Genomic DNA, 57,671 nt, shown 5'->3' with positions numbered 1-57,671 from the left:
CCATGCCGAACGCCACGGTAGCGACCATGATCAGGCCTTCCTCATTGAGGAAGCGCTTCTGGTGATGGGCCCGGGTTTCGTTGGGCAAACCCGCGTGATACGGCAGCGCCGGGAAGCCTTGTTCGCTGAGGAACACCGCCACTTCGTCGACTTTCTTGCGCGACAGGCAATAGACGATGCCGGCATCACTGCGACGCTCGGCGAGGAAGGCCAGCAACTGCTTGCGCGGCTGCTCCTTCGGGACGATGCGGTAGAAAATGTTCGGGCGATCAAAGCTCGACAGGAAGCGTTCGGCGTCTTGCAGATGCAGGCGCTCGACGATTTCTTCGCGGGTACGCTTGTCGGCCGTAGCGGTCAGGGCGATGCGCGGCACGTCAGGGAACAACTCTGCCAACTGCCCCAGTTGCAGGTATTCACGACGGAAGTCATGGCCCCATTGCGATACGCAGTGCGCTTCGTCAATGGCGAACAGGGCGATTTCAAGGCTTTGCAGGAAAGCCAGCATGCGCGGCTGGACCAGACGTTCGGGCGCCAGATAGAGCATTTTCACTTCGCCGCGCTTGATGCGGGCCGCGAGGTCGCGCTGTTGTTCGGCGCTCAGCGTGGAGTTCAATGCAGCGGCCGCGACGCCCAGCTCTTCGAGGGTGGCGACCTGGTCGTCCATCAAAGCGATCAGCGGCGACACCACCACCGCCAGACCTTCGCGCAAGAGCGCCGGCACCTGAAAGCACAAGGATTTTCCGCCACCGGTAGGCATCAGCACCAGGGCATCGCCGCCACTGGCCACGCGCTCAATGATTGCACCCTGACGGCCACGAAAACTGTCGTAGCCGAAGATGTCCTTGAGGACGCGCTGAGCCTGTTCGAGCATAAAAACTCCAAAAATCACAAAAACATCCCTGCAAGGCTGGTTCAGAACCACGCACGCTGCACTGACAAATCGTAAGTGCGCATTGCATGAAGCTTCACATTCCAGCCAAGACGCCAGCAGGGCATCACAAAACGCGCGAGTATACCCGAGGCCTGCCCGGCAAAGGGTGCCGCTGAGAAGAGGAACGCAATGCAATACATGTGGGAGCGGGCTTGCCCGCGATGGCGGCGTGTCAGGCGAAAAATGTATTGGAAGTACCGGCCCCATCGCGGGCAAGCCCGCTCGCACAGGGATTGGCCAGACTGGCGGTATCGACAACCAAAGAATCCCCCCGCAAGGCTGCAAATATGCCGCGCGGCTGGCCTGAGCGCTCAAGAAGGCCTAGAATTCCCGCATCTGTTTATTTCCCAAGGTAGCCCTTTAATGTCCTTCGCTGAGCAACTAACCCGTTTGCAAGTCTTCCTCGACGCCGACGAACTGCATGACGAGGCGCTGGACTACGTGGCCGCCCACGGCTATCTCACCGCGTTGTCGATCTGTTCCGAAGAAGTACCGGACCGTGAATGGATCGACGCCCTCTTCGCCGAAGAGCCGCACTACGCCGATGACACCGAGCGTGAAGCCATCGAATCCACCCTGATCGGCCTCAAGGCTCACATCGCCCGCCAACTGGCGTCTGATGAAGAATTCGAGCTGCCGTGCGAGCTGGACCTGGGTGAAGATCCGGATGACTCCGACCTGCGCGGCTGGTGCATTGGTTTCATGGAAGGCGTGTTCCTGCGCGAAGCCGCCTGGTTCGAAACCGCCGAAGACGAAGTCAGCGAAATGCTCCTGCCGATCATGGTCGGTTCGGGCCTGTTCGACGAACAGCCAGAGTTCGAAGACATCGCCAAGGATGCCAACTTGATGGACGACATGATCGTTCAGATCCCGGAAGCCCTGACCGCGCTGTACCTGCTGTGCAACGCGCCAGATGAAAAACCGGCGATCCTCAAGCCACGTCACCACTAAGGTCTTGCCTATGGACAACCCCATAGGCAACCGCTCCCTGATGTTGCGTTACGTGCTGCTGGCCGTCGGCTGGCTGAGCGTAGCGTTGGGGGTGATCGGGATTTTCCTGCCGGTTTTGCCCACCACCCCCTTTCTGCTGCTGGCCGCCGCGTGCTTCGCCCGCAGTTCGCCGCGTTTTTATCAGTGGCTGGTGGGGCATCCACAGCTTGGGCCATGGATTCGTGACTACCTCGATGGCAACGGCATCCCGCTCAAGGGCAAGGTCTACGCCATTGGCCTGATGTGGGTGAGCATCCTCTTCTCCTGCTATCTGGTGCCTCTGCCGTGGGCCCGCGGCTTCATGCTGACCAGCGCCGTGCTTGTCACGTTCTACATCCTCAAGCAAAAAACCCTGCAAAAACCCTGATCACCCCCGCCTCCTGCGTGTCCGGGTACCCACCCGACGATTTGTCCTTCCTCGCTGAAAAACACCGCCTAGACTTCAGTCATCTGCACGCGAGCAGCCAGACATGTCACGTCGTCCGCGTAGTCCAGGATGGTCAACGCTCCGACTTCGGCTCGGCGGTTGGATGCTGCTGGTCAGTTTTCTACTGACAGGGTTGGGCAGTGTCCTCGCCGACTGGGACTTTACGCAAATTCTGCAAACCGCCGAAAAGCGCTACGGACCTCTCGGCCCTGCTCAAGGAAGAATCGAGGCCTGGAGTCAAATGCTCAAAAGCGAACTCAAGCAACCCGAGCGCGAGCAACTGAACGCGGTCAATCAGTTCTTCAACCAGCAACTGAGCTTTCAGGACGACATGCGCATCTGGCATCAGACCGATTACTGGGCCACGCCTGAAGAATCGTTGATCAAGGGCGCCGGTGATTGTGAAGACTACGCACTGGCGAAGTATTTCAGCCTTCGCTACCTCGGGATTCCTAGCGAGAAATTGCGCATCACCTACGTCAAGGCCCTCACTCAAAACCAGGCGCACATGGTGCTGACCTTCTACAGCAGCCCCACGGCCGAACCGCTGGTGCTGGATAACTTGATCGGCGAGATCCGCCCCGCGTCCCAGCGCAAAGACCTGTTGCCGGTCTACGCCTTCAACGCCGAAGGTCTGTACTTGCCCGGCGCCAATGGCGGCAAGCGCAGCGGCGACAGTAAAAAGCTGTCGCGCTGGCAAGACGTGTTGAAAAAGATGCAAGCCGAAGGATTCGCCGTGGGCGAAGGCTAGCCGTTAGAGCAAGGAGCGTTTTATGTCACTGCGCAAACAGTTGTTCCTCGCCATTTGCCTGTTCCTGCTGGTGGCCTTCAGCGGCAGTTTTTTTGTCAGTCTGGAAAGCTCCCGCGAACAGATGCTCGCCCAATTGCGCTCCCATGCCCAGGACGCTGCCACCGCATTGGGTTTATCGCTGACAGCCCAGATCGACGACCCGGCCATGATCGAGTTGATGGTCAGCTCGATTTACGACAGCGGCTATTTCCGCAGCATCCGCGTCGTCAATATTGTCGATGAACAGGTGCTGGTGGAACGCAGCACGCTCGAAAAAATCAATGGCGTTCCGGGTTGGTTCGTACGCCTCGTCAACCTGCGCCCCGAAGGGGGTGACGCGCTGATCATGCGCGGCTGGGAACAGGTGGCACGGGTTGAAGTGTTGAGCAATCCGCAATTCGCCCTGGCCAAACTCTGGGACAGCACCCTCGGCAGTCTGCTCTGGCTGTTGGTCTGTGGATTGCTCAGCGCAATATTCGGCGGTTGGCTGTTGCGTCGGCAATTGCGCCCGCTCGACAAAATGGTCAAGCAGGCCGAAGCCATCAGCAAGCGCGAGTTCCTGAGCCTGCCGAAACTGCCGCGCACCCCGGAATTGCGCCGTGTGGTGCTGGCGATGAACCAGATGGTCGAGAAGCTCAAGGCGCTGTTCGCCGAAGAAGCCATGCGCAGTGAAAAACTGCGGGCCGAGTCCTATCAGGACACCCTCACCGGCCTGGCCAACCGACGCCTGCTGGACGAACAACTGGCCGATCATCTGTTGATCAGTGAACAGAGCAGCACCGGTCATTTGCTGATGCTGCGAGTCAACGACCTGATCGGCCTCAACCAGCGTCTGGGTGGTCAGCGCACCGATGCGTTGATCAGCGCTGTCGGCGAGCTGCTCAAGCGCCTGACGCATTTGCCGGAACGTCGGACCTGGCTGGCGGCACGCAACCGCGGCGGTGAGTTCAGCCTGCTGACGCCGGGACTGGATGGCGCCGACGCCGAACGCCTGGCCTCGGAAATCAGTGCAACGTTGGAGAACCTGCGCCTGACCGGCGCCAGTGATTGCATGCCGGTAGCGCATTTGGGCATCGTCCCCTACCACCCCGGCGAACCGGCCAGCGACGTGCTGCTGCGTCTCGATCAGGCACTGACGCAAGCCCGGCAGCACCCCGAGCGGCCGTGGGCCCATCTGGCCGACACTGCCACCGCGAACAACCACTCCCAACATGACTGGCGCGCCTGGATCGACGACGCCCTGACCCACAGCAAACTGCAGCTATATTTCCAACCCGTCGTGCAATGCGCCGACACCAGCCAGGTGCTGCATCACAAAGTCCTTGCGCGTCTGCTCGACCCCAACGGCGAAGCGATTGCCGCCGGGCATTTCCTGCCATGGATCGAGCGCCTCGGCTGGTCAGCGCGCTTCGACCTGGCGATGCTCGAAGCGACCCTCGACTACCTCATCGTCAACCGCTGGCCGTTGGCGTTGAGCCTGTCCGGCAGCACCCTGCGGGACCCGGCGCAGCTGCGAGACATCATCGACTTGCTCGATTCGCTGCCGGAACTGGCACCGCTGCTGACCCTGGAAATCGACGAACGCCAGTTGCCGCCGCCCGAAGAACTGCAGCGCCTGAGCCATAGCCTGCTCGAAACCGGTTATCGCCTCGGCTTGCAGCACTTTGGCGGCAGCTTCAGCCAGATCGGCAACCTGACGCAGCTCGGGTTGGCGTACCTGAAAATCGATGGTGCGTACATCCGCAGCATTGATGTGCAGCCTGACAAGCGGCTGTTTATCGATGCGATTTTTCGCGCGACCAACAGCATTGATTTGCCGTTGATTGCGGAGATGGTGGAGACGCAGGGGGAGTTGGAGGTGATTCGGGAACTGGGGTTGTTTGGGGTGATGGGACGGTTGATCGGGCCGCCGGAGCCGATGTAGCCGGACGCGATGATTGGGCAGTAAACACTGATGGTTAAAAGACACCTACAGACACTCACTCAGGCTACATGTTCTTGCGCCGTTACCTACGACTGCGCCAGAGTCCGCCGGCTTGTGCGCCTTGTACCGTGCCTCTATCGCTTCCCTGCCACTGCCCATCAGTAGTCGGGTTTCGCAGTCCGGATCAATCAAGGCGCATAGCGCCACCGTTTCCTTTCGGTTGGCGCTTTTTTTCGTCAACTGCATTGCGTTATGGCGGCTGTGCGCGGGAGATCTTCGGGTCTGCCGGGTTCCTTGATTCCCGGTCTGCGAACCTGCGTACAGCTGCCACCTCCCCTCGTTTCGCAGCGAGTCGTGACAGCTCCATTAATCAAGGAGTTTCACCATGTTCAAAATCACACCCAACCCGCCAGAAACCGACACCGACGACGTTTCCCCTTACGAATCCACCGATTCCAAAAAGCTCAACACCGCTGCCGACCGCGCACTCGACGACTCCCTCAAACCGGTCGTTCCCAAAGACACGCCACGCAAACCCGGCACGATCTACTTCGTCGGGCCCGATACCGATAACGAAACGCTGCTGGTGAATGCCTGTGAGACGTTGGCGTCAGCGAGTGTGATGTTGAGTGATTTCGCGGGGCCGTTGAACGGCCCGCAGCGCCACACGCTGCAGGGCATTCAACACTCCGTCATGCTGGGAGAACTGGCGGTGAACCGGATGCTGGATAATGTCGATCCGCACGGCTGACACGCAACGCTGTGGCGAGGGGTTGATCGTAGAAATTTGTGGGGTTTGGTCGGGCCTGTTCGCGATGGCGATCTCTCTGTCGACAAAAAAATCCGCCATTCCTTACTCAGGAATGGCGGGTTTTGTCGTTTCAGCCCTCAGGTCACACGGTGTCCACCTTCAACGAATCGTGACGTGACCGCTCGTCTTAAACAGGGTCTCACCTGTCAGATCTGACAGTAGGCAAACATTTATGCCGACTATCTAATCCATTCAATCGGTGCCGCCCATTCAGACAGCCAGGCGCCTCTATGGAAGGTCCGTACTTATGAATACCCCAGTGACAAACGCTGCCCTCACCTCCAATGGACAAGTCGTTGTATTCCCGCCCGAGCCCGGCATCGGTGTGCTGGCTGTCGCTCCGCCCTTCCCGGTTGGTTTCAAACCGCAAAACGACGGTGCCTTGGGGATCAACATCAACATGGTGCACGGCGACCGAGACGGTTTGCTGGTTTACATCCTGGCCTATCTGAATATGGCCATCGGGGACCACATCAGGGTTTACATCGAAACAACGAACACCCCGGTCGCTGAGTTCTGGGTCACCGAAGCGCATTTCGACGCTGAAGGTCTCGCGAAAAACATTCCCTTCTATATTTCTGCCAAGAACATGGAAGCCAGGTTTCTGCAGTCCGAGAACAAAGCCTTCTGGTTCGATATGCAACGCGTAAGCGGCAACGGCAGTGAACAATCGCCGCCTGTCCCACTGTTTTACAAACACCCGGCACCGGGTGAAGCAGACACCGACGGCGGAAAGCCTTTCAACCAAGGCCTCAATTTACCCGTCGCCTCGGAAAGCGTCGTCGATCAGACAGTGATCAATGACGGCATGTTCGTGACCGTGCCGGAGTATTTCAATCAGTCCATCGGTGATGGGGTGGTGCTGGCCTTCGGGTCTTTGCTCTTGGAGAGCACTGTCACCGAATTAGGCGATGTAGTCTTTGAACTGACACCGGAAATGCTCGCCACTCTGGCGCCCACCAACAGTCTAGTGGTGCGCTGGGAAGTCTTCGACGTGGTGGAGAACGCCAGCGGCTGGTCGGATGCGCTCACCCTCACGTTCAAACCCGGCATGGTGTTGCTGGCCGCACCGATTTTCGAACAGGCGGATCCCGACAATGTGGTGGATCACGATGGGCTCGAAGGCGAAGCCATGGTGATCCTGGTCACCGGTGTCTTTGCGATCAACGACTTGATCAAGCTGACCCTGGAAGGCCTCACCAAAGGTAGCGACCCGGTCACGCACACGTTCAGCGTGACGCTGGCCGCAGCGAGCAGATCAGTGAACTTTCCGGTATCGAACGAGTGGGTGCGCAACCTGATTGGCGGCTCGGCGCGGGCCTCCTATACATTGACCAAAGCAGGCAAGACCCAGCGCTCGAAACCCGCCGATGCCACCTTCTCTGGCACATCCCAGCCATTGGGCCTGCCGGCTGTTGGACCGCTGGTGGACAACAAGCTGCCGGTCGACACCACCACGGCCACGGTGCGGGTCGCCGAATACTGGCCCTTGAAAAATGGCGCGATCGTCAAACTGTACTGGCAAACCACCGATCAGGACGGGATCAAGGCACTGTTCATTTTCCAACAGATCGTCACCGACTCAACACAACCCATCACCTTCGGGGTGCCAGCCAAATACATAGCCCCCTACGCCAGTACCCCTTTGACCGTGCAATGCACAGTGACTAACCCGGGTGAGGTCGAGGTGTCTTCCGCACTGCTGCAATTGATGGTTGGCGACGTGGCGCAAATCGTATTGGAGCCACCGATTCTGGTGAAGTCCGCCACCGATCCGATCGACCCGCTGGGTGATGTTCCGACGGTGCGGGTCGAATTCCTGGCGGCCATTGCGGGAGACCGGGCAAGGTTGGTTGAAAGGCAGGCGCCCGTCGGCTCCGAGCCTTTTCCGCTTATTCCTCTAAACCAGAACAAGCGCGCGAACTTTGTGCTGAGCAGGGGGTTTCTTGTAGCCCGTCAAGGCACGACGCCTCAGGTGTTCTGGAACCTGAATCGTGGCGGGGAAAGAGTCGCGTCATCGGAATCGTTGGCAATGACAATTAAACCGATTACTGCCGAAGACCCACGGCTTCCAACGCCGAAAATTCAGGGAGCCACCACGGTACTGGACGTGACCACGCTGCCCCCTGCTGCGCAACTTGTCGTCGATGAATGGGCGGGCCAAGTCAAAGGGCAACGGGTGTGGTTGCGTTATGAGGGAACCACCCACGACGGATCCGCCACTACCTACAACGACCGCACGGGTGAGCCGCATACCGAGGGCTCCGCTCTGCAGCGCCTGGTACCTCTGGAATGGTTGAAAACACTTGCGCACGATAGCGAGCTTAAAATCAGTTTCTGGGTGAACTTGAAAGGCGAGTCCGATTTTGAGCGTGCGGTGCTCTTTCCCAGAAGCATTTACACGATCAAATCACTGGTGTTGACTGCTCCGACACTCCTCGATGTCCCCGTATCAGGCCCCGATCTGGATTTCGATGACATCCCGGACTCAGGTGCACGCATTCAAGTTTCCGTATACACCGGAATGTCGATCGGGCAGTCGGTGAGGGTCGTATTAACCGGGGCCGGAAAAAATTACGAGAGCCTGCCACAAGAGGTCAGAGCCGCTGCTCCATTGATATTCCTAATCCCCAGACCAGAATTCATTGCCAACTCGGGTCAACCGATTGTCATCACTTATTGGGTTTCAGCTTCGTCCAGCCAACGTGATGGTGTTCAATCGCCGCCGTTGGATTTAACCGTACTTGCCGATACCTGGCGCGACTCGATAACAGGCTTCAACGGCCATACAGGAGGTTGGGCATTTGGATCCGCCTCCTCACAAGCCACTATCCACAACGGCTATTACGAAAATCTGACTTATAACGGCTCAGGCAACGCCGGAGTCTTGCTAAGCCAGACATTTTTGCTCAAAAAGGAGAGGACCTACCGCTTCACTTACTATGTCGTGAACATCAGTCCACAACCTTCAAACGTTGCGCCAGTAACCAGCGTAAGCCTGTCTAATGGAACAACCCTGCTGGGGGCTTTCACTGTTCCTCGAACGAGTCAATGGATTCCCATAACTACCACTTTCAGAGTGCCGGCCAACGCCTACTACACCATCTACTTAAACAACAGTCAGGATCGCGGTGGCGGCTCTAACGCAGATGGAGGAAATGACTTCAGACTCACCAACATTTACGTGCAGCGCGTATGAAAAGCGAACATGGCGGCTGTGCGCGGGAGCCCCCCGGGCCTGCCGGGTCTTATACCTCTCGGTTCGCTAACCTGCGAACAGCCGCCACCCTTACTTGCCTAGCGACAGGTTCTGGTGGCTCCATCAGGTATAGGCGCTTCAGGGTGTTCAAAATCACACCCAACCCACGCCCTCGACTACTAACTCAAACCGGTCATTCCCACAGACACGCCACGCAGACCCAGCACGATCTATTCGCCGGTCCTGACACCGATAACGAAAAACTGCTGGTCAACGAATGTGAGACGTTGGCGTCAGCGAGTGTGATGTTGAGTGATTTCGCGGGGCCGTTGAACGGCCCGCAGCGCCACACGCTGCAGGGCATTCAACACTCCGTCATGCTGGGAGAACTGGCGGTGAACCGGATGCTGGATAATGTCGATCCGCACGGCTGACACGCAACCCTGTGGCGAGGGGTTGATCGTAGAAATTTGTGGGGGTTGGTCGGGCCTGTCCGCGATGGCGATCTCTCTGTCGACAAAAAACCCGCCATTCCTGACTCAGGAATGGCGGGTTTTGTCGTTTCAGCCCTCAGGTCACACGGTGTCCACCTTCAACGAATGGTCATTCAACATGCCATTGATGATGGTCGCCGTATCGTGCCCGCCCGCCACCACACCACCCGCATCCGGCGTAACGCCGTAGTGGCTGGCCAGGTTGACGCCGGCCAGGTCGATGGTCTGGTTCGGCGTGGCGCCGGCCATGGCGCTGACGTCGATGCTGGTGACGAGTGAAGCGCCGCTGCCGGTGACTTTGAAGTGCAGGTAGTCATCCAGCGACGCTGACGTACCGTTTTCACCTTGCAGCAGTTGCGACAAATCGAGTTTGTCGGTGCCGGGGGTGAAGTCGGTGACGACGTCGTGGCCACTGTTGCCTTTGAGCCACTGGAAGGTGTCGGCCCCTGCTCCGCCGGTGAGGGTGTTGTTGCCCAGACCGCCGATCAGAAAGTCGTCACCACCGCCACCGTTGAGGATGTCATTGCCCAGACCGCCGTTGATGACGTTGCTGTTGTTATCGCCCGTGAGGGAGTCGTTGAAGTTGGAGCCGACCAGGTTTTCGATCCCGGTGAGAGTATCGGTGCCGGCGCCGCCGGTGTTTTGTGGCGTGACCAGACTCAGGTCGACGGTAACCCCGGCGGTGGCATGGGCGTAGCTCACGGTGTCGATGCCGGTACCGCCATCGAGCAGATCATTGCCCGTGCCGCTGTACAGCAAGTCATTGCCGGCGCCGCCGTGCAGTTCGTTGTTGCCGGTGCCGGCGGTGAGCACGTCGTTGCCGTCGCCGGCATTGATGACGTTGTTACCAGTGCCTGCCACCAACACGTCGTCGCCCGCTGTGCCGGTGAGGGTGTGACCCTCCTGATAGCTGATGGTCACCGCGGCGGTGTCGCTGCCGCCATGGTTGTCGCTGGCGGTGTAGGTGCCGTGGGCGTCCGGTGCGATGTCGTGGGCGCCGGCGTAGTTGACGGTCATGGTCAACTGGTAGCTCTCGGCGCCTTTGGCGTTGCCTCCACTGGTGTTTTCGATGTTGGTGATGTGGATCTGATAGGTCGCATCCGATGTCGCGGTGATCGTCTGGCCGTCCGCGATGCTGACGAAGGCGCCGCCATTGACGGAGTACTCCAGGGTGATGTGCCCCGCCGCCAGATTGTGATCCAGGTTGAGGGTCTCACCTTCTTTCAGCTTCACGGTGATGAGGTCTTCATCGTTGGCGTTGTTGGCAGCCACTTGGCCCAGATACCCGCTGACGACCAGCAGCGCCGTCATCGCGGCGGTGTTGGCCGCAAAGGAACTGCGCACGTCTGCCAGGGACTGGTTGGCCGCGGTGTCATTGGTGCCTTTGAAATTGATCGCGCCAGTCCCGGTGAAGTCCGCCCCCTTCGCCACCCACCCGGTGGTGAAACTGGTCGGCGATGCGGTCATCGGATCCTTCTCGGCATCGGTGTCATTGGCCAGCAACAGCTCGCCCGGCACCACGATGTTGCCCGACAGCACGTTGGTGATGATGTGGTCATCGACCGCCACCGGTGCGGCGTTCGGAATGACTTTGACCGTCAGCGTGGAGCTGGCCAGGTCGCCGTCGTTGTCGCTGACGGTGAAGCCGATGTTTTCGGTGATGACCACGGCGGTGGTTTTTTGCGAGGTGTAGTTGTACTCGCCGGTGTCGAGGTTCACCACCAGGGTGCCGCCATTGTTGGTGGCGATGCTGATGCTGTTGTTCACCGTGTTGAATGTGCCGTGGTTGGCGCCGCCACTGAAGTTCAGCGAACCCTGGTTGGCGTTGCCTTTCGGGTCGAAGGTGTAGGTGGTGCCGTCGACCGTGAGGGTTTTGATGAAGCCGCCATCGGCGCCGAACGTACCGTTCTCCAGCAACGTACCGGTGACCGGTGCGCCGACCACAGTGCCCGAGAGCACCGAGTTGAGTTGGGTAAGATCGGTCACCACCACCGCATTGGTGTCGGTGTGGGTGCTGCCGTCATAGGCCAACGGATTGAGGTTCGCATTGCTCACGCCACTGCCCAGGCCGATCGCGTAGTTCTTGATACCGTTGGCGTCGAGGAAGGCTTTGAGTGTGGCCTCATCCGACGTACCAATCTCCTGGCCGGTGGTCGGTTTACCGTCAGAGAAGAAGTAACCGACGTTCTGCGCACCGGTCAGTTTTCCGGAGGTATTGAACGCCGTCTGCAGCGCGGCCACCGCCGCATCGTAGTTGGTTCCGCCGCCCGCTGTCAGGCCGGCAAGCAGCGTCTTGGCGGTGGCCACATCGACCCATACCGAGGTCCTGTCGGTGGCCGTGCTGCTGAAGGTGACAAGCTGCACTTTCACATCGCCCAGGTCGTCGTACTTGTCGAGCAAGGCGCTGATGGCCTGTTTGGCCAGGTCCAGCCGCGACAAGCCTGGCACGCCAGAGGGGTCGACCATACTGCCGGAGATGTCGAGCACGATCAGCAAGTTGGAGTCGATTTCCACCGCCGCCACCGAGCGATCCGATGCCACCGCTTTAGGCACGTCATCGACAATGTTGACGACGATGGTGCTGGTGGTGCTGTTGCCCAGGGCATCGGTGGCTTTGTAAGTGAAGCTTTCGCTCAGGGTGTTCGGCCCATCATTGGCGTTCGGCGAGGTTTTCGGCGCCGAGGTCAGGGTGTAGGTATACGTGCCGTTGGGGTTGAGCAGGATTTGCCCGTACGAACCGGTGGCGCTGCCGACCAGGCTGTAGGTGAGCGCGCCGCTGCCGCCGGTGACCGAACCGACCAGCGTCCCGGTGGCGGTTTCCCCGGTGTTGCCCGGATCGCTGCCGATGACGGTGCCCGGTGCCAGGTCCTGACCGTCCTGGTTCAGGTCGAGGGCTTTTTCGTAGACCGTCACGTCCTGATCCACCACGGCTTTGAGGCCGGTGTCCGTGACGTTGATGGTGATCGTGGCGGTGCTTTCGTCGCCATCGGAATCGCGAATGGTGTAGGTGAACGTATCGGTGGCGCCCTCTGGACCGACCGAGTTCGGGTTGCTGTGGTACACCGCATTACCGGCGGCATCCAGGGTCAGGTAGCCGTAGGTGCCATTGATATGGGTGCCCAGTCCGCCGACCGCCGAGGTCGTCGTGTTGCTGCCGGCACGCACACCAATCACCGCGCCAGCGGCAGCCGGACCATCGGCGCCAAACACGTCGTTGCCCAGCACGCTGATGTTGACCGTGGCGCCTTCGGCCGCACTCGCCGTGTTCGGCGCAGCGGTGGGCAGATCATCGACGATGTTGACGTTGATCTGACCCGACGCGGTGCTGCCGTCGGTGTCGGTGGCCACCACGTTGAAGTTTTCGGTGATGCTGTTGGCGCCGTTGGCGGTTGGATGGGTTTCGTTATCCACCAGGGTGTAGCTATAACTCACAACACCTGTGGTGGCGTTGAATCCGGTGACGGTGAACGTGCTGCCGAGCGCCGTGGTGATGGTCTGCGGGAAGCCCGCCGCCACGCCACCGACCACCACGTGAATGCCGCCAACGTCGAGGGTTTGCAGGCCGTCGAGTGCGGTCACGGTGAAGGTGCCGTTCTGGGTCAGTGTCGGGGTGTTCGGGCTGGTGCCTTCGCTGAGGTTTTTCTCGTAGACGGTGAGTTCGCCGCCACTGACGTCGAGGCCGTTGAGCGTCACCGGGTCGTTGGCGTTCTGGATGTTCAGCTCCAGGGTGGCGGTGCTGGTGTCACCGTCGGCATCGGTGAGGGTGTAGGTGAAGGTTTCCGTGCCAGTGCCGCCGCCGTGGAGGTTTTTGAAGTCGACATCGTTGGAGTCAAGCGTGTAGGTGTAGGTGCCATTGGCGTTGAGCACCAACGTGCCGTAAGTGCCATTCAGCGTGGCAGGCGTGATCGGCCCGGCATTCGATCCGGTCGCGACGTGGTCTGCACCTTGAATGTCGTTGGTCAGGACGTTGCCGGTGAGGGTCAGCGCGTTTTCCGTCGCAGTGGCCACATTCGTGTCGTTCACGGCTTTCGGCACGTCATCGACGATGCTTACCACAATGGTGCTGGTGGTGCTGTTGCCCAGCGAATCGGTGGCCTGGTAGGTGAAGCTTTCGGTCAGGGTATTCGCGCCGTCGTTCGCGTGCGGCGTGGTGGTTGCCGGCGATGTCAGGGTGTAAGTGTAGGTGCCGTTGGAGTTGAGCTGAATCTGACCGTAGTTGCCCGTGGCGCTGCTCACCAGGGTGTAGGTGATCGCGCCGACCGCGCCGGTGACCGAACCGACCAGCGTGCCCTTGGCAGTTTCGCCGGTGCTGCTCGGATCGCTGCCGATGACGGTGCCGGCGACCAGGTCCTGCCCGTCTTGGGTCAGGTCCAGGGCTTTTTCGTAGACCGTCACGTCGGTGTCGCGGGCCGCGACGATGCAGCTGTTGGAGACGTCGATGGTGATGGTGGTGGTGCTTTCATCGCCGTCGGCATCGCGCACGGTGTAGGTGAATACGTCGTTCGCCCCCGCTGGGCCGACGGTGTTCGGATTGCTGTGATAAACCGCGTTGCCGTTGGCATCCAGCGTCAGGTAACCGTAGGTGCCATTGATGTTCGAGCCCAAGCCACCGATGGCCGAGGTCGAGGTGTCGCTGCCGGCACGCACACCGATCACCGCGCCACTGGCCGCCGGGCCATCGGCGCCGCCGATGTCGTTATCCAGCACGTTGCCCGAGACGGTTGCGCCTTCCGCCACCGAGGTGTGATCCGGGTTGGCCTTGGGCAGATCATCGACGATGTTGACGTTGAGCTGGTTGCTCGCGGTGCTGCCATCGGTGTCTGTCGCCACCACGTTGAAGTTTTCGGTGATGGAGTTGGCACCGTTGGCGTTTGGATGGGTTTCGTTATCCACCAGCGTGTAGCTGTAGCTGACCACGCCAGTGACCGGGTCGAACCCGGTGATGGTCAGCGTGTTGCCCAATGCCGTGACAATCGACTGCGGGAAGCCCGCCGCCACGCCGCCAGCCACCACATGAATGCCGCCGACATCGAGGGTTTGCAGGCCATCGAGCGCGGTCACGGTGAAGGTGCCGCTTTGGGTCAGTGCCGGGGTGTTCGGGCTGGTGCCGTCGCCGAGGTTTTTCTCGTAGACGGTGAGTTCGCCGCCGTTGACGTTGAGGCCGTCGAGGGTGACCGGATCATCGTTGTTGTGGATTTGCAGCACCAGCGTCGCGGTGCTGGTGTCGCCGTCGGCATCGGTGAGGGTGTAGGTGAAATTTTCGGTGCCGTTGCCGCCGCCGTGCAACGCTTTGAAATCGGCGTCGCTGGTGTTCAGCGTGTAGGTGTAGGTGCCGTTGGCGTTCAGCACCAACGTGCCGTACGTCCCGGCAAACGTGCCCGGGGTGATCGGGCCGGCATTTTCGCCGACGGTCACGCGGTCGGCGCCTTGCACGTCGTTGGTCAGCACGTTGCCGTTGAGGGTCAGCAGGGTTTCCGAGGCGGTGCCGGCGTTGCTGTCGTCGACGCCTTTGGGCAGATCGTCGACGATGTTCACATCCAGCGTGCCGTTGGCGGTGGTGCCATTGTCGTCGACCACGGTGACGGCGAATTGCTCTGGCAATGTGTTGGCGCCGTTGCCGGTCGGGTGGGCTTCGTTGTCGGCCAGGGTGTAGCTGTAACTGACCACGCCGGTGGTGGCGTCGAACCCGGTGATGGTCAGCGTGCTGCCCAATGGGGTGGTGATGGATTGCGGGAAGCCCGAAGACACACCGCCGACCACCACGTTGATGCCGCCGACGCTCAGGGTTTGCACGCCGTCGAGGGCGGTGATGGTGAAGGTGCCGCTTTGGGTCAGTGCTGGTGCATCGGGGCTGGTGCCGTCGCCGAGGTTTTTCTCGTAGACGGTGAGTTCGCCGCCGTTGACGTTGAGGCCGTCGAGGGTGACCGGGTCGTCGTTGTTGTGGATTTGCAGCACCAGGTTGGCAGTGCTGGTGTCGCCATCAGCATCCGTCAGGGTGTAGGTGAAGGTTTCCGTGCCGTTGCCGCCGCCGTGCAGCGCTTTGAAATCGGCGTCGCTGGTGTTCAGCGTGTAGGTGTAGGTGCCGTTGGCGTTCAGCACCAACGTGCCGTACGTCCCGACAAACGTGCCCGGGGTGATCGGGCCGGCATTTTCGCCGACGGTCACGCGGTCGGCGCCTTGCACGTCGTTGGTCAGGACGTTGCCGTTGAGGGTCAGCAGGGTTTCCGAGGCGGTGCCGGCGTTGCTGTCGTCCACGCCTTTGGGCAGATCGTCGACGATGTTCACGTCCAGCGTGCCGTTGGCGGTGGTGCCGTTGTCGTCGACCACGGTGACGGCGAATTGCTCTGGCAATGTGTTGGCGCCGTTGCCGGTCGGGTGGGCTTCGTTGTCGGCCAGGGTGTAGCTGTAACTGACCACCCCGGTGGTGGCGTCGAACCCGGTGATGGTCAGCGTGCTGCCCAGCGGGGTGGTGATGGATTGCGGGAAGCCCGAGGACACGCCGCCGACCACCACGTTGATGCCGCCGACGCTCAGGGTTTGCACGCCGTCGAGGGCGGTGATGGTGAAGGTGCCGCTTTGGGTCAGCGCTGGTGCATCGGGGCTGCTGCCGTCGCCGAGGTTTTTCTCGTAGACGGTGAGTTCGCCGCCGTTGACGTTGAGGCCGTCGAGGGTCACCGGATCATCGTTGTTGTGGATCTGCAGCACCAGCGTCGCGGTGCTGGTGTCGCCGTCGGCATCGGTGAGGGTGTAGGTGAAATTTTCGGTGCCGTTGCCGCCGCCGTGCAACGCTTTGAAATCAGCATCACTGGTGTTCAGGGTGTAGGTGTAGGTGCCGTTGGCGTTCAGCACCAGGGTGCCATAAGTCCCGGCAAACGTGCCCGGGGTGATCGGGCCGGCATTTTCGCCGACGGTCACGCGGTCGGCGCCTTGCACGTCGTTGGTCAGGACGTTGCCGTTGAGGGTCAGCAGGGTTTCCGAGGCGGTGCCGGCGTTGCTGTCGTCCACGCCTTTGGGCAGATCGTCGACGATGTTCACGTCCAGCGTGCCGTTGGCGGTGGTGCCGTTGTCGTCGACCACGGTGACGGCGAATTGCTCTGGCAATGTGTTGGCGCCGTTGCCGGTCGGGTGGGCTTCGTTGTCGGCCAGGGTGTAGCTGTAACTGACCACCCCGGTGGTGGCGTCGAACCCGGTGATGGTCAGCGTGCTGCCCAGCGGGGTGGTGATGGATTGCGGGAAGCCCGAGGCCACGCCGCCGACCACCACGTTGATGCCGCCGACGCTCAGGGTTTGCACGCCGTCGAGGGCGGTGATGGTGAAGGTGCCGCTTTGGGTCAGTGCTGGTGCATCGGGGCTGCTGCCGTCGCCGAGGTTTTTCTCGTAGACGGTGAGTTCGCCGCCGTTGACGTTGAGGCCGTCGAGGGTCACCGGATCATCGTTGTTGTGGATCTGCAGCACCAGCGTCGCGGTGCTGGTGTCGCCGTCGGCATCGGTGAGGGTGTAGGTGAAATTTTCGGTGCCGTTACCGCCGCCGTGCAACGCTTTGAAATCAGCATCGCTGGTGTTCAGGGTGTAGGTGTAGGTGCCGTTGGCGTTCAGCACCAACGTGCCATACGTCCCGGCAAACGTGCCCGGGGTGATCGGGCCGGCATTTTCGCCGACGGTCACGCGGTCGGCGCCTTGCACGTCGTTGGTCAGGACGTTGCCGTTGAGGGTCAGCAGGGTTTCCGAGGCGGTGCCGGCGTTGCTGTCGTCCACGCCTTTTGGCAGGTCGTCGACGATGTTCACGTCCAGCGTGCCGTTGGCGGTGGTGCCGTTGTCGTCGACCACGGTGACGGCGAATTGCTCTGGCAATGTGTTGGCGCCGTTGCCGGTCGGGTGGGCTTCGTTGTCGGCCAGGGTGTAGCTGTAACTGACCACGCCGGTGGTGGCGTCGAACCCGGTGATGGTCAGCGTGCTGCCCAATGGGGTGGTGATGGATTGCGGGAAGCCCGAGGCCACGCCGCCGACCACCACGTTGATGCCGCCGACGCTCAGGGTTTGCACGCCGTCGAGGGCGGTGATGGTGAAGGTGCCGCTTTGGGTCAGTGCAGCAGAATCCGGTGAACTGCCAAGGCTCAGGTTTTTCTCGAAGACGGTCAACTCGCCGCCCTCGCTATTCAGGCCACCAATCGTGACCGGGTCATCGTTGTTATGGATTTGCAGCACCAGGTTGGCAGTGCTGGTGTCGCCATCAGCATCCGTCAGGGTGTAGGTGAACGTTTCCGTGCCGTTGCCGCCGCCGTGCAACGCTTTGAAATCGGCGTCGCTGGTGTTCAGCGTGTAGGTGTAGGTGCCGTTGGGGTTGAGCACCAGGGTGCCGTAGGTGCCGGTGAAAGTGCCGCCAATCACCGGGCCGCTGTTGGGACCCGTTGGAATGCGGTCGGCGCCTTGGGTGTCGTTTGGCAGCACGCTGCCGGTCAGGGTCAGCAGGGTTTCCGAGGCGGTGTTGGCGTTACTGTCATCGACAGCCTTGGGCACATCGTCGGTGATGTTGACGTCCAGCGTGCCGGTGGCGGTGTCGCCGTTGTTGTCGCCAGCGACCACGGTGAACTGCTCGCTGAGGGCGTTGGCGTCGTCGCCGGCCGAATGGGTGTCGTTGCCGTTGAGGGTGTAGCTGTAACTCAACACGCCCGTGGCCGGGTTGTAACCGGTGATGGTCAGGGTGTTGCCCAGTTGTGTGGTGATCGACTGCGGAAAGCCAATCGCCACGCCACCGGTGATCACGTTGATACCGCCGATGCTCAGGCTGTTCAGCCCGTCTGGCGCCGACACACTGAACGTGCCGTTCTGGATCAATGCGCCTGGATTGCTCGCGGAGCCATCGGCCAGGTTGGCTTCGTTGACGGTCAATTCGCCACCCGCCACCGACAGGCCATTGAGCGTGACCGGGTTATTGACCGGCGTTACCGGTGGTGCAATGACGGCCGGAGTACCGTCGGCATTCTGCTGTATATCGGCGTTGCGGCGTTCTTCAGGAAATTCGGGAATGCCGCCAAATCCAGCGGTCGGGAAGCCAATCGTCGGATCGACCCGCCCGCCCACTTCTTCAAGCATGACAAAACTGTGGCCACCGCCCTGCGCACCATTCGAAGCCCCTGTGAAACTCGGCCCGGCCGCGGTGGCTTCACCGGTCTGCGTCGGGTCAGCGCCCGCCGCGATGGCTTTTTGCAGTTGCTCGACATCGGTCAGTTGCGCTTCGCTCGGCGTTACAGTCTCTGAAGTGCCGACGTGTGGCGACTCATTGACGAGCAGACGCGGATTCATTTCCAGGCTGCTGCCACGCCCGAGGGTCAGTTCCTGGCCATTTTGCAGATGGACCGCCACCGCGCCTTCGGCCCCGGTGACCAGTTGATCACCGGCGAACAATCGGTCGCCCTCGATCAACGCGCGCCGGGTACCGTCATTCGCTACCGCGAACACCTGACCAATGACTTTACTGACGATACCGATGAGCGTAGCCATGTGCATTTCCTCCGCTGCCAACCGCTGTCGGCATCCTGTTTTTAGCGAAGAACGTGCTCATGGTTTGATGGCAGGTGGCTGCGCGGATCGCCTGCAGGGCGCGTTTACCTGAGTAAGCCGCTGCCCTGGCGATGTCCTCGCCCAGCGTGTCGCTCACCGGCAATGTCGGCGACTGCAGAACAAATCCCTCTGCAATCAATGGCTTCGGGAGCCCAACTGCGTCGCACTTGCCCGGTGAGCGCTGCGTAACGATCCTGAATCAGTAGAGTGACAAAAAAACGTCACTACAAATCGTTACGCGTCCCTCCCCTCCAGCACTTCTCCGCCCTATGTCGATAAGTGGATGGAACTTTTGCTGAATCCTTTGAAAGCTCCTTAAAGCTCGTAATTCAAAGGCTTCCGTATTGAACAATGTGCTGGATTTTGCTGACGGCATAAGTTTTTTTTGGCATAAGGGTTATGAGAAAAATTTCTTAGCTATTCTCTAGGATGTTCTTAGCTCTGTTGTTACAAGGGTGAAACGGTTTTACCTATAAATGCCGTCAAATAATTGGCGACTGATAAGCACCATTAGGAATTCAGGGAGATGCACCCATGCGCGTTTTAACCCCCCTCTGCAGCGCGGTTCTGCTGGCCATGGCCTGCACTTCCGGCGCTCAAGCCATGTCGTTGACCGACGCAATCCAGAGCACTATCGCGACCCATCCAGAACTGGCCTCGCGCGTGGACTCGCGCCTGTCCGCGGATGAACAGGTGAAAGTTGCCAAAGGGGGCTTTTATCCATCCGTTGATTTGAATGCCGCCTACGGGCGCGGGTACAGCGACAACACCAATACCCGGGCGCTCGGTCCTGGCAATCACAACACCGAAACCATGAATTACACCCAGTCGGAATTACGCCTGCGTCAAATGCTGTTCGACGGCTTCAACACCGCGAACGAAGTCGAGCGCACCAAAGGCGTGGCCAACTCCCGGGCCTATTACGCTCAGGGCACCGCACAGGATCTGGCTCTGCGCACCATCGAGGTCTACCTCGAAGTCCTCAAGCGTCGCGAACTGGTAACCCTGGCCACGAACAACCTGCAGGCCCACTTGCGCGTCAACGACCAGATCGGCCTGCGCACCCAGCGTGGCGTCGGCAGCAACGCCGACTCCGATCAATCCGGCGCTCGCCGTGCGCTGGCGCAAAACAACCTCGACACCGCCGAAGTCGATCTGGCGGACGCCGAGTCGAATTTCGCCGCCGTTGTCGGGCGCCTGCCCGATGAATTGGAAACCCCGCCGTCGACTCGCGGTGAATTGCCCGCCTCCCTGCAAGAAGCCCAGCAGAGCATGGTGGAAAACAACCCTTACCTGAAATCCGCCCAGGCTGACGTGCAATCGGCCGAGAGCCAGTACGAAGTTGCCAAGTCGCCGTTCTACCCGCGCTTCGACGCCGAAGCCGCGGTAGGCGCGAACAACAACGTGCAAGGTGATGAAGGTCACGACAACGAGTGGCGCGTGGGTGTGGTGATGAACTACAACCTGTTCCGCGGTGGCAGCGACAAAGCCCGCCTGGCCTCCGATGCGCATCAGATCAACCAGGCCATGGACATCCGCAACAACGCCCTTCGCCAACTCAACGAGAACATTCACCTGGCCTGGAACGCCATGGTCAATGCCAAGAAACAAACCCCGACCGCGCGCGAATACGCTGAAACCAGTAAACGGGTGCGCGTGGCGTATCAGGACCAGTTCGGCCTCGGACAACGCACCTTGCTCGACTTGCTCGACAGTGAAAACGAGCTCTACAACGCCAACCGTCGCTACACCGAAGTGCGTTACACCGAGGAATACTCGATGTACCGCGTGCTGGCCAGCATGGGAGAGTTGCTGAGCAAGCAACGCGTGGTGTTGCCCGCCGACGCGATCGCCTCCACCGAAGTGAAGAACGAAGCCCGTTTGCCTGAACTGAAGTAGCTCACTGGAGCGATCAATGTGACCAGCATGGAATCCGGCAACACCGGTGTCGATCCGCGGCTGAGCTTCGATGACCCGCTTCTGGACGGTCTGTTGATCCTCTGCAAACTCCACGGCGCGACCGTCAGTCGCGCCAGCCTGAGTGCCGGGCTACCGCTGCACAAACAACGCTTGAGCCTGGACCTGCTGCCCCGCGCAGCAGCCCGGGCCAGTTTGCAGGCGCGACTGCTGCGCCGGGACCTGGGGGATATTTCCGCCCTCAACCTGCCGGTGATGCTGATCCTCAACAACGGCCGAACGGCCATCCTGCGACGCTTCGGCGATGACGGTCAGGTGTTGATCCTGCCTAGCGAAGCCGACGGTGGCGAACAATGGGTCAGCACGGATGAGCTGGCCGAAAATTACAGTGGCCAGGCCTTGTTTGCCCGGCCACGCCATGAACTCGAAGACTTGCGCTCGCCCCTGGTGCCGCGCGTTGAAGCGTGGTTTCGCGACACACTGAAACTGTCGAAATGGCTGTACAGTGACGCGATCCTGGCGAGTTTCCTGATCAACCTGCTCGGGTTGATGGTGCCGCTGTTCGTGATGCAGACCTACGACCGGGTGGTGCCGAACCAAGCCACCTCGACCTTGTGGGTGCTGTCGATCGGCTTGCTGATCGGCACCGGTTTCGAACTGGTGCTGCGCGTCGTGCGTGCGCATTTGCTGGACACTGCCGGCAAGAAAACCGACGTAATCCTGTCAGCGACCTTGTTCGAGCGGATCACCGGCATGTCGATGAAAGCCCGCCCGGCGACCATCGGCGGCTTTGCCCAAAGCATTCATGACTTTCAGGGTCTGCGCGAGTTTCTCACCGCGGTCACCCTGACCAGCCTGATCGACCTGCCTTTCGCCGTGTTGATGCTGGTGGTGATCGGCTTGCTCGGCGGTTGGCTGGTGGTGATTCCGTTGTTGGCCTTCCCTATCACGATCATCTTCGCAATGATGATCCAGGTGCGCCTGCGCGACACCGTGCAAAAAAGCCTGAGCCTGGGCGCCGAACGCCAGGCCTTGCTGATCGAAACCCTCGGCGGCCTGGAAACCCTCAAGGCCTGCAGCGCCGAAAGCGAGCGCCAGCACAAATGGGAAAGCACCCACGGCGCCCTCACCCGCCTCGACAGCCATGCGCGCAACCTCTCGGCGCTGGCCACCAATGGCACGCTGTTTATTCAGCAGTTCTCCGGCATGGCAACGATTGTCGCCGGTGTCTACAGCATCATCGCCGGCAACCTCAGCGTCGGGGCGCTAGTGGCGACCTATATGCTCGGCAGCCGCGTGCTCGCACCGCTGGGGCAGATTGCCGGGTTGATCACTCGCTACCAGCAAGCGCAGCTGACCATGAAAAGCACCGATGCGCTGATGGGCCTGCCGCAGGAGCGCGACGCCAAACAGCGGCCGCTGGAACGCACACAACTGCAAGGGGCCCTCGAAGTCAGCGGCGTGACCTTCCATTACAACGGCCAGAACGCGCCCGCGCTGTCCAACGTCAGCTTCAGCATGAAACCCGGCGAGCGCATCGGAATCATCGGTCGCAGCGGATCGGGCAAAAGCACCCTGGCGCGACTGGTAATGGGTTTCTACGCGCCGGAGGAAGGCCAGTTGCTGCTCGACGGCCTGGACCTGCGGCAACTGGACGTCGCCGACCTTCGCCAACAGATCGGTTATGTCGCTCATGACCTGCCGCTGTTGGCCGGCAGCCTGCGCGACAACCTGACCCTTGGCGCCCGCTACATCAGCGATTCGCGGATGCTCGAAGTGGCCGAGTTGACCGGCGTCACCGAACTCGCCCGCCAGCATCCGCAAGGGTTTGATCGGCCGGTCGGCGAACGCGGGCAATTGCTGTCCGGTGGTCAACGTCAAGCGGTGTTGCTGGCGCGGGCCTTGTTGCTCGACCCGCCGATCATGTTGCTCGACGAACCGACCAGCGCGATGGACAACAGCAGCGAAGACATTCTGCGGCAAAAACTCCACACCTGGGTCCAGGGCAAAACCCTACTCCTGGTCACTCACCGCACCTCGATGCTCAGCCTGGTGGATCGACTGGTGGTGCTGGATAACGGACGGATCGTCGCCGACGGCCCGAAAGAAGCGGTCATCGATGCACTGCGCAAGGGCCGCGTCGGCTCTGCGGCTGTCTAGGAGCTACCCATGGCCCGTTCATCGTCCGACACCTCCAAGGACCGCGGCTACTTCGGCAGCTTCGGCAAAACCGCCGAGAGCGAGTTCATGCCGGAAACGGCCGGCGCCTCGTTGCAGGACTCCCCGCGTTGGTCGCGCATTACCGTGTGGCTGGCGGCCGGGCTGATTATCAGCGCGGTGGTGTGGGCCAAGTTCGCGGTGCTTCAGGAAGTCACCATGGGCGAAGGCAAGGCGATTCCGTCGAGCAAGGTCCAGGTGATCCAGAACCTGGAGGGCGGCATTGTCACCGAGATCTTCGTACGGGAAGGGCAAATGGTGAACAAGGGCGATACCTTGCTGCGCCTGGATGACACGCGGTTTCTGTCGAACAAGGGTGAGAGCGAAGCGGATCGTTACGCACTGACCGCGCAAGTGGAGCGCCTGTCGGCGGAAGCGGAAGGACGCCCCTTCAAGTTGTCAGAAGAAGTAATCGCCAAGGCGCCACAAGTGGCTGAAGACGAGCGCTCGCTGTACGAGCAGCGCCAGCGCCGTCTCGCCAGTGAGCAGCGCACATTAAGCGAACAACTTCGGCAAAAAACCCAGGAACTTGCAGAGTTCCGCTCCAAACAGGGGCAATTCAGCTCCAGCCTGGCATTGCTGCAACAAGAGATGAACATGTCCACGCCACTGGTGGGCACCGGCGCCGTTTCACCGGTGGAAATCCTCCGGCTCAAACGCAGTGCAGTGGAGATTCGTGGCTCGCTGAATGCGACGACTCTGGCGATTCCACGGGCGGAATCGGCGATCAACGAGATCAAAAGCAAGATTGACGAGTCAGAACAATCCTTCCGCTCGGACGCGGCCAAAGAGCTGAACGAGAAACGCACCGACCTGTCGAAAATCACGGCGTCGAGCATCGCCATCGATGACCGCGTGACCCGCACCACGGTGATTTCACCGGTGCACGGAATTATCAAAGTGCTAAAGGTCAATACCATCGGCGGCGTGGTCCAGCCCGGCAGTGACATGGTGGAAATCGTGCCGCTGGAAGACAACCTGCTGATCGAAGCCAAGGTGCGGCCTCAGGACGTGGCGTTCCTGCATCCGGGGCAGAAAGCGATGGTGAAATTCAGTGCGTATGACTACACGATTTATGGCGGGTTGAGCGCCAAACTCGAACTGATCGGCGCCGACACCATCACCGATGACAAGGGCAACAGCTTTTATCTGATTCAAGTGCGCACGGATAAAAACCACTTGGGCGGGGATGTGAAACCGCTGCTGATCATTCCTGGGATGGTTGCCACGGTGGACATCATTACGGGCGAGAAGAGCGTTCTGGATTACCTGCTGAAACCGGTGCTTAAAGCGCGGACTGAGGCGATGCGGGAAAGGTAGTTTCTGGCTGGAATTTGCCGTGGCTGTTTTACCGCTATCGCGAGCAAGCTCGCTCCCACAGTAGACCGAGCTCTTCCAGAAATGCGAACCACTGTGGGAGTGAGCTTGCTCGCGATGAGCCCCTCAAACCCTGCGATCATTTCGGCCCATGATTACGCTGAAAGGTCTCCTCCCCCATCGCCGCAATCTGCCCCTCGATCAACGCCTCGAACGGTTTCAACAACGGCTCAAACGTGCTCGGCGCTTCCAGCGTTTGCAACGCCTGTACAATCGCCTCCACCGTCGACAACGCCCCCGGCCCCGGGGCTTTGCGCAGTCGATAACGTGACACCCCGCCGTCCGCCAACGTCACCCTCGGCAATGCCGCCAACATTGGATTGAGGTGCAGCATCTTGCGCGCCTTGCGCCAGGTGCCGTCCGGAACCACCAGCAATAGCGGCTCGTCGATCGCCGTATAAGTTTGCATCGGCTGCGCGTCCTCTCCCGGAAACAACAACTGCGCCTGATACCCCGGTTGATTCAACAACAACGGCAAATCCTCGAATACCTCGCCGACAATCAGTTCCGCATTCCTCAAGCCCAACGCCGCCAACCGTGCGGTGTTCAACGCGTGACTCACTTCACTCGGATGCTGCAACAGCAACACCCGCGTGCGACTGTCGAGGCTCGGAATCAGCGGACACAAACAATGGGTTTGCGGGCGCAGGCAACGGGGACACTGGATTCTGGACATCGATCAAGCCTGATTCAGTTGTGCTTTGAGCAAATCGCGAAAGGTCTGGATCAGCGGCTCGCGGCTGCGGCCACGGCGCACGATCATCGAGAATGGCGCCTGATAACCAAAGGTCGCCGGCAGCAACACGCGCAAATCACCCTTGTCCGCCCAGGCCTGAGCGTAGTGCTCCGGAAGGTAACCGATGTACGCACCGGACAGCACCAGAATCAACTGCGCCTCCATACTCTCCACCGTGGCCGCGCTGTGTTTGAAACCGTGTCGCGCCAGTTCCGCCTGACTCCAGTAACCCCTGCCGACCATGCGTTGCTGGGTGATGACTTGCTCGGGGATACGCCGCTCGGTGAACAGCGGATGCCGACTGCTGCAATACAGCCAGTGCTGTTCGCGGTAGAGCGGCATGTAGACCAGGCCACTCATGCGCGTGGAGAACGCACCGATGGCCAGGTCGAGGCGATTGTCCTGCACGCCGAGTTGCAGTTCGTAAGGGCTCATCACCGACAAATGCAAATGCACCGCCGGGTGTTCCTGGCTGTAGGCGCCGATGGCTTCGGCGAAGGGCAAGGCCTTGTCGCTGACGGTGGAATCGATTACGCCTAGGTTCAGGGTGCCGCGCAGTTCGCCCTTGAGTGCTGCGGCGTATTGCTCGAAGCCTTCGAGCTCCCCCAATAGACGCAAGGTTTCCTGATGGAACAGCTCGCCCTTGCTGGTCAGGCTGAACCCACCGCGACCGCGATGACATAGCACCAGGCCGAGAGCCGCTTCGAGCTGGCTCATGTAGGTGCTGATGGCCGAGGTCGAGAGGTTGAGCTCTTGCTGGGCGTTGGCGAACCCCTGATGGCGCACCACGCTGACGAAGATGCGCAATAGTTTCAGGTCGGGTAAAGCGTTGGCCATGGGGCACTCTCCAAAGATCGTTCCCACGCTCCGCGTGGGAATGCCGCCTCGGACGCTCTGCGTCCGCTCCGGGGTGGTGACGCGGAGCGTCACGGGATGCATTGCCACGCAGAGCGTGGGAATGATCAACCGCGAGTCTATCGACGTCCTCGGCATTAGTTTAGAAAAATCTGAACTAAGTATTTGCCCGTAGCGATTCTTCCCGGCCACTACATTTCGCAGAATCGGCCTCCAACGGTGCCCGTGTCTGTACTGACCTGTGCCACCGACATAAATAAAACAATGACGATGAGGCCCTACCCGTGGACAAAATTCTTCACCAACCACTGGGCGGCAATGAAATGCCGCGCTTCGGCGGCATCGCCACCATGATGCGACTCCCCCACTTGGATACCGCTGCCGGTCTGGACGCTGCCTTCGTTGGCGTGCCCCTGGACATCGGTACCTCACTGCGCCCCGGCACCCGCTTCGGACCTCGCGAAATCCGCGCGGAATCGGTCATGATCCGCCCGTACAACATGGCGACTGGCGCGGCGCCGTTCGATTCGCTGTCGGTGGCCGACATCGGCGACATTGCGATCAACACGTTCAACCTGCTGGACGCAGTACGGATCATCGAAGAGTCCTACCACAAGATCCTCGAACACGATGTGATCCCGCTGACCCTGGGCGGCGACCACACCATCACCCTGCCGATCCTGCGCGCCATCCATAAAAAGCACGGCAAAATCGGCCTGGTGCACATCGACGCTCACGCCGATGTGAACGATCACATGTTCGGCGAGAAAATCGCCCACGGCACCACCTTCCGTCGCGCTGTCGAAGAAGGCCTTCTGGATTGCGACCGTGTGGTGCAAATCGGCCTGCGCGCTCAGGGCTACACCGCTGACGACTTCAACTGGAGCCGCAACCAGGGCTTCCGTGTGGTTCAGGCCGAAGAGTGCTGGCACAAATCCCTGGCCCCCTTGATGGCCGAAGTTCGCGAGAAAGTCGGTGGCGGTCCGGTGTACCTGAGTTTCGACATCGACGGCATTGACCCGGCCTGGGCACCTGGCACCGGCACCCCGGAAATCGGTGGCCTGACGACCATTCAGGCGATTGAAATCGTTCGCGGCTGCCAAGGCCTCGACCTGGTCGGTTGCGATCTGGTAGAAGTCTCGCCCGCTTATGACACCACCGGCAACACCTCGCTGCTGGCCGCCAACCTGCTGTACGAAATGCTCTGCGTACTGCCTGGCGTGGTCCACCGCTGAGGATTGGTTGTGAACGAACGTGATCAGGTACTCCAGGCCGCTGCCGATCTGGTAGCCGCCTTCGCCCGTAATGATCGCGAAGCCTACTTCGGTGCGTTCAGCACCGATGCCAGCTTCGTCTTTTACACCCTCGAGCAGCCTCTGCTGTCGCGCGATGCCTATCAGGCGTTGTGGGACACCTGGCGCTCGGAGGACGGCTTCGAGGTGCTTTCGTGCACCTCGAGCAACGCCTTCGTCAGCCTGCAGGGTGACGTGGCGATTTTCATCCATGACGTGGCCACCGAGCTGCGCATGCAAGGGAAGCAACATTTCAGCCAGGAGCGCGAGACGATTGTTTTCAAGAAACAAGCGTCTGGCCAAAAACAACAAGGCCAATGGCTGGCCTGCCACGAACATTTGTCCGCGATGCCGGAAGGGCTGCCAACCCCTTAGCCAAACAGGTGACGCTCACGCACGATGAGCGCGCCTTAATGATCGGAGCTGATCATGAATAACAACAACAAAGACCAAAGCCTTACGCAAATTGAAACCTACGGGGTCGAACAGATCCCGGACAGCGAACGCACCGCAGGCCCGACGGATTTGTTCCGGATGATCTTTGGTGGTTCCAACACTTTTGCCACCGCCGTGCTCGGCAGTTTCCCGGTACTGTTCGGCCTGTCGTTTCAGGCGGGCGTGCTGGCGATTGTGCTGGGCGTGCTGCTGGGCTCGCTGATTCTTGCGCCCATGGGCCTGTTCGGCCCGATCAATGGCACCAACAACGCCGTGTCTTCCGGTGCGCACTTCGGCGTGCACGGGCGGATCGTCGGCTCGTTCCTTTCGCTGCTGACGGCTATCGCGTTCTTCTCGCTCTCGGTGTGGAGTTCGGGTGACGCGCTGATCGGTGGCGCCAAGCGACTGATCGGCCTGCCGGAAACAGACCTGACCCTGGGCCTGGCCTACGGTCTGTTCGCAATTCTGGTACTGACCGTTTGTATCTACGGTTTCCGCTTCCTGCTGTGGGTCAACAAGATCGCGGTGTGGAGCGCCAGCCTGCTGTTCCTGCTGGGCGTCTTCGCCTTCGCCGGTCCTTTCGATGTGAACTACGCCGGCACCGTCAGCATGGGTCAACCGGGTTTCTGGGCGGCCTTCATCGGTGCTGCTCTGGTGGCGATGAGCAACCCGATTTCTTTCGGTGCGTTCCTCGGTGACTGGTCGCGCTATATCCCGCGTGAAACCTCCAAGCGCCGGATCATGGCCGCCGTGGTGATCTCGCAGATCGCAACCTTTATCCCGTTCCTGTTCGGCCTGGCCACCGCCACTATCGTAGCGATCAAGGCTCCGGACTATATCGCGGCCAACAACTATGTCGGCGGTTTGCTGGCTGTATCGCCGAGCTGGTTCTTCCTGCCGGTGTGCCTGATTGCGGTGATCGGCGGAATGTCCACCGGCACCACGTCGCTGTATGGCACCGGGCTGGACATGTCCAGCGTGTTCCCTCGCGTACTGTCGCGGGTCAAGGCCACGCTGCTGATCGGCGTGATGTCGATTGCCTTCATCTTCATCGGTCGCTTCGCGGCGAATCTGGTGCAGAGCGTGTCGACCTTCGCCGTGCTGATCATCACCTGCACCACCCCATGGATGGTGATCATGATCATCGGCCTGGTGGTGCGCCGCGGCTTCTATTGCCCGGATGACCTGCAAGTGTTCACCCGCGGCGAGAAAGGTGGCCGTTACTGGTTCACCCACGGCTGGAACTGGCGTGGCCTGGGAGCCTGGATCCCGAGCGCGGCCATCGGCCTGTGCTTCGTGAACCTGCCTGGACAGTTTGTCGGACCCCTGGGCGAAATGGCCGGCGGTATCGACATCAGCCTGCCGGTCACCCTGGGCCTGGCCTCGCTGGTGTACCTGGCACTGCTGAGCCTGTTCCCGGAAACCGCCGCGGTGTTCGGGCCGAATGATTCACGTAGCAAGGGTACCCATTCGCTCGCTAAACCGGCGTTGCGACAAGCCGCCTGATTCAGCGCATTACTTGTGGGCAACGCATTTCCTGTGGGAGCGAGGCTTGCCCGCGATGAACGATGACGCGGTCCTGACAGACCGCGGCGCCCCCATCGCGGGCAAGCCACGCTCCCACAAGGGATTGATGTTCCCCACAGGGATTGATTTCAGCCTCACCATAAAAAAGACAATCGGAGACACGCCATAATGGCTTTGGATTTATTCGTCGTACTCATCTACGCCGCCGCGATGCTGCTACTCGGCTACTACGGCATGCGCAAGGCCAAGACCAACGAAGACTTTTTGGTCGCCGGTCGCAACCTCGGCCCGAGCATGTACATGGGCACCATGGCCGCCACCGTTCTGGGTGGCGCTTCTACAGTCGGTACCGTTCGCCTGGGCTACGTCCATGGCATCTCCGGCTTCTGGCTCTGCGCGGCGCTTGGTTGCGGGATCGTGGCGTTGAACCTGTTCCTCGCCAAACCGCTGCTGAAATTGAAAATCTACACCGTTACCCAAGTGCTGGAAAAACGCTACAACCCGATGGCCCGCTCCGCGAGCGCGGTGATCATGCTGGCGTACGCGTTGATGATCGGCGTGGTCTCGATCCTCGCCATCGGCACCGTCTTGCAAGTGCTGTTCGGTCTGCCGTTCTGGATGTCGATATTGCTCGGCGGGGGCGTGGTAGTGATCTACTCGGCGATCGGCGGCATGTGGTCCCTGACCCTGACCGACATCGTCCAATTCATCATCAAGACCGTGGGCCTGATGTTCATCCTGTTGCCAATCTGCCTGTACCGCGTTGGCGGCTGGGATGAACTGGTGTTGAAACTGCCGGCCACCGCCTTCAGCTTCACCACGATTGGCTGGGACACCATCATCACCTACTTCATGATCTACTTCTTCGGGATCCTGATCGGGCAGGACATCTGGCAGCGTGTGTTCACCGTCAAGAGCGCCAAGGTGGCTCAGGTCGCCGGTACTGCTGCCGGTATCTACTGCATCGTCTATGGCCTGGCCTGCGCCCTGATCGGCATGGCTGCACATGTGCTGATCCCGGATCTGGACAACGTCAACAATGCCTTCGCCGCCATCGTCAAACTGTCCCTGCCGGACGGTATCCGTGGCCTGGTGATCGCTGCGGCCCTGGCCGCCATGATGTCCACCGCCAGCGCCGGCCTGCTCGCCGCTGCCACCACCCTGACCGAAGACCTGCTGCCGAAACTGCGCGGCGGTAAACAATCGAGCCTGGGCATGAACCGCCTGTTCACCTTGTTGACCGGCGTCCTGGTACTCGGCATCGCTTTGGTCGTGAATGACGTGATCAGCGCCCTGACTCTGGCGTACAACCTGCTGGTAGGCGGCATGCTGATCCCGCTGATGGGCGCGATTTTCTGGAAACGCGCAACCACCGCCGGCGCTATCGCCAGCATGGGCATGGGCTTCGCCACGGCGCTGGTGTTCATGTTCAAAGATGGTCTTGATGCCAACTCCCCGATCTACTACAGCCTCGCCGTAAGTCTGGTGAGCTTCGTGGTGGTGAGCTTGATGTCCCGCCGCCCAGCGATGGTGGCTAACGCCGCCTAAGCTGCACATAACGACTTGATGCTTTCTTCGACGGGTGTGGCGTCGGTTGCCACACCCGTTTTTTTCGTCTGGAGAAAACTGTTTATGAAGATCGTCAGCCGCGATCAGTGGTTCGAAGTGAAACAACTCAGCGACGGCATTCGCCTGATTCACGAGCCGTACATTCGGCCTTTCTATCGCTGCAACCTCTGGCACGTTCAGGGGCGTGACAAGGACCTGCTGCTGGACAGCGGCTCCGGACTGGTCAGCCTGCGCGAGCAATTGCCGTGGATCACCGAACGGCCGCTGGTGGCGGTGGCGAGTCACTGCCATTTCGACCACATTGCCGGGCATCACGAGTTTCCTGAACGGCTGGTGCACCCGGCCGAGGCTGATATTCTCGCCGCACCGGACGGTAACAACGATTTGAGCAACGCCTTTGTCGGCGACGAGATGTTCGAGGCTCACCCCGATTGCCCGCTGTGCTACGCCGAATACCGGGTCAAGGCTGCGCCGGCCACCGGCCTGATTGAAGAAGGCGATGTGCTGGACCTGGGTGACCGCGTGCTGCAAGTGCTGCACACGCCCGGGCATTCACCGGGCGGCATCAGTTTGTATGAAGCGGCGACGCAAACACTGTTCAGCGGCGACATCATCTATGACGGGCCGCTGATCGAAGACGCTTACCACTCCGATCTCGACGACTACGCCCGCAGCCTGCAACGCTTGAGTGCCTTGCCGATCCGCACCGTGCATGGCGGGCATTTCGGCAGTTTTTCCGGCGAGCATTTGCGCACAATGATTGACGAGTGGCTGCGCTCACACAGCTGAAGCCTGCTGTACTCAAGTGCAGGGACAACACCACTAACGCCTTCAAGAGCAACCATGAACAGAGCTGCCGTTCGCCTCGCCGTCCATCAGTTCATCAGCCGCTTGCTGGAGGGCCGGGATGACTTCAGCGACGACGCCAGCCTGGTGGCGTTGGGATTGGATAAAGCAGACATCGAAGACCTGATCTTCCATCTGGAAGATGAGCTGGGTTTGACGGCGTTTACGGCACAAGAAGACCAGATGCTCAAGACTGCCAGGACGGCGAATGATTTGAGTCGTTTTTTGCTGGAGATCGGGCGGAATTGACTGTGCCTGGGCTCTGAAGGTCAGCTAAACCCTATAGCAGCCGACGAGCACCGCGAGGCTGCGTTCGGCGCAAGTCGCGTTCGGACGGAGCCGTCGGTGGAGTCAGGTTTCGACGGGTATCAGGTAGATCGCGCATGCAGGATTTACGGCTGCTTCGCGGCCGAAGGCTGCCTCGCGTTGCTTGACAGCTGCTACCTGCGTCGCGATTACCGGCGGCGCTGCTGGCGTCGGCGCTGTTCGTCGTCTGTACGAATAGGCACAGGTTGCAGAGGCGGTTCGATCAAACCGAGTGCAACACCCAGGTCGTGCAGCCAGTTTTGGATTTTCTCTTTCATGGTGCCCCCTTCAGGGTAGTGCCGAGCGACCGGAATTCTGAGGCCGCTTCGCACTGATAATAGTCCGAAGTCCTACGTAATGCTCATCAAAAGTCGCAATGATCTGTTACTGAATGGAACAAAATACCTGACCGTTCGTTCAAGCAATCGCCTGGGCCTGAACCGGTGCCCACGGATAAACCGTCTTCTGCTGCTCGATCCACGCATTCAAATTGGCCCCGACCATGCCCTTGCGCCACATCAGCCATGTCGTCGCGCGGGCGAACGGCTCGGCCAACGGGTGCGCAACGACGCTCTCGCGGCCCGGCAGGCTGGCAAGCATCGACTCCGACATTAACGCCACGCCCGAGCCGGCAATCACACACGCAAGCATTCCCGGGTAGGATTCAATCTCCATTGCCCGGCCCATCGCAGCATGGGCATGGGCGAACCAGGCCTCCAGGCGCATGCGGTAGGAACAGCCTTGGCGAAAGGTGAACACCGAACGCCCCTCCACATCCAGCGCGCTGCGCACCGGCGGGTGATCGGCCTCCGTGATCAGCACCAGCCGTTCGTCGCACAGGGGCACACCGTCCAGCCCCGCCAGTTCTAGAGGGCCGTCCACCAAGGCCGCATCCAGCCGGCCGGTGAGCAGGCCTTCAAGCAATTCGCCGCTCGGCCCGGATTGCACTTGCAGGTTTACTGCCGGGTATTTGCGGTGATAACCCGCGAGCAATGGCGGCAGATGAATTGCCGCCGTGCTGTACATGGTGCCGAGCACGAAGTCCCCGGCCGGCTGCCCGCCCTGCACTGCCGCACTGGCTTCATCATGCAGGGCGAACAGCTTGGCGGTGTAGTCCAGCAGGACTTTTCCTGCAGGCGACAACTGCAAACGCTGACGCTCGCGGACGAACAGTTCTACGCCGAGTTGCTCCTCGAGTTGTTTGAGACGCGTCGACAAGTTGGACGGTACCCGGTGCAATCGCTCGGCGGCACGGGTGATCGAACCCTCCTGCGCCACGGCCTGGAAGATCCTCAATTGGCTGAACTCCACGTTCTTCTCCAAATCAGAACAAGTTACTCACTATTATTCATTTTAAAAGAAAGTCAATCAGTCCTAGCCTGACGGTCATTGATCCTTTATCGGAACTCAGACTATGTCTCCCCTGATTCGCTTAACCGCCAGTTTTATCGCCCTGATGATGGCCATGGGCATCGGGCGCTTTGCCCTCACCCCGCAAATGCCGCACTTGCTCAGCGAAGGTCAGATCGACCTGACCGCAGCGGGCCTGATTGCCGCCGCCAATTACCTGGGCTACTTCGTCGGCGCGTTTGACGCGATGTTCTCGCGCAAGCCGGCGCAAGTCCGTCAGCGCTTGCTGGGCGGGTTGTGGTTGTGTGTGCTGCTGACCCTGGCGTCGTTCTGGGCCAACGGGTTCTGGTCGCATCTCCTGCTGCGTTTTGGTACCGGCGTGGCCAGCGCCTGGGTATTGGTGATGATCACTGCGCTGAGCCAGCCATTGGCGGTAGCGGCCGGACGTCCACGGCTGGGCGCCTTGGTGTTTGCCGGGCCGGGTCTGGGGATTTTTCTCACGGGCTTATTGGCCTTGGGTTCAAACCTGCTGGGGCAGACCTCCGCGACGCTGTGGCTGGTATATGCCGGCGTAGCGCTGGTGATGCTGCTGGGGATTCTGCCGTTCCTGCCACAACCTGCGGCGACGGTGGCCGCTGCGCCTGTCGCCGCCACATCGACCAATCAGGGCATCGCTCGACTGGGCGTGATCTATGGCTTGTATGGTCTGGGTTACATCATCCCCGCGACGTTCCTCTCACAAATGGCCAACGCGCAGTTTCAAGGGCAATGGCAGGCCGACCTGTTCTGGCCATGCTTCGGCCTGGCGTCGGCTGTCGGGGTGCTGTTGGTGAGTCTGCGCCGGCCCTCCCTGAATGGCACACGCCATTGGCTGATGATCACGTTGTGGCTACAAGCCGTGGGTGTCTTCGCGTGCCTCTTGGGCAGCGGAACGGGTCTGGCGTTGGGCGTGCTGCTGTGCGGCACGCCGTTTCTGGCCTGCATGCAACTGGTGATGCAACGTTCCCGCGAACTGGCGCCCCACGCCACCCAGCGCAATGCAGGGCTCCTGACGGCATGCTTCGCCGTGGGCCAACTCGCGGGGCCGTTGTTGGCGGCCCTGAGCAGCCATTTCAGTGGTGGCTTGCAGCCCGCGCTAGTCGTTGCCGGCAGCGGATTACTGATCGCCGGCAGCCTGTTGCTGCGTCCGGTCAGTACTGCCCGAGGGCTTTGCGCAAACGACGGCGCACCCACTGTTCAGCGCTGACGAAGGTGATGCCGAGCAAGACCAGCACGGCGCCGATGACAAAGTTGAGGCTCAGCTCCTCGCCCAACAGCACCACGCCGAACGTGACACCGAACAGCGGCGTCATGAACGAAAACACCGCCAGGTTCGCCGCCAGATAACGCCGCAACAGCCAGAACCAGGTCAGGTAACTGAAGAACGACACCACCAGTCCCTGGAACAGCACGCTGGCCACCGCGATGGTGGTCAGGCTGACGTGAGTGACCTGGCCGCTGAGAATCGCGATCAGCATCAGGCCGACGAAACCGACGATCAATTGATAGAACAAGGTCAGCGTCACCGGCGCTTCCGACAGCCGTGAAGCGCGCACCACCACCGTGGTTGCACCCCACGCAGCGCCAGCCAGTACGCCCAGCGCGTCGCCCATCAACATGCGGTGATCGAGGTTGTCCCAGGACACGCCACCGGCAAACGCGATGGCGATCCCGACAAAGGCGAGGAAAATCCCCAGCCACTGCACCGGTCTCAAACGCTCACTCGGCAGCAACCAATGCACGCCCAATGCAGTGAAAATCGGTGCGGTATAGAGGAACACCGACATGTGCGCGGCCGTCGTCAGTTGCAGGCCTTCGGAAATGAAGAAGAATTCCAGGCCAAACAGCGCACCGGCGAGCAAGCCGCCGCGCCAGGTTGCGCCGACCTGATCCCAGCCGCCCTTCCAGCAGATCAGTAAACCGACGAGCAATGCGGAAATGCCCGACCGCCCCGCCGCCTGCATGACCGGCGCGATGTCCGGCGCCGCCCACTTGATCATCACCTGCTGAACGCCCCAGATCAGGCATAACCCGATCATCACCTGCAGGGCAAACCCGTCGGCGCTGCGCCGGCTGGCACTCACCGTGATACCTCGATAACACAATCCATGGCAGAAACCCGGTAGTCAAAAAACAAAGCCCGGCACGGGGCCGGGGCTTTTCATTACTGTTGGTGCAGGCTCAGCTTAGTTCAATGCGATCCGCATGAATCACGATCTGGCCATTCTTGTACAGCGCACCAATAGCCTTCTTGAAGTTGCCCTTGCTGACGCCAAACATGCTGGTGATCACTGTCGGATCGCTCTTGTCGCTGACCGGAAGGCTGCCGTTGTTTTCACGCAACTTGGCGAGGATCTTCGAATTGAGGCTGGTCGCGGCTTCTTCGCCCACTGGTTGCAGGCTCAGGCTGATCTTGCCGTCGGCACGGACTTCCTTGATAAAGCCCTTCTCTTCTTTGCCGGCGCGCATGAACTTGAAGATTTCGTTCTTGTGGATCAGGCCCCAGTGCTTGTTGTTGATGATTGCCTTGAAGCCCATGTCGGTCGCTTCGGCCACCAGCAAATCAACTTCCTGGCCCGGTGTGTAGCTGGCCGGGGACTTGTCCAGATAGCGGTCCAGCCGTGCGGTCGCGGTGATGCGACGGGTGTGCTTGTCGAGGTAGACATGCACCACCACATATTCACCGGCGGTCATCTGGCGTTTTTCTTCGGAGTACGGCAGCAGCAGGTCCTTCGGCAGACCCCAATCCAGAAACACGCCGATGCTGTTGACTTCAACGACTTTCAAACTGGCGAATTCACCGACCTGAACTTTCGGCTTTTCGGTAGTTGCAATGAGTTTGTCATCGCTGTCCAGATAAACAAAAACGTTGAGCCAGTCTTCATCTTCGCTGGGAATATCTTTGGGAATATAACGATTAGGCAAGAGGATTTCGCCGTCCGCCCCACCGTCCAGATATAAACCGAAGTTAGTGTGTTTAACCACTTGCAAACTGTTGTAACGCCCGACTAAAGCCATTTCAAATACCCTCATTACGTGGGCAGCATTCTACCCGGTTTTGCGGACAGCGTTAGGCGGCCGGCCCGGTGGCGGGCGAAAATACTGGGCAATCCTTGATTTTCCTGAGGAGCTGACCCGCACGGCTTCGCCGCTCGTCAGCCCAACGCGGCGCTTTTGTCCCCTGCCAACCCACCCGAGCATGGGCCAATTTCATCAACGTTCTTAGTTAAAACAGCGTGTTAGCGACCTGTTTCTGATAGTGCCCCGAGATAAATAACGGTCCTGCACTGTGTGTTTTGAGGGGATATTAGCCAAGCAATTGTCAAGTATTTCCTGTACGATGCCTGGCCAAGTTAATTTTCTAAAGGTTAATGGCCGCCATGCGTGTAAAAGCATCCAACAGCAAAGCAAAGCCAGCTCCAGCCGTTGAAACCAGCGAATCGATCAACAACCAGATCGCTGCGTTCCTCAAGTCCGGTGGTGAAATACAGCAAATTGCCAAAGGCGTCAGCGGCCAGACATTCGGCCCGTCCAAGCAGATCACGCTCGGCAAGAAGTAACCCCCCCTGCTTTAACTGGTCCCAAAGCGCTTTGAGCTTCGAAGCGCTTGGACTGGAACCCTCCCGTAACACGCCGCCAAACCCATCAAAGTTTCAAAAATCGACGAACGGCCCTCAATGCCGGGCATTCGCCGGTATCCTTGCACACGTCTAGAACAAGCGTTTCAGTAGGTTTTCGATTCCTGCTCCTCGCTGTCAATGGAGTGACGCATGCTCAACCCCTTTCTCCTGCTGCTCTGTACCTTGCTGGCTTGTCCGCTCGCCAACGCACAAGTCTTCCAGCGTGAACTGGGCGACTTCGACCTCAAGCTCGGTACTTCGCCCAGCCGCAGCATGGCCCAGGGACTCGTCAAACCGTCCAGCACCGGCTCATTCCATGGTGGTCTCGACCTGACCCACGACAGTGGCTTCTACGTCGGCCAGTGGGCACCGAGCATGGGGTTGAGTCCGGGCAAAAACCTTGAAGTCGATTCCTACGCAGGGTTTAAACAACCCTTCGATCAAACCCTCGGCTACGAAGTCGGCATGATCCACTACAGCTATCCGAAAGTGGACACCCTCGACAGCCAGGAACTCTTCGGCGGCCTGACCCTGCTCGGCAGCCGTTTTGGTGCCGCCTTCAGCAACGACCCGGACAAACTGAACAAAACCGTATTCGCCGACCTGGGTGGCAATCAGCCGTTCGGCATCGGGATCAGCATGAAATACACCACCCACCAGCTCTACACCCCCGTGTCGGTCGACGGTGGATACGTCGGCAGTTTTACCGATTGGTCGGTGCAACTTTCCCGGCCGTTCATGGGCATCGATCTGGACCTGATCTACAGTGACTCCAACCTCAGTGGCAGCAACTGTTCAGCCTATTCCGGGCACAACGGCCAATGCGACGGGTTAGTCACCCTCAAGGCTGAACACGCGTTTTATTGAACGGCTGAACTGCCGGGCTCATCCTGCGTTCACATGAGAACCTACGCTCGCTTTTGCAAGGACTCGCCCATGTCGCGCTGGCTAATTCGCTTTGCCGCCTTGATCATTTTGAGCCTCGTTCTCGGCGCATGCAGCCGTGTGGGCCTGGCCTACCGTAACCTCGACGTGATCATTCCGTGGACACTCAGCGACTACCTGGACATGAACGGCGAGCAAAAAGGCTGGTTCAACGAGCGCCTCAAGGAACACCTGAGCTGGCATTGCACCACGCAACTGCCGGGTTATCTGGAGTGGCTGGACCGCTTGCAGACCATGGTCGAAACCAACCAGGTAACCGACGCCGCCCTGCAAACCCGCACCCAGGAAGCCAAAGCTGCCATCGCCCAGACCGCTCGGGAAATCACCCCGTCGGCCATCGAATTGCTACAAGGACTGGACGACAAGCAAGTCGCGGAAATGAACGATGCCTTCGCCAAGGACTTGCGCAAACGTCAGCAGGAATACCTCAAACCGTCCCTCGACCTGCAGATCAAGCAACGCGCTGAACGCATGGAGAAACGTCTGGATGACTGGCTTGGCCCGCTGAGCAACACCCAGCAACAACGGGTGGTCAGTTGGTCAACTGCCTTGGGAGATCAGAACACTCAATGGATCGCCAACCGCGCGCATTGGCAGACGCAGTTCAGCGCGGCGGTTGCCCAGCGCCAAAGTCCGGAATTCCCACAACGAATCGAGACGCTTCTGGTCAATCGCGAGAGTTTGTGGACACCCGCCTATCGTCAGGCCTACGCCAACACCGAGGCTCAAGCGCGTGGGTTGATCGTGGATTTGATGGCCGAGAGCACGCCAGCACAGCGTCAGCGGTTACTGAAGAAAATCGAGGGCGTGAGGAAAGACTTCAACGACCTCAAATGCCTAAAGGCCGCCAAGCAATCTTAAACCCAACACAAATCCCCTGTGGGAGCGAGCAAGCCCGCTCCCACATTGGTTTGTGGTGAGGTTCAGGCAATCTGCGCTTTAGACGCCACCTGATCAAACGTCGTTTCATCCAGCGCATCTGCCTGCTCATCCAGCACCTGCCGCGGATGGTCATTCCCCGGAATGCTGCTGTCGATCAGGCTCAACAAACTGGAGCCGCGCGGCGTCAGAATGTAATTCGAGCCGGAACCGCCCTGATCCTCAGGCCGCGGTTCGATATAGCCCCGGTCCAGCAGCAGCTTTTCGTACTCGCCCGCCACCGCTTTGAGGTGATCGAGGTTTTCCGTCTGCTCGCCTTCCGCCGATTTCTCCGCCGCGTACTGCTCGGCATAGGGCCGTGGCGTGAAGCTGCTGGCACCGTTTTGCACCTCGTGCAGCAAGCGTTCAATCAAATCCCAGTTATAAGTCGTCATCCTGATTCAACCTCCAGACCGCATGAGTGAGAGGGCCTTCTTAAGGTGTGACCGGCACCGCACGCAGCCGTTCAGCCAAGGCACTGAACAGCACCGACCGGCGGTATGTCGAATCCGGTACAGGTCAAACGACTAGGCTGTGTAAGTCACCTCCCCGCCCCCCGCAGGAGAAAAGCCAATGAACATTCAGAATCATCCCGTCGTATCCCGCGAAGAATGGCTCGCCGCGCGAAAACAACACCTGGCCCACGAAAAAGCCTTCACCAAGGAGCGGGACAAACTCAGCGCCGAACGCCGCGCCCTCCCCTGGGTGAAAATCGACAAGGACTACCACTTCCAAGGCCCCCACGGCGAACTGAAACTGGTCGACCTGTTTGGCGGCAGAAGCCAACTGGTGATCTACCACTTCATGTTTGCCGCCGGATGGGACGAAGGCTGCCCTGGCTGCTCGTTCTTGTCTGACCACATCGACGGCGCCAACCAACACTTGGCTCACCATGACATCGCGGTCGTGGCGGTTTCCCACGCACCGTTCACCGAATTCCAGGCCTTCAAACGGCGCATGGGCTGGAAATTCGATTGGGTTTCATCGGAAGGCTGCGATTTCAACTACGATTTCGGCGTCTCTGCCCGGGCCGAAGAGGTGGCTGCTGGCAAAGCAACCTACAACTATGAAAAAACCGACGGCGCCGAAGAAGAACTTCCCGGATTGAGCGTGTTTTATCGCAATGAAGCGGGCGATATTTTCCACACCTATTCCACTTATGCGCGGGGTCTCGACATGCTGGTCGGCGCCTATAACTACCTCGACCTGACGCCCAAGGGCCGTAACGAACAGGAGATCATGGAATGGGTGCGGCATCACGACCGCTATGAAGAAAAGGCCGCAGCCAGCTGCTGCCATGGGGACTAGCTTCATAGACCGAGGCGCGGCCATCGCAGGCAAGCCAGCTCCCACAGTGGATTTGCGTACACCACCAATCCCCTGTGGGAGCGAGCCTGCTCGCGATGAGGCCCGCCCAGTCAACGTTCACTGAACGAACCAGACGCCAAGGCCCCAGACATGAACGTCACCTTGAAAACCCTCCCCCCAGCCCGCGTCGCCTACCTACGCTACACCGGCCAGTTCGGGTAATGCGTAAACATGCTGTTCACAACGCCCGCTAACAAACTGAAACTCCACCAGATACACCTTGGAAGTTTCCTGGTACGGGGGAGAAAAGCGCTGCCGGGAGACGCGGTATTTCTCAGGACGAACTTGTCCTACAGCGGAAGGCGTATGAACTTTCCGAACCTCGCAGCCTCAACCGATTAACCGCCCAACACGGAACCCGAGGCCTCCCATGAAAACCCTTCTGACGCTTACCCTCGCCACCACCCTCGCCTGCGCCCTCCCCGTTTGGGCCTGCACCCCCGAGGAAGCCACCGCCAAGCGCGAGCAACTGGCGCAGGAAGTGGCCAAGCTCACCGAACAGAATCCGGCCAAAGCCAAGGAGATCAACGCCGAGCTGCAGAAGATGGACCTGGGCACAGCCAGCAAGGATCTGCCGGACAAATGCCAGCTCATCGATCAGCGCTTGAAGGAATTGCAGACGGCGGACAAGAAAGCCGAAAGCTGATCAACCGACAAATCCCACGCATAAAAAAACCGGACATCAGTCCGGTTTTTTTGGGTCACGACAACGGCTTATTCAGCCGCTGGCGCTTCCGGCTTGCGGCGCTTGAGCGGCGCCATGCCGTCCTTGCTGACCAGCGACAGAGCGTCGGTCTTCGGGCGGTTGGCGATTTTGCGCTTGGTCGGTGCCTTGGCGCCGGTTTTCTTCTTGTCGCCTTTGGCGTCGACTTTTTTCTTCTTCACGCCGACGGCTTTACCCGAGGCCTTGACCTTTTTCGGTCCGCCGTAGGTGCCTTTGACTTCCTTGATGGTGCGGCGCTCGAAGCTCTGCTTGAGGTAGCGCTCGATGCTCGACATCAGGTTCCAGTCGCCGTGGCAGATCAGCGAGATCGCCAGGCCTTCGTTGCCCGCACGGCCGGTACGACCGATACGGTGAACGTATTCGTCGCCGCTGCGTGGCATGTCGAAGTTGATCACCAGGTCCAGGCCATCAACGTCCAGGCCGCGTGCGGCGACGTCGGTGGCGACGAGGATCTTCACGCCGCCCTGCTTCAGGCGGTCGATGGCCAGTTTGCGGTCTTTCTGGTCTTTGTCGCCGTGCAGCACGAACGCTTTGTATTCCTGCGCCACCAGACGACCGTAGATGCGGTCGGCCATGGCCCGGGTGTTGGTGAACACGATGGCCTTCTGATAGGTCTCGTTGGCCAACAGCCAATTGAGGATCTGCTCTTTATGCACGTTGTGGTCAGCGGTGATGATCTGCTGACGGGTGGTCGCGTTCAGGTCGCTGACGTTGTTGACCTGCAGGTGCTCAGGGTTGTTCAACACCTTGGCCACCATGTCGCGCAGGCCCGAACCGCCGGTGGTGGCGGAGAACAGCATGGTCTGCTGGCGGTTGGTGCATTCAGCTACCAGACGCTGCACGTCATCGGCAAAGCCCATGTCGAGCATGCGGTCAGCTTCGTCGAGGACCAGTACTTCGACTTCTTTCAAGTCGAGGTTGCCGGCGTTCAGTTGCTCGATCATCCGGCCCGGCGTACCGATCAGGATGTCCGGCACCTTGCGCAGCATGGCGGCCTGGACTTTGAAGTCTTCGCCGCCGGTGATCAGGCCGGACTTGATGAACGTGAACTGGGCGAAGCGCTCAACTTCCTTGATGGTCTGCTGAGCCAGCTCGCGGGTCGGCAGCAGGATCAGGGTCTTGATGCTGACGCGGACTTTCGCCGGGCCGATCAGACGGTTGAGGATCGGCAAAACGAACGCAGCGGTTTTGCCGCTACCGGTTTGCGCAGTCACCCGCAGGTCACGCCCTTGGAGCGCCAGCGGAATAGCCGCTGCTTGCACTGGCGTTGGCTCGACAAATTTAAGCTCGGCCACGGCTTTGAGCAGGCGTTCGTGCAGGGCGAATTGGGAAAACACGGGTGCTACCTCGAAGAAATGCAAAAAAACAGCTGCATAGGTTACCGGTTTCGAGCGCCCAGGCCGAGTTTCTTTACGAAACCGACGGTAAACAGTGGCTTTTGGTTGCCTGATTTGTCTTCAAACGTCATGCAAACCCTCTTAAATGCTCTAATCGACCGATCGTGTCCTTCAGGAGAATTGTTGTAGCCCATGGATATCAAACAGCTCTGGTTCAACGCTCAAGACCTTTGGGGTGCCCTCGACCAGCACCCGCTCGTGCATTCAAGCCTGGCGCTGATGCTGTTACTGGTCATTGCGCTGGTCCTCGGACGAGTGGCGCGTTACCTCATTCTTCACGCGACCAAAATGCTCGGCCGCCAACCGGCGCTGCACTGGATCAACGACTTCCGGCACAACAAGGTCTTTCATCGCCTCGCGCAGATGACGCCGTCGCTGGTGATCCAGTTCGGCTTGCACCTGGTGCCGGAGCTGAGCAAAACCAGCCTGAATTTCCTCGGCAACGTCGCGCTGGCATTCACCCTGCTGTTCATGCTGCTGGCGTTCAGCGCCCTGCTCAGCGCCTTGCTGGACATCTACGCGCGCACCGAACACGCCCGTACCCGCTCGATCAAGGGGTATGTGCAACTGACGAAAATGGTCTTGTATGTGCTGGGTGCGATCGTCATCGTCTCCACCCTGATCGACCGTTCGCCGCTGTTGCTGCTGTCGGGGCTGGGTGCGATGTCGGCGGTGATTATTCTGGTCTACAAGGACACCCTGCTGTCGTTCGTGGCCAGCGTGCAATTGACCAGCAACGACATGCTGCGGGTAGGCGACTGGATCGAAATGCCGCAAGTCGGCGCCGACGGTGACGTGGTCGACATCACGCTGCACACGGTGAAGGTGCAGAACTTCGACAAGACGATTGTCTCGATCCCGACCTGGCGCCTGATGTCCGAGTCGTTCAAGAACTGGCGCGGCATGCAGCAGTCCGGCGGTCGACGGATCAAGCGCAGTCTGTTCATCGATGCCAGCGGCGTGCGTTTCATCCGTGATGACGAAGAGCAGAAGTTGTCGCAGGTGCATCTGCTGACCGATTACATCGGGCGCAAGCAGGCCGAACTCAAGGCCTGGAATGCAGCGCAGGGCAATGTGGCCGCCATGTCCGCCAACCGCCGGCGGATGACCAACATCGGGACTTTCCGTGCGTATGCGCTGGCGTACTTGAAGAGCCACCCGGAGATTCAGCCCGGCATGACCTGCATGGTGCGGCAGATGCAGACCACCGCGCAGGGCATTCCGCTGGAGATCTACTGTTTCACCAGCACCACGGCGTGGGCGGATTACGAGCGGATCCAAGGGGATATTTTCGATTATCTGCTGGCGGTATTGCCGGAGTTCGGGTTGAGTCTTTACCAACAGCCGAGCGGTGGGGATTTGCGGGCCGGGTTGTTGCCGGCGATGCTGGGCGCAAGCCACATTCCCGAAGCCGAAAAACACATCATGTAACCACCACAAACCAAATGTGGAGCGGGCTTGCTCGCGAAGGCGGAGTGACAGTCAACATTCATATCGACTGACACTCCGCCTTCGCGAGCAAGCCCGCTCCCACATGGACTTGCATTGTTTGCGAGATTGGCCGGTTACTTGGCCTGCCGCTGCGGTGCCTTGTGCACCATGGTGTAAGCGTAATCCACGCCCATGCCATACGCGCCGCTGTGCTCCAGCACCAACTCCATCACCGCTTCGTAAGTATCCTTGTGTGCCCAGTCACGTTGGTACTCAAGCAGAACCTGTTGCCAGGTGACCGGCACCGCACCCGCCTGAATCATCCGCTGCACCGACATGTCGTGCGCTTCCTTGGTGGTGCCGCCAGAGGCGTCCGTGACGATGTACACCTCGTAACCTTCAGCCAACGCTTCAAGTGCCGGAAAGGTCAGGCAGACCTCTGTCCACAGCGCAGCAATGATCAGCTTCTTGCGGCCAGTGGCTTTCACCGCGTCAACCAGTGCCTTGTCTTCCCAGGAGTTCATCGAGGTGCGCTCGATCGGCTTTTGCTCCGGGTGAACCGCCAGCAACTCTGGCCAGATGTAACCGCTGAAGCTTTCAGTTTCCACCGAGGTGTAGAGGGTCGGTACGTTGAAAATCTTGGCGGCCTTGGCCAGACCCACCGTGTTGTTTTTCAGCGTCTGACGGTCGATCGACTGCACGCCAAACGCCATTTGTGGCTGGTGGTCGATCAGGATCAGGGCGGAGTTGGTTGGGTTGAGCAGTTCACGAATAGACATGGCGCGTTCCTTTTGATGTCGATTTTCAAAGTGAGTAATGGGTGAGTCGACGTTGCCGTCAGCGGCGTTGTCGTCGGCTTGGATGTCACTTTAGGGGCTGGCATGGAAAGGGACAATTCCCTAAAATCGAGAATCATTGATTCTAAAATAGGGACAATCATGGATCGCATCGAATGCATGCGCGCCTTTGTCGTCACGGTCGGCGAGAACGGTTTCGCCGCGGCTGCACGGGCAATGGATGTACCGCGATCAAAAGTCAGCAAACAGATTCAGGCGCTGGAGGAAGCTATCGGCGTTCAACTGCTGCAGCGCACCACCCGCAGCCTGCACTTGACCGAGGCTGGCGCCGAATACTTCGACGCAGCACGCGAAGTGCTGGCGTCGCTGGATGAGGCCGAACAGCGTGCGCGTAACGGCATTGGCGAGTTGCGCGGGGTGTTGCGGGTCAACGCGCCGATGTCCTTTGGCTTGCGCCGACTGGGGCCACTGATCCCGCTGTTCCATGAGCAGCACCCGAACATCGAGTTGCAACTGGTGCTCAGCGATCAGCAGGTGGATCCGGTGCGCGGTGGTTTCGACGTGACCATCCGCATTGCGAGCATGCCCGACTCGACGATGATCGCCCGGCAACTGGCGCCGGCCCCGCGCATCATGGTGGCGTCCCCGGCTTATCTGGCGCGTGCCGGCACACCGCTGACGCCGCAAGACTTGCGCGCCCATCAGTGCCTCAACTACGGATACCTGCAAAGTGGCGTCAGCCTGCAATTGTGCAATGGCACGGAAACTCAGCGGGTCAACGTGACCGGCCCATTGCACGCCAACAATGGTGACTTGCTTGCTCAGGCTGCCGAAGCCGGCATGGGCATCGCCCTGCTGCCCAATTTCATTGTCGAGGATGCGTTGGCGGCCGGCCGCCTGGTGCCGGTGATGTGTGAATGGCAGGCGCCCGCGATCACGATCAACGCGGTGTACCCTTCGGCACGTCGGGTCCCGCAGAAGACTCGGACGTTTATTGAGTTTTTGGTCTCGCAGCTGGCAGAGAAATAACGCCGATCCCTTGTAGGAGGTTATGTGGCGGTCAGAGGTTTGCGGACACCCAACCGACTGATCCACACCGCCATCAGAATCACCGACCCGCCGAGGAACAAACGCCCCAGCTCCTCATGCTGATTCCAGATCAGCAGATTGATCAGCAACCCCACCGGCACATGCAGGTTGTTCATCACCGCCAGCGTTCCGCCGTTCACCCTGCACGCGCCCTTGTTCCACCAATACAAACCCAGCGCAGTCGAGACCAGGCCGAGGAACACCAGCACGCCCCATTGCAGCGGCGCTTCGGGCAGAAAGTTCTGTTTGCCGAACAGCAGGAATGCCGGCAATGCCACCGCCAATGCGCCGAGATAGAAGTAGCCGAAGCGCCGGTAATGCGGCAGATCGCTCGGATGGCGCGCCACCAGGTGTTTGTACAACACCTGCCCGGCCGCGTAGGTAAAGTTGGCCAGTTGCAGCAGCAGGAACCCCATGAAGAAATCCGGGTTGATCCGGTCGTAGCGAATCACCGCCGCGCCCATCACCGCCACCAACGCGGCGACCAATGCCCACGGATTGAAACGCCGGTTCAGCGCGTCTTCGATCAGGGTCACATGCAACGGTGTGAGGATGGTGAACAGCAACACTTCCGGCACTGTCAGCACGCGGAAGCTCAGGTACAGGCACACGTACGTCACGCCGAACTGTAACGCGCCGATCAACAGCATGCCGCGCATGAACGCTGGTTCCACCGAACGCCAGCGCGTCAGCGGGATGAACACCAGTCCTGCCAGTACTACCCGCACCAGCACTGCGAAATAGCTGTCGACGTGACCGGCCAGGTATTCGCCGATCAAACTGAAGGAAAACGCCTGGATCAGCGTGACAAAAAGTAGATAGCCCATGCTCGCCTCGTTTTGAATGGCGGCGACGATACACACAAAACCATTGTTGGAGCGAGCCTGCTCGCGAAAGCGGTGTGTCAGTTAAAGGAGATGTTGGATGACACGACGCCTTCGCGAGCAAGCCCGCTCCCACAGGGGATCTGGGTATTCATGAAATTCCGGGCAAAAAAAGGTTCTTCACGGAATCCCGGGAAACACAGAAACAAGAACGCCGATTTGATTGATGATGTTCGTGCGAGCAAACACATCTAACAAACCGGCGTTCTTATGCGCGATATTAATACTTTCCTTCCTTTTTGGGAGGGCTTTTCTGTCGTCACCATCAAGCCTGATGGCGATGCCCTACAGATCGATCTGACTCCTCACGCCACTCGATTTCCTTCCTGTGGCGGCTGCCAAAAAATCTGTTCAACCACGCATGAGTATTGCGAGCGAGTCATTCGTGATTTACCCATTCTCGGTCGTGCGGTGCGCCTGAGCGTTTTGCTCCGGCGCGTTGATTGCCGCGATTGCGGCAAACGCATGGAGGCCGTCAGTTGGCTGGATCGCTATGCCCGTATGACACGTCGTCTGGCAGAGGCGGTCATTCAAGCCTGTGAACGCCTTCCCACGTTGCACGTGGCGCAGATGTTTGGGCTGCATTGGGAGACCGTTCGGTTGCTGGAGCGTCGAGCCTTGCAAGCAGCATTGAGCATTTTGCCAAAGGCGCAACCGAGACGTTTGGTGATGGACGAGTTCGCACTGTTCAAAGGTCATCGTTATGCCAGCGTTGTCCTGGATGCGGATACACGGCGGGTGCTGTGGATCGGCGAAGGCCGCAGCCGGGCGGCGGTCAGGCCATTTTTCGAAGAGCTGGGGCCAGAGGGTTGCGCTCGCATCGAAGCGGTGGCGATGGACATGAATACCGCTTTTGATCTGGAGGTTCGTCAGCACTGCCCGCAAGCACGCGTGGTCTACGACCTGTTCCATGTGGTGGCCAAATATGGCCGAGAGGTGATTGATCGGGTGCGCGTCGACGAAGCCAATCGACTGCGTCATGACAAACCGGCCCGAAAGGTCATCACGCAGGCGCGATGGCTGCTTCTGCGTAATCCGCAGAACCTGAAAACACCGGAACAACAGGTTCGCCTGGAGGATCTGCTAGCGGCTAACCAGGCATTGATGACGGTCTATTTAATGAAGGCCGAACTCAAAACGCTCTGGACGCCGAGTACTGCCTGGAGCTGGAGATCAGCATGGAAGCAATGGCTGCGCCATGCTCATGAAAGCGAAATACCTGCTCTGATCCAGTTTGCCAAACGGCTAAAGGGTTACTGGCGAGGCATCGTGAGCCGGGTGCGCTGGCCGATGCACACCGGTCAGTTGGAAGGAATAAACAATCGAATAAAGGTCATAAAGCGGATGGCTTACGGTTACCGGGATAGCGAGTTCTTCTTTATGAAGATCAAGAGCGTCTTTCCCGGTAATCCGTGATGAACCAAAAAAAAGCCCGATCTCGCTAAAGCGTTCAATCGGGCGACAGCACTCAGGAGCAACAAGTGCAAAGGGAGGTTCGTTGCGCGTAAAGCCTTGAAGGGGTTGCGCCAGGCCACTTGAACATCAAGGGATTATCTGGCGATTAAAGGGTCAGGCGACCTGGGAAAGCTTGGCGTTGGCCTGGTTCAGGCCCTTCTCCTGGAAGTCACCGCCCAGGTTCATGCCTTCGGCGTGAATAAAAGTCACGTCGTGGATGCCGATGAACGCCATGACCTGACGCAGGTACGGTTCCTGGTGATCCGCGGTGCTACCGGCGTAGATCCCGCCGCGAGCGGTCAGCACGTAGGCATGCTTGCCGCTGAGCAGGCCTTGCGGGCCGGTATCGGTGTACTTGAAGGTCACGCCGGCACGCAGCACGTGGTCGAGCCAGGCTTTGAGCGTGCTGGGGATGGCGAAGTTGTACATCGGTGCGGCCATGACCAGCACATCGGCGGCCAGCAATTCATCGGTCAACTGGTTGGAGCGCTCCAGCGAAGCCTGTTCGATGTCGCTGCGTTGCTCGGCGGGTTTCATCCAGCCGCCCAGCAGGTTGATGTCCAGGTGCGGCACCGGGTTGACGGCCAGGTCACGCACGGTGATCTGATCGGCCGGATGGGCGGCTTTCCACTGACTGATGAAGGTCTGGGTCAGTTGACGGGAAACCGAGTCTTGCTGACGGGCGCTGCTTTCGATGATCAGGACGCGTGACATGGGATGTAGGCTCCATCTGAGAATGCTGTAAGGCGATGGAGTGAAGGTTAAACAGAGTCATATCGATGAAAAAGCGCAAATAACTGCTATAACCCATCAATAAATTCGTTTATAAGCTGAGCATACACCTGTAGGAGCTGAGCTTGCTCGCGATAGCGGTGGTTCAGCCGAGATCAAGTTAAATGACACACCGCTATCGCGAGCAAGCTTAGCGCCTACAAGGAATTGAATTCATTTCGGGGTGCAGGTCAGCTCGATACGCAGCTTTATAATGCTGCGGGTGAACTTCGCGGTGGCATTTTTATGTTTGCCAGCGGGCACATCGATCTTGCGGGTACGTGGTGCTTCCGGGCCATTGATGAACACCGCCTTGCAGCTGACATCGACGTCACCGTAGTTAGCCACCCGGATGGAGCCGATGTCGTTATCCGTGTCGAAGGTCTCGTAGTCGACTTTCAAGCCGTTGAGGTCTTTCTTCACATCGATCGGATAAGCAAATGCCGTCAGCGGCAGCAGCGCCAGCAGCACACAACAGAATTTATTCATTCAGCAGTCTCCATAAAGGGCTGCCAGCTTAGGACAAGAGGAGCTATTCATGAAAGCGCCCCGCGTGACCCTTGATCAATGGCGAACATTGCAGGCCGTGGTCGACCACGGCGGTTTCGCCCAGGCCGCCGAAGCGCTGCACCGTTCGCAATCGTCGGTGAGCTACACCGTGGCGCGCATGCAGGACCAGCTCGGTGTGCCGCTGTTGCGCATCGACGGTCGTAAAGCCGTGCTCACCGAAGCGGGTGGCGTATTGCTGCGCCGCTCGCGGCAACTGGTGAAACAGGCCAGCCAGCTGGAAGACCTGGCCCATCACATGGAACAAGGTTGGGAAGCCGAAGTGCGGCTGGTGGTTGACGCGGCGTACCCGAGCGCCCGCCTCGTGCGCGCCTTGACCGCCTTCATGCCGCAAAGCCGCGGCTGCCGGGTTCGCCTGCGTGAAGAGGTGCTGTCGGGGGTGGAGGAAGTCCTGCTCGAAGGCGTGGCCGATCTGGCAATTACCGGATTTAGCATTCCGGGTTATTTGGGCGCGGAATTGAGCGACGTCGAATTCGTCGCGGTTGCCCACCCCGACCATGCGTTGCATCGTCTCAACCGCGAACTGAATTTCCAGGACCTGGAAAGCCAGATGCAAGTGGTGATCCGCGACTCCGGTCGGCAGCAACCGCGAGATGTCGGCTGGCTCGGGGCCGAACAGCGCTGGACCGTCGGCAGCCTGGCCACCGCCGCTACGTTTGTCAGTAGCGGCCTGGGGTTCGCCTGGCTGCCACGGCACATGATTGAACGAGAACTCAAGGACGGCACGCTCAAGCTGCTACCGTTGGATCAGGGCGGCAGTCGCAACCCGAGCTTTTACCTGTATTCGAACAAGGACAAACCCTTGGGACCGGCGACGCAGATTCTCATCGAACTGCTGCGCACCTTCGACACCGCACCGCTGGATGCACCTTTCGCCGCCCCTGAACAAGCCTGACAAGGAGTGAATGCATGGCCTATTTCGAATATGAAGGCTGCAACCTGCACTACGAGGAATATGGCCATGGCACGCCATTGCTCCTGGTCCATGGATTGGGCTCCAGCACACTGGACTGGGAAATGCAGATCCCGGCGCTGTCCGCGCGCTACCGGGTGATCGTTCCGGATGTGCGCGGCCACGGTCGTTCCGACAAACCCCGCGAGTGCTACAGCATTGCCGGTTTCAGCGCCGACCTGGTCGCGCTGATCGAACATTTGAACCTCGGCCCGGTGCATTATGTGGGGCTGTCGATGGGAGGGATGATCGGCTTTCAACTGGCCGTGGACCAGCCGCAATTGCTCAAGAGCCTGACCATCGTCAACAGCGCGCCGGAGGTCAAGTTGCGCAGTCGCGACGATTATTGGCAGTGGTTCAAACGCTGGAGCCTGATGCGTGCCCTCAGCCTGGGCACCATCGGCAAGGCCCTCGGCGGCAAGCTGTTCCCCAATCCGGATCAGGCTGACTTGCGTCAAAAAATGGCCGAGCGCTGGGCAAAAAACGACAAACATGCTTATCTCGCCAGCTTCGATGCCATCGTTGGCTGGGGGGTTCAGGAACGACTTTCGAAGGTCGCCTGTCCAACCCTCATCGTCAGCGCCGACCGTGATTACACGCCGGTGGCGCTGAAGGAAACCTATGTAAAACTGCTGCCCGATGCGCGGCTGGTGGTGATCGCGGACTCGCGCCACGCCACCCCGCTGGACCAACCCGAACGCTTCAACCAAACACTGCTCGAGTTTCTCACCGCAGTCGATACCACCCCAATCAGGATCACTGACCCATGCTGAAAAAAATCGCCCTCGTCGCCGGTTCCGTGCTGTTTGCCGCCAACCTGATGGCTGCCACGCCAGCCAAGGCACCGCACGTATTGCTGGACACCACCAACGGCCAGATCGAAATCGAGCTGGACCCGATCAAGGCGCCGATCAGTACCAAGAACTTCCTTGATTATGTGAACAGCGGCTTTTACAACAACACGATCTTCCACCGTGTGATTCCGGGCTTCATGGTCCAGGGCGGTGGTTTTACTAAAGAGATGTCGCAAAAAGAAACCAAGGCAGCGATCAAGAACGAACACAAGAACGGCCTGGTCAACGTTCGTGGCACCTTGTCCATGGCCCGCACCTCGGCGCCTGATTCGGCCACCAGCCAGTTCTTCATCAACGTCAAGGACAACGATTTCCTCGACAGCGGTGATGGTTATGCCGTGTTCGGTAAAGTCGTGAAAGGCATGGACGTGGTGGACGTCATCGTCAACTCCCCGACCACCACCAAAATGGGCATGAAAGACGTGCCCGCCGATCCTGTATTCATCAAGTCGGCCAAGGTCATCGACTAAGCTACACAGGAAGTCTTGAGCGGTTGCCGGCCTGCGGCACCGCTCACTTTGTTCAAAGGAGAGCCCGTGCGCGGGCGGAGAACTGATGCTTTATCGCCGTTTTGAAAAACTGATCGACGTCTTTCGTGATGCACCGACGGCGGCTCCGCCGGATCGGGTTCTCCCTTTCTATACCTATTACCTGAAGCAGGTCTGGCCGAGTTTCGCCGCCCTGCTGATCGTCGGCCTGTTTGGTGCGCTGATCGAAGTGGCGCTGTTCAGCTACCTGAGCCGCATCATCGACCTCGCCCAAGGCACACCCAACGTCAATTTCTTCAAGGAACACGGCATCGAACTGGCCTGGATGGCGGTGGTGGCGCTGATCCTGCGCCCGGTGTTCGTTGGCCTGCATGACTTGCTGGTACACCAGACCCTGAGCCCCAGCATGACCAGCATGATCCGCTGGCAGAACCACAGTTACGTGCTCAAACAGAGCCTCAATTTCTTCCAGAACGACTTCGCCGGGCGCATCGCCCAGCGCATCATGCAAACCGGCAACTCGTTGCGCGATTCGGCGGTGCAGGCGGTGGACGCGCTCTGGCATGTGCTGATCTACGCGATCAGTTCGCTGGTGCTGTTTGCCGAGGCTGACTGGCGCCTGATGATCCCGTTGCTGAGCTGGATCGCCGCGTACATGGGTGCGCTCTATTACTTCGTGCCCCGGGTCAAGGAGCGTTCGGTGGTGTCATCCGATGCGCGCTCAAAACTCATGGGTCGGATCGTCGACGGCTACACCAACATCACCACGCTGAAACTGTTCGCCCACACCAATTTCGAACAGCAGTACGCCAAGGAAGCCATCGAAGAACAGACCGTGAAGGCGCAACTGGCCGGCCGCGTGGTCACCAGCATGGACGTGGTCATCACCAGTATGAACGGCCTGTTGATCGTCACCACCACCGGCCTGGCACTGTGGCTATGGACGCAGTCGTTGATCACCGTGGGCGCCATTGCCCTGGCCACGGGCCTGGTGATCCGCATCGTCAACATGTCCGGCTGGATCATGTGGGTGGTCACCGGCATCTTCGAAAACATCGGCATGGTTCAGGACGGTTTGCAGACGATCTCGCAACCGGTCAGCGTGACCGATCGCGAAGAGGCCAAACCGCTGGCCGTTGCTCGCGGTGAAGTGCGTTTCGAGCACGTGGATTTCCACTACGGCAAAAAGAGCGGGATCATTGGCGACCTCAACCTGAACATCAAGGCTGGCGAAAAGATCGGCCTGATCGGTCCATCCGGCGCCGGCAAATCGACCTTGGTCAATCTGCTGCTGCGCCTGTATGACGTGGAAGGCGGACGAATCCTCATCGACGGCCAGAACATTGCCGATGTCGGCCAGGAAAGCTTGCGCGAGCGCATCGGCATGATCACCCAGGACACGTCGCTGCTGCACCGCTCGATCCGCGACAATTTGCTGTACGGCAAACCCGACGCCACCGACGCCGAACTCTGGGAAGCGGTGCACAAGGCCCGTGCCGACGAGTTCATTCCGTTACTGTCCGACGCCGAGGGCCGCACCGGTTTTGATGCGCATGTCGGTGAGCGCGGGGTGAAACTTTCCGGTGGCCAGCGTCAGCGGATCGCGATTGCCCGCGTGCTGCTCAAGGATGCACCGATCCTGATCATGGACGAGGCCACGTCGGCCCTCGATTCGGAAGTGGAAGCAGCGATTCAGGAAAGCCTGGAAACCTTGATGCAAGGCAAAACCGTGATCGCTATTGCGCACCGGCTTTCAACCATCGCCCGGATGGACCGCTTGGTGGTGCTGGAAAACGGCAGTATCGCCGAAACCGGTACCCATGCCGAACTGCTGGCCCGTGGCGGGTTGTACGCACGGCTGTGGCAGCACCAGACCGGCGGTTTCGTAGGCATCGATTAACCCAAATCCCCCTTATTCCCTTGTAGGAGTGAGCCTGCTCGCGATAGCGGTCTGACATTCAACATGGATGTCGAATGACACGCCTCATCGCGAGCGCTCTCCTACAGGAACCTTTTACACACCAAAACCGCCACAGCCTTTCAACCACGGGCTCTGGCGGTTTTTTACAGGCACTGGATTTCTCTAAAAACCCTGCTGTACTCAGCCCAGGTTCTGGAGATGGTTCTGCAGTCCATCTACTGGATGAGATAGGCAGTAAAATCTCGAAAAGGCACGCTCTCATGTCTCTATTCAAACGTTCTGCGACAGAGTTAGTAGGCACGTTCTGGTTAGTGTTGGGGGGTTGTGGAAGTGCGGTGCTGGCCGCTGCCTTCCCAAATGTGGGAATTGGATTGCTGGGGGTGTCCCTGGCGTTTGGTTTGACCGTACTGACCATGGCGTTCGCCATCGGCCATATCTCCGGCTGTCACCTCAACCCGGCAGTGTCGCTGGGACTGGTGGTCGGCGGACGCTTCCCGGCCAAGGAGCTGCCGGCCTACATCATTGCGCAGGTGATCGGTGGAGTGATTGCGGCCGCGTTGCTGTACTTCATTGCCAGCGGCAAACCCGGTTTCGACCTGGCCGGGGGCCTGGCATCCAACGGCTATGGCGAACACTCTCCCGGCGGCTATTCAATGGCAGCAGGGTTTGTCTGTGAGCTGGTGATGACGGCGATGTTTATCCTGATCATCCTCGGTGCCACCGACAAGCGCGCCCCGGCCGGGCTTGCGCCTATCGCCATCGGTCTGGCGCTGACTCTGATCCACCTGATCTCGATCCCGGTCACCAACACCTCGGTCAACCCGGCGCGCAGCACCGGCCCGGCCCTGATTGTCGGAGGCTGGGCGATTCAACAACTGTGGATGTTCTGGGTCGCGCCACTGCTGGGTGCGGTGATTGGCGGCATTACCTACCGCTGGCTGGGCAAGGAAGACACTTAAGTAAGGCCCCGCACGAGGATCAGTCTTGCCGATAAGGCAAGGCGGTCCTCGCCTCCTCGGCATACGCCAGCACCCCCACGCGCTCTTGCTCCAGAAAGTCTTTGACCGCCGCTTTCAATCCCGCGTGACGCAGGTAATGCCAAGAGTGCGTGATCACTGGCTCAAAGCCGCGAATCAACTTGTGCTCGCCCTGGGCACCGGCGTCGAATCGCTGAAAGCCGTTGGCAATCGCATGATCCATGCCCTGATAGAAACAGGTCTCGAAGTGCAGACGATCAAACTCCGCCAGGCAGCCCCAGTAACGACCATAAAAACTGTCGCCGCCCACCAGGCTGAAGGCCATGGCGACCGGCCGTGAGCCCTGCTTGGCCAGCACTACGCGAATCGATTCCGGCATGCGCTCGGCCAGCAGGCTGAAAAATTCGCGCGTCAGATAAGGCCTTTGCCGACGCACCGCGTAGGTATTGGCGTAGCAGGCATAGACGAAATCCCACTGCGCCTGATCCAGTTGTCGACCTTCAAGCCATTCGAAATCAATGCCCTGCCCCGCCACTTGCTCGCGTTCCTTGCGCATTTGCTTGCGCTTGCGTGAACTGAGTGCGTCGAGGAAATCCTGAAAATCCCGATAACCGCGATTCTGCCAGTGGTACTGACAGCCAATTCGCTGCAGCCAGCCGGGTTGTTCACCCAACGCCGCGTCGGTAAACGGGTCGGTGAAATTGATGTGCGCGCTGGATAGTCCTTCGATCTCAAGGTAACCCGGCAAACTATTGAGTAACTCGAATCCGTCCTCGACGCTGGCCGCCAGCAACCGCGGGCCGCTGACCGGGCTGAAGGGCACGGCAGCCAATAATTTGGGGTAATAGTCGATGCCGGCTCGCTCGCAGGCATCGGCCCAGGCGTGATCGAACACGTACTCGCCATACGAATGCCACTTGCGGTAACTGGGCAGCGCGGCGATCAGCCGATCACCTTCGATGTGCAGCAAATGCTCGGGCTGCCAGCCGGAATGCGGACCGACACTGCCGCTGTCCTCCAAGGCACTGAGGAAAGCGTGGCGAAGAAAAGGCTGGCACTCGGGGACGAGCGCATCCCAGGTGTACGGTGCGATTTCGGACAGATTTTCCAAACGTTGCAGCGGCATCAACTTCCTCTCCACTTCTTGCGTGAAAGCCTCGCGAGTATCGCCTATCGCCATTCATTCCACACCCGTGTTTCGCCTGCAGGCCTGCGCAGGAAACGCTCAAACAGCCTTTATATCGTCATCGACACGCCATCACTTTGCCACTGCGCTGTCATAAATCGCCGCGATACTTACGCCTGTTTTTAGAGCGTCTGGTTATTAACAGACCACTGTTTTCCGTCCATCAATGGTCGGTTGTGCCCTGGATGGCTCAGTCATCCACTCTCATCTTCGGAGATTGATATGCGTCTTGCTTCCACGAAAACTGCGGCGGCCCTGTGTGGCGGGCTCCTGCTGGCCATGAGCGTTCAGGCCAGCGCCGCAGTCGACGCCAAACTGCTCGACATGCTCAAGGCTAACGGCTCGATCACCAACGCACAGTATGGCGAACTGCAAGCCGAACTGGCCCGGGATCAGAAAGACCAGCAAATCGCCCGTCAGGCTCAGCAAGAGACCAACGAGCAGATCGCACAAACTGCGAAGAAAACCGACACGCTAAGCGCCTTCGATCAGAAACTGGCCTGGGCGGCAAAGACCCAATTCAAGGGCGACGTTCGTTTCCGTGAAGAAACCGTTCACAACGACGGCGTGCCAAACAACAAGGACCAGGATCGCCAGCGCATTCGTGCCCGCCTGGGTGCCTACAGCGAAATCAACCCGCAAGTCGACACCGGTATCCGCATTGCCACCGGCAGCAACGACGACGCTCGCTCCACCAACCAGGACCTGAACAATTACTTCGACAAGAAGCAGATCTGGCTGGACCAGGGTTACGTCGACTACCACCCGGACGCGATCAAAAACCTGCACCTGGTTGGCGGCAAGATGCCGCAGCAATGGGTGAGCATGGGCGACATCATCTGGGATAGCGACATCAACCCGGAAGGCCTGTCAGCATCCTACAAGTACCCGCTGAGCGGCAGCACAGAACTGTTCGGCAGCGCCGGACACTACACCCTCAAGGACAACGTCGACGGCGAGGGCGTGCAGTTCAAACACGATTTGCGTCTGTACGCTGGCCAATTGGGTGCGCGCTTTGCCATCACCGACAGCCTGAAAATGACCTTGGGCGGCAGTATCTATTCGTACGACAACGACGCGACCAGCGCCTGCCCGACCACCGGCACCGTCACCGCGCCATGCGCCCTGGCCGTCAACGGCAACAGCCCGAACGAACGTTTCAAACTGTATGAAGGCTTTAGTCAGCTTGACATCAACAACCTGCCCGTACCGCTCTCGTTCTACGGTCAGTACGTCAACAACAAAGACGCGAGCAACGATCAGGACACTGGCTGGTTGACCGGCGTCAAGACCAAACTCTACGGCTTCGCTGTGGACTACAACTACCGCGATGTACAGCAAAACTCGGTAGTCGGCGCCTTCACTGACTCCGACTTCGCCAACGGTTTCACCGGTTCGCGCGGTAGCAAGCTGAAAGTGAGCTACGAGCTGGACAAGAATTTCAATCTGGGTGCGACGTACTACATGGCGACGTCTGACCAGACCAACGCCAGCATCAAAAAGAAAGATTCGGACATCAACACCCTGCAACTGGATGCTGAAGCGAAGTTCTGATTTATCCCGCTACACGACTCGGGCAAGGAAGCCCGGGTTGCTTTTACAGGCTGGCATGGATGGATTGATCCCCATCATCCGTTCGATTCATCCACGCGAGCCTGTTTCTTGACCCCCGCCATCAATCCACTCTGCTACGGAACATCCTTGCGACGTTCGGCAGCCAGACGTTCGGCCAGT

Annotated in this window: 46 protein-coding genes and 1 pseudogene (2 of these 47 only partly in view); 31 read left to right on the top strand and 16 right to left on the bottom strand. The window is 59.6% G+C overall.

What is annotated here, in order from left to right; genetic code table 11:
- Positions 1 to 871: the 5' end (the start) of a DNA helicase RecQ gene (recQ, locus tag NL116_RS08140; protein WP_494376740.1), read on the bottom strand. The gene continues 1,256 nt to the left of window position 1, outside the view; only the first 871 of its 2,127 coding nucleotides appear in the window; the start codon lies at positions 869 to 871; its stop codon lies off the left edge, out of view.
- A gap of 423 nt (positions 872 to 1,294) precedes the next feature.
- On the opposite strand from recQ, the gene NL116_RS08135 reads away from it, so the two are divergent.
- The 7 genes from NL116_RS08135 (at position 1,295) to NL116_RS08105 (ending at position 9,506) form a co-directional block, all read left to right on the top strand.
- Positions 1,295 to 1,882, top strand: a complete 588-nt coding sequence (locus NL116_RS08135) for a UPF0149 family protein (RefSeq protein WP_494376739.1) — start codon at positions 1,295 to 1,297, stop codon at positions 1,880 to 1,882.
- Between the two features lie 10 nt (positions 1,883 to 1,892).
- The gene (locus NL116_RS08130) at positions 1,893 to 2,288 is read left to right on the top strand and encodes a YbaN family protein (RefSeq protein ID WP_494376738.1); all 396 of its coding nucleotides are present in this window, start codon (positions 1,893 to 1,895) and stop codon (positions 2,286 to 2,288) included.
- 103 nt (positions 2,289 to 2,391) lie between these two features.
- Positions 2,392 to 3,099, top strand: coding sequence for a cysteine protease LapG (gene lapG, locus NL116_RS08125; protein WP_494376737.1), 708 nt, complete (start codon positions 2,392 to 2,394; stop codon positions 3,097 to 3,099).
- Between the two features lie 22 nt (positions 3,100 to 3,121).
- Positions 3,122 to 5,062, top strand: coding sequence for a cyclic di-GMP receptor LapD (gene lapD, locus NL116_RS08120; protein WP_494376736.1), 1,941 nt, complete (start codon positions 3,122 to 3,124; stop codon positions 5,060 to 5,062).
- A 385-nt stretch (positions 5,063 to 5,447) separates the two neighbouring features.
- On the top strand, positions 5,448 to 5,813 hold the full coding sequence (locus tag NL116_RS08115; protein ID WP_494376735.1) for a DUF6124 family protein: 366 nt from the start codon (positions 5,448 to 5,450) through the stop codon (positions 5,811 to 5,813).
- A gap of 307 nt (positions 5,814 to 6,120) precedes the next feature.
- Complete coding sequence (locus NL116_RS08110) at positions 6,121 to 9,072, top strand: carbohydrate binding domain-containing protein (RefSeq protein ID WP_494376734.1); 2,952 nt, start codon at positions 6,121 to 6,123, stop codon at positions 9,070 to 9,072.
- 143 nt (positions 9,073 to 9,215) lie between these two features.
- On the top strand, positions 9,216 to 9,506 hold the full coding sequence (locus NL116_RS08105) for a DUF6124 family protein (protein ID WP_494376733.1): 291 nt from the start codon (positions 9,216 to 9,218) through the stop codon (positions 9,504 to 9,506).
- 141 nt (positions 9,507 to 9,647) lie between these two features.
- Here NL116_RS08105 and NL116_RS08100 read toward each other — a convergent pair whose 3' ends face one another.
- A complete protein-coding gene (locus NL116_RS08100) occupies positions 9,648 to 19,067 on the bottom strand; it encodes a retention module-containing protein (RefSeq protein WP_494376732.1) in 9,420 nt (3,139 codons plus the stop codon).
- A 594-nt stretch (positions 19,068 to 19,661) separates the two neighbouring features.
- Between NL116_RS08100 and NL116_RS08095 the strand changes: the two genes are divergently transcribed.
- From NL116_RS08095 to NL116_RS08085, 3 genes are read left to right on the top strand one after another with little or no spacing between them, the layout of a single operon-like run.
- A complete protein-coding gene (locus tag NL116_RS08095) occupies positions 19,662 to 21,026 on the top strand; it encodes a TolC family outer membrane protein (RefSeq protein WP_494376731.1) in 1,365 nt (454 codons plus the stop codon).
- 18 nt (positions 21,027 to 21,044) lie between these two features.
- On the top strand, positions 21,045 to 23,204 hold the full coding sequence (locus tag NL116_RS08090; RefSeq protein ID WP_494376730.1) for a type I secretion system permease/ATPase: 2,160 nt from the start codon (positions 21,045 to 21,047) through the stop codon (positions 23,202 to 23,204).
- Between the two features lie 9 nt (positions 23,205 to 23,213).
- Complete coding sequence (locus NL116_RS08085; RefSeq protein WP_494376729.1) at positions 23,214 to 24,581, top strand: HlyD family type I secretion periplasmic adaptor subunit; 1,368 nt, start codon at positions 23,214 to 23,216, stop codon at positions 24,579 to 24,581.
- Between the two features lie 136 nt (positions 24,582 to 24,717).
- Here the strand turns inward: NL116_RS08085 and NL116_RS08080 are convergent, their stop codons facing one another.
- Positions 24,718 to 25,314 (bottom strand): tRNA-uridine aminocarboxypropyltransferase, encoded by a 597-nt coding sequence (locus NL116_RS08080; protein WP_494376728.1) that lies wholly within the window; start codon positions 25,312 to 25,314, stop codon positions 24,718 to 24,720.
- Positions 25,315 to 25,317: 3 nt separating this feature from the next.
- Complete coding sequence (locus tag NL116_RS08075) at positions 25,318 to 26,211, bottom strand: LysR family transcriptional regulator (RefSeq protein ID WP_007945995.1); 894 nt, start codon at positions 26,209 to 26,211, stop codon at positions 25,318 to 25,320.
- A gap of 302 nt (positions 26,212 to 26,513) precedes the next feature.
- Here NL116_RS08075 and speB point away from each other — a divergent pair, with 302 nt between their 5' ends.
- The 6 genes from speB (at position 26,514) to NL116_RS08045 (ending at position 32,147) form a co-directional block, all read left to right on the top strand.
- The gene (gene speB / locus NL116_RS08070) at positions 26,514 to 27,464 is read left to right on the top strand and encodes an agmatinase (RefSeq protein WP_027925808.1); all 951 of its coding nucleotides are present in this window, start codon (positions 26,514 to 26,516) and stop codon (positions 27,462 to 27,464) included.
- A 9-nt stretch (positions 27,465 to 27,473) separates the two neighbouring features.
- Positions 27,474 to 27,896 (top strand): YybH family protein, encoded by a 423-nt coding sequence (locus tag NL116_RS08065; RefSeq protein ID WP_494376727.1) that lies wholly within the window; start codon positions 27,474 to 27,476, stop codon positions 27,894 to 27,896.
- 54 nt (positions 27,897 to 27,950) lie between these two features.
- On the top strand, positions 27,951 to 29,462 hold the full coding sequence (locus NL116_RS08060; RefSeq protein WP_494376726.1) for a purine-cytosine permease family protein: 1,512 nt from the start codon (positions 27,951 to 27,953) through the stop codon (positions 29,460 to 29,462).
- A gap of 189 nt (positions 29,463 to 29,651) precedes the next feature.
- Entirely contained in the window at positions 29,652 to 31,031 is a 1,380-nt protein-coding gene (locus NL116_RS08055; RefSeq protein ID WP_494376725.1) for a sodium:solute symporter family protein, read from the top strand.
- A gap of 84 nt (positions 31,032 to 31,115) precedes the next feature.
- Positions 31,116 to 31,841 (top strand): MBL fold metallo-hydrolase, encoded by a 726-nt coding sequence (locus tag NL116_RS08050; RefSeq protein ID WP_494376724.1) that lies wholly within the window; start codon positions 31,116 to 31,118, stop codon positions 31,839 to 31,841.
- 54 nt (positions 31,842 to 31,895) lie between these two features.
- The gene (locus tag NL116_RS08045) at positions 31,896 to 32,147 is read left to right on the top strand and encodes an acyl carrier protein (protein ID WP_494376723.1); all 252 of its coding nucleotides are present in this window, start codon (positions 31,896 to 31,898) and stop codon (positions 32,145 to 32,147) included.
- Between the two features lie 206 nt (positions 32,148 to 32,353).
- Here NL116_RS08045 and NL116_RS08040 read toward each other — a convergent pair whose 3' ends face one another.
- Positions 32,354 to 32,482 carry a PA1414 family protein gene (locus NL116_RS08040; RefSeq protein WP_007914492.1) on the bottom strand — a complete coding sequence of 43 codons (129 nt, stop codon included), beginning with the start codon at positions 32,480 to 32,482 and terminating at the stop codon, positions 32,354 to 32,356.
- 139 nt (positions 32,483 to 32,621) lie between these two features.
- Entirely contained in the window at positions 32,622 to 33,515 is an 894-nt protein-coding gene (ptrR, locus tag NL116_RS08035) for a putrescine utilization regulator PtrR (protein ID WP_494376722.1), read from the bottom strand.
- Positions 33,516 to 33,618: 103 nt separating this feature from the next.
- Between ptrR and NL116_RS08030 the strand changes: the two genes are divergently transcribed.
- Complete coding sequence (locus tag NL116_RS08030; protein WP_494376721.1) at positions 33,619 to 34,800, top strand: MFS transporter; 1,182 nt, start codon at positions 33,619 to 33,621, stop codon at positions 34,798 to 34,800.
- Here NL116_RS08030 and NL116_RS08025 read toward each other — a convergent pair.
- Positions 34,745 to 35,677 (bottom strand): DMT family transporter, encoded by a 933-nt coding sequence (locus NL116_RS08025; protein WP_494376720.1) that lies wholly within the window; start codon positions 35,675 to 35,677, stop codon positions 34,745 to 34,747. The two genes, NL116_RS08030 and NL116_RS08025, sit on opposite strands and share 56 nt — an antisense overlap.
- 97 nt (positions 35,678 to 35,774) lie before the next feature.
- Entirely contained in the window at positions 35,775 to 36,611 is an 837-nt protein-coding gene (locus NL116_RS08020) for a CvfB family protein (protein ID WP_123433967.1), read from the bottom strand.
- A gap of 353 nt (positions 36,612 to 36,964) precedes the next feature.
- On the opposite strand from NL116_RS08020, the gene NL116_RS08015 reads away from it, so the two are divergent.
- From NL116_RS08015 to NL116_RS08005, 3 genes are all read left to right on the top strand, one after another.
- Positions 36,965 to 37,153, top strand: coding sequence for a PFL_1563 family small protein (locus NL116_RS08015; protein WP_017337097.1), 189 nt, complete (start codon positions 36,965 to 36,967; stop codon positions 37,151 to 37,153).
- 210 nt (positions 37,154 to 37,363) lie between these two features.
- Positions 37,364 to 38,080 carry a TorF family putative porin gene (locus tag NL116_RS08010; protein WP_494376719.1) on the top strand — a complete coding sequence of 239 codons (717 nt, stop codon included), beginning with the start codon at positions 37,364 to 37,366 and terminating at the stop codon, positions 38,078 to 38,080.
- Positions 38,081 to 38,149: 69 nt separating this feature from the next.
- Positions 38,150 to 39,019 carry a DUF6279 family lipoprotein gene (locus tag NL116_RS08005; protein ID WP_494376718.1) on the top strand — a complete coding sequence of 290 codons (870 nt, stop codon included), beginning with the start codon at positions 38,150 to 38,152 and terminating at the stop codon, positions 39,017 to 39,019.
- Between the two features lie 62 nt (positions 39,020 to 39,081).
- Here the strand turns inward: NL116_RS08005 and NL116_RS08000 are convergent, their stop codons facing one another.
- Positions 39,082 to 39,471 carry a transcriptional regulator gene (locus NL116_RS08000; protein ID WP_494376717.1) on the bottom strand — a complete coding sequence of 130 codons (390 nt, stop codon included), beginning with the start codon at positions 39,469 to 39,471 and terminating at the stop codon, positions 39,082 to 39,084.
- 178 nt (positions 39,472 to 39,649) lie between these two features.
- Between NL116_RS08000 and NL116_RS07995 the strand changes: the two genes are divergently transcribed.
- Positions 39,650 to 40,384, top strand: coding sequence for a DUF899 domain-containing protein (locus NL116_RS07995; protein ID WP_494376716.1), 735 nt, complete (start codon positions 39,650 to 39,652; stop codon positions 40,382 to 40,384).
- Positions 40,385 to 40,814: 430 nt separating this feature from the next.
- A complete protein-coding gene (locus NL116_RS07990) occupies positions 40,815 to 41,090 on the top strand; it encodes a hypothetical protein (protein WP_494376715.1) in 276 nt (91 codons plus the stop codon).
- 68 nt (positions 41,091 to 41,158) lie between these two features.
- Here NL116_RS07990 and NL116_RS07985 read toward each other — a convergent pair whose 3' ends face one another.
- Complete coding sequence (locus tag NL116_RS07985; RefSeq protein ID WP_027925824.1) at positions 41,159 to 42,505, bottom strand: DEAD/DEAH box helicase; 1,347 nt, start codon at positions 42,503 to 42,505, stop codon at positions 41,159 to 41,161.
- A 192-nt stretch (positions 42,506 to 42,697) separates the two neighbouring features.
- On the opposite strand from NL116_RS07985, the gene NL116_RS07980 reads away from it, so the two are divergent.
- The gene (locus tag NL116_RS07980) at positions 42,698 to 43,996 is read left to right on the top strand and encodes a mechanosensitive ion channel family protein (protein WP_494376714.1); all 1,299 of its coding nucleotides are present in this window, start codon (positions 42,698 to 42,700) and stop codon (positions 43,994 to 43,996) included.
- Between the two features lie 134 nt (positions 43,997 to 44,130).
- Here the strand turns inward: NL116_RS07980 and NL116_RS07975 are convergent, their stop codons facing one another.
- Complete coding sequence (locus NL116_RS07975) at positions 44,131 to 44,775, bottom strand: hydrolase (protein ID WP_494376713.1); 645 nt, start codon at positions 44,773 to 44,775, stop codon at positions 44,131 to 44,133.
- A gap of 159 nt (positions 44,776 to 44,934) precedes the next feature.
- On the opposite strand from NL116_RS07975, the gene NL116_RS07970 reads away from it, so the two are divergent.
- Positions 44,935 to 45,822, top strand: coding sequence for a LysR family transcriptional regulator (locus NL116_RS07970; RefSeq protein ID WP_494376712.1), 888 nt, complete (start codon positions 44,935 to 44,937; stop codon positions 45,820 to 45,822).
- A 20-nt stretch (positions 45,823 to 45,842) separates the two neighbouring features.
- On the opposite strand, the gene NL116_RS07965 is transcribed toward NL116_RS07970, so the two are convergent.
- On the bottom strand, positions 45,843 to 46,709 hold the full coding sequence (locus NL116_RS07965) for a carboxylate/amino acid/amine transporter (protein ID WP_494376711.1): 867 nt from the start codon (positions 46,707 to 46,709) through the stop codon (positions 45,843 to 45,845).
- Between the two features lie 267 nt (positions 46,710 to 46,976).
- On the opposite strand from NL116_RS07965, the gene NL116_RS07960 reads away from it, so the two are divergent.
- A complete protein-coding gene (locus NL116_RS07960; RefSeq protein WP_494376710.1) occupies positions 46,977 to 48,182 on the top strand; it encodes an ISL3 family transposase in 1,206 nt (401 codons plus the stop codon).
- Between the two features lie 153 nt (positions 48,183 to 48,335).
- On the opposite strand, the gene NL116_RS07955 is transcribed toward NL116_RS07960, so the two are convergent.
- Together NL116_RS07955 and NL116_RS07950 are read right to left on the bottom strand one after the other, a co-directional pair.
- Complete coding sequence (locus NL116_RS07955) at positions 48,336 to 48,935, bottom strand: FMN-dependent NADH-azoreductase (protein WP_494376709.1); 600 nt, start codon at positions 48,933 to 48,935, stop codon at positions 48,336 to 48,338.
- A 231-nt stretch (positions 48,936 to 49,166) separates the two neighbouring features.
- A complete protein-coding gene (locus NL116_RS07950; protein ID WP_494376708.1) occupies positions 49,167 to 49,481 on the bottom strand; it encodes a 3-phosphoglycerate kinase in 315 nt (104 codons plus the stop codon).
- 49 nt (positions 49,482 to 49,530) lie between these two features.
- Between NL116_RS07950 and NL116_RS07945 the strand changes: the two genes are divergently transcribed.
- The 5 genes and pseudogenes from NL116_RS07945 to aqpZ all read left to right on the top strand — a co-directional run bounded on the left by NL116_RS07945 (position 49,531) and on the right by aqpZ (position 54,733).
- A complete protein-coding gene (locus NL116_RS07945; protein ID WP_494376707.1) occupies positions 49,531 to 50,454 on the top strand; it encodes a PA3225 family LysR-type transcriptional regulator in 924 nt (307 codons plus the stop codon).
- Between the two features lie 14 nt (positions 50,455 to 50,468).
- Positions 50,469 to 51,274, top strand: a pseudogene (locus NL116_RS07940) (alpha/beta fold hydrolase).
- A gap of 3 nt (positions 51,275 to 51,277) precedes the next feature.
- Positions 51,278 to 51,835, top strand: coding sequence for a peptidylprolyl isomerase (locus NL116_RS07935; RefSeq protein ID WP_494376706.1), 558 nt, complete (start codon positions 51,278 to 51,280; stop codon positions 51,833 to 51,835).
- 85 nt (positions 51,836 to 51,920) lie between these two features.
- On the top strand, positions 51,921 to 53,753 hold the full coding sequence (locus NL116_RS07930) for an ABC transporter ATP-binding protein (protein ID WP_494376705.1): 1,833 nt from the start codon (positions 51,921 to 51,923) through the stop codon (positions 53,751 to 53,753).
- 281 nt (positions 53,754 to 54,034) lie between these two features.
- Positions 54,035 to 54,733, top strand: coding sequence for an aquaporin Z (aqpZ, locus tag NL116_RS07925; RefSeq protein ID WP_494376704.1), 699 nt, complete (start codon positions 54,035 to 54,037; stop codon positions 54,731 to 54,733).
- 19 nt (positions 54,734 to 54,752) lie between these two features.
- On the opposite strand, the gene NL116_RS07920 is transcribed toward aqpZ, so the two are convergent.
- The gene (locus NL116_RS07920; protein WP_494376703.1) at positions 54,753 to 55,877 is read right to left on the bottom strand and encodes a GNAT family N-acetyltransferase; all 1,125 of its coding nucleotides are present in this window, start codon (positions 55,875 to 55,877) and stop codon (positions 54,753 to 54,755) included.
- Positions 55,878 to 56,159: 282 nt separating this feature from the next.
- Between NL116_RS07920 and NL116_RS07915 the strand changes: the two genes are divergently transcribed.
- A complete protein-coding gene (locus NL116_RS07915) occupies positions 56,160 to 57,491 on the top strand; it encodes a putative porin (RefSeq protein ID WP_494376702.1) in 1,332 nt (443 codons plus the stop codon).
- Positions 57,492 to 57,625: 134 nt separating this feature from the next.
- Here NL116_RS07915 and NL116_RS07910 read toward each other — a convergent pair whose 3' ends face one another.
- Positions 57,626 to 57,671, bottom strand: partial view of an anti-sigma factor family protein gene (locus NL116_RS07910; RefSeq protein ID WP_494376701.1) — the 3' portion only. It continues 191 nt past the right edge of the window; 46 of the gene's 237 nt are visible here — the last part of the coding sequence; the start codon falls outside the window, past its right edge — the gene reads right to left on this strand; it ends in the stop codon at positions 57,626 to 57,628.

This window comes from Pseudomonas sp. FBCC-B1667 (assembly GCF_059133255.1).
Note: the sequence above shows the minus strand (reverse complement) of the source record. Positions and strands in the feature narration are given on the sequence as shown.

Bases quoted from the DNA above. Each gene is read 5' to 3' on its own strand.
- NL116_RS08135 (WP_494376739.1), top strand. From the start codon at position 1,295: ATGTCCTTCGCTGAGCAACTAACCCGTTTGCAAGTCTTCCTCGACGCC.
- NL116_RS08130 (WP_494376738.1), top strand. From the start codon at position 1,893: ATGGACAACCCCATAGGCAACCGCTCCCTGATGTTGCGTTACGTGCTG.
- lapG (WP_494376737.1), top strand. From the start codon at position 2,392: ATGTCACGTCGTCCGCGTAGTCCAGGATGGTCAACGCTCCGACTTCGG.
- lapD (WP_494376736.1), top strand. From the start codon at position 3,122: ATGTCACTGCGCAAACAGTTGTTCCTCGCCATTTGCCTGTTCCTGCTG.
- NL116_RS08115 (WP_494376735.1), top strand. From the start codon at position 5,448: ATGTTCAAAATCACACCCAACCCGCCAGAAACCGACACCGACGACGTT.
- NL116_RS08110 (WP_494376734.1), top strand. From the start codon at position 6,121: ATGAATACCCCAGTGACAAACGCTGCCCTCACCTCCAATGGACAAGTC.
- NL116_RS08100 (WP_494376732.1), bottom strand. From the start codon at position 19,067: ATGGCTACGCTCATCGGTATCGTCAGTAAAGTCATTGGTCAGGTGTTC.
- NL116_RS08095 (WP_494376731.1), top strand. From the start codon at position 19,662: ATGCGCGTTTTAACCCCCCTCTGCAGCGCGGTTCTGCTGGCCATGGCC.
- NL116_RS08085 (WP_494376729.1), top strand. From the start codon at position 23,214: ATGGCCCGTTCATCGTCCGACACCTCCAAGGACCGCGGCTACTTCGGC.
- NL116_RS08080 (WP_494376728.1), bottom strand. From the start codon at position 25,314: ATGTCCAGAATCCAGTGTCCCCGTTGCCTGCGCCCGCAAACCCATTGT.
- NL116_RS08075 (WP_007945995.1), bottom strand. From the start codon at position 26,211: ATGGCCAACGCTTTACCCGACCTGAAACTATTGCGCATCTTCGTCAGC.
- NL116_RS08060 (WP_494376726.1), top strand. From the start codon at position 27,951: ATGAATAACAACAACAAAGACCAAAGCCTTACGCAAATTGAAACCTAC.
- NL116_RS08055 (WP_494376725.1), top strand. From the start codon at position 29,652: ATGGCTTTGGATTTATTCGTCGTACTCATCTACGCCGCCGCGATGCTG.
- NL116_RS08050 (WP_494376724.1), top strand. From the start codon at position 31,116: ATGAAGATCGTCAGCCGCGATCAGTGGTTCGAAGTGAAACAACTCAGC.
- NL116_RS08045 (WP_494376723.1), top strand. From the start codon at position 31,896: ATGAACAGAGCTGCCGTTCGCCTCGCCGTCCATCAGTTCATCAGCCGC.
- NL116_RS08040 (WP_007914492.1), bottom strand. From the start codon at position 32,482: ATGAAAGAGAAAATCCAAAACTGGCTGCACGACCTGGGTGTTGCACTC.
- NL116_RS08030 (WP_494376721.1), top strand. From the start codon at position 33,619: ATGTCTCCCCTGATTCGCTTAACCGCCAGTTTTATCGCCCTGATGATG.
- NL116_RS08020 (WP_123433967.1), bottom strand. From the start codon at position 36,611: ATGGCTTTAGTCGGGCGTTACAACAGTTTGCAAGTGGTTAAACACACT.
- NL116_RS08015 (WP_017337097.1), top strand. From the start codon at position 36,965: ATGGCCGCCATGCGTGTAAAAGCATCCAACAGCAAAGCAAAGCCAGCT.
- NL116_RS08010 (WP_494376719.1), top strand. From the start codon at position 37,364: ATGCTCAACCCCTTTCTCCTGCTGCTCTGTACCTTGCTGGCTTGTCCG.
- NL116_RS08005 (WP_494376718.1), top strand. From the start codon at position 38,150: ATGTCGCGCTGGCTAATTCGCTTTGCCGCCTTGATCATTTTGAGCCTC.
- NL116_RS08000 (WP_494376717.1), bottom strand. From the start codon at position 39,471: ATGACGACTTATAACTGGGATTTGATTGAACGCTTGCTGCACGAGGTG.
- NL116_RS07995 (WP_494376716.1), top strand. From the start codon at position 39,650: ATGAACATTCAGAATCATCCCGTCGTATCCCGCGAAGAATGGCTCGCC.
- NL116_RS07990 (WP_494376715.1), top strand. From the start codon at position 40,815: ATGAAAACCCTTCTGACGCTTACCCTCGCCACCACCCTCGCCTGCGCC.
- NL116_RS07980 (WP_494376714.1), top strand. From the start codon at position 42,698: ATGGATATCAAACAGCTCTGGTTCAACGCTCAAGACCTTTGGGGTGCC.
- NL116_RS07975 (WP_494376713.1), bottom strand. From the start codon at position 44,775: ATGTCTATTCGTGAACTGCTCAACCCAACCAACTCCGCCCTGATCCTG.
- NL116_RS07970 (WP_494376712.1), top strand. From the start codon at position 44,935: ATGGATCGCATCGAATGCATGCGCGCCTTTGTCGTCACGGTCGGCGAG.
- NL116_RS07965 (WP_494376711.1), bottom strand. From the start codon at position 46,709: ATGGGCTATCTACTTTTTGTCACGCTGATCCAGGCGTTTTCCTTCAGT.
- NL116_RS07960 (WP_494376710.1), top strand. From the start codon at position 46,977: ATGCGCGATATTAATACTTTCCTTCCTTTTTGGGAGGGCTTTTCTGTC.
- NL116_RS07955 (WP_494376709.1), bottom strand. From the start codon at position 48,935: ATGTCACGCGTCCTGATCATCGAAAGCAGCGCCCGTCAGCAAGACTCG.
- NL116_RS07950 (WP_494376708.1), bottom strand. From the start codon at position 49,481: ATGAATAAATTCTGTTGTGTGCTGCTGGCGCTGCTGCCGCTGACGGCA.
- NL116_RS07945 (WP_494376707.1), top strand. From the start codon at position 49,531: ATGAAAGCGCCCCGCGTGACCCTTGATCAATGGCGAACATTGCAGGCC.
- NL116_RS07935 (WP_494376706.1), top strand. From the start codon at position 51,278: ATGCTGAAAAAAATCGCCCTCGTCGCCGGTTCCGTGCTGTTTGCCGCC.
- NL116_RS07930 (WP_494376705.1), top strand. From the start codon at position 51,921: ATGCTTTATCGCCGTTTTGAAAAACTGATCGACGTCTTTCGTGATGCA.
- aqpZ (WP_494376704.1), top strand. From the start codon at position 54,035: ATGTCTCTATTCAAACGTTCTGCGACAGAGTTAGTAGGCACGTTCTGG.
- NL116_RS07920 (WP_494376703.1), bottom strand. From the start codon at position 55,877: ATGCCGCTGCAACGTTTGGAAAATCTGTCCGAAATCGCACCGTACACC.
- NL116_RS07915 (WP_494376702.1), top strand. From the start codon at position 56,160: ATGCGTCTTGCTTCCACGAAAACTGCGGCGGCCCTGTGTGGCGGGCTC.